The following is a 57671-nucleotide window of genomic DNA, read 5'->3' as shown; positions in this document are numbered from 1 at the left end:
CGGTTTCGCCAACCCGTTCTTCATCGCCTACGCCCCCGGCGTGATGCTGGTGAAATGATGTCGGTTCTGGTCGTCATCCCCGCCCGCTACGCCTCGACCCGCTATCCGGGCAAACCGCTCGTCGCGCTGAAAGGCGCCAGTGGCACCGCAAAGACGCTGATCCGGCGAAGCTGGGAAGCCGCGATGGCGGTGCAGGGCGTGGCCCGGGTGGTGGTGGCGACCGACGATGATCGCATCCGCGCCGAGGCCGAGGGCTTCGGCGCCGAGGTGGTGATGACCTCCTCGGCCTGCGCCAATGGCACCGAACGCTGCGCCGAGGCTTACGCAAACCTTGGCGGTGGCTATGATATCGTGGTGAACCTGCAGGGCGATGCGCCGCTGACCCCGGCCTGGTTCGTCGAGGATCTGGTCGCGGGCCTGATTGCCAACCCCGCGGCGGAACTGGCGACGCCGGTTCTGCGCTGCGAGGGCGCGATGCTGGCGAGCCTGATCGAGGACCGCCGCAACGACCGCGTCGGTGGCACCACCGCCGTTTTTGGCGCGGGCCATCGCGGGATTTACTTCTCCAAGGAAGTGATCCCCTACACCGGCAAGATCTATGGTGCCGAGGAGCCGACCCCGGTTTTCCATCACGTCGGCGTCTATGCCTACCGGCCCGAGACACTCATGGCCTATCCCGGCTGGCCGGTAGGGCCGCTCGAAACGCTCGAAGGGCTTGAACAGCTGCGGTTTCTGGAAAATGGCCGGTCTGTGCTGTGCGTCGAGGTCGAATCGCGCGGACGGCAGTTCTGGGAGCTGAACAACCCCGCGGACGTGCCGAAAATCGAGTCGATGATGGCCGCGATGGGACTCGACTGACACATTCATCGCGTCAAAGTGAGAGTTGTTTCTGCAGCGGCAAAAAACCGCCTGCTTTTCTCGGCACGGGGTTAACTTCTGCACAGGCGAAGCTTGAGCAGGTCTTCAAAACGGTGGATTATGCTCCCAACTAGAACACGAGCAGCCCACACACACAAAGGTGCTATATGAAACGCAAGGTCACCAAGGCGATTTTCCCCGTCGCTGGCCTCGGCACACGCTTTCTTCCGGCCACCAAGTCGATCCCGAAAGAGATCCTGACGCTGGTTGACCGCCCCCTCATTCAATATGCGATCGATGAGGCCCGTGCGGCGGGCATCAAGGAATTCATCTTCGTCACCTCGCGCGGCAAGTCGGCGCTGGAAGACTATTTCGACGATGCGCCCGAGCTGGAAACCTCGCTGCGCAAGAAGGGCAAGACAGATCTGCTCGAGGCGCTGAAGGCCACGAACATGGATTCGGGCGCCATCGCCTATGTCCGGCAGAACCGCCCGATGGGGCTGGGTCACGCCGTCTGGTGCGCCCGCCGTCTGGTCGGTAACGAGCCCTTTGCCGTCATCCTGACCGACGACGTGATCGCGGCCGAAAAGCCCTGTCTGCAGCAGATGATGGAAGCCTATAACGAGACCGGCGGCAACGTCGTTGCGGCGATGGAAGTGCCGCATGAGAAAACCTCGTCCTATGGCGTGCTCGACATCGCCGAGGACATGGGCTCGCTTGTAAAGGTCAAGGGCATGATCGAGAAGCCTGCGCCCGATGTCGCGCCCTCGAACCTCGCCGTGATCGGCCGGTACATCCTGACGCCGCGGGTGATGCAGAACCTGAACAAGAAGAAAGAGGGCGCGGGGGGCGAAATCCAGCTGACCGACGCCATTGCCGAAGAGATCGAAGCCGGGCAACCGGTCTACGGCTTCCGCTTCCGCGGCCAGCGCTATGACTGCGGCTCGAAAGCCGGGTTCCTGCAGGCGACGGTGGCCTTCGGTCTGGCCCGCGAAGATCTGCGTGACGAGTTCGGCGATTTCCTCGGCGACGTCATGGCGATGCGCACGGCCGCGCAATAAGATGGCGCGGCACGTTCTGGTCACCGGGGGGGCCGGTTACATCGGCTCCCACGCCTGCAAGGCGCTGGCCAAGGCCGGCTACGTGCCCGTCACCTATGACAGCCTCGTCACCGGCTGGCGCGATGCGGTGAAATTCGGCCCGCTCGAAGAGGGCGATCTCTCCGACCGCGCGCGGCTCGACGAAGTCTTCGCGCGCTGGCAGCCGGTGGCGGTGATGCATTTCGCCGCCCTCAGCCTTGTCGGCGAGTCGATGAAGAACCCGGGGCTGTACTGGCGCCACAACGTCCTGTCCTCCCTGACCCTGATCGAGGCCGCCTGCGCCGCGGGCTGCCTCGATTTCGTCTTCTCCTCCACCTGCGCCACTTATGGCGATCAGGACGGGGTGATCCTGAACGAAGCCACGACGCAGGCGCCGATCAACGCCTACGGGGGGTCGAAGCAGGCGATCGAGATGATCCTGCGCGATTTCGAGGCGTCGCACGGCCTGCGCTCGGTGATCTTCCGCTATTTCAACGTCGCGGGCGCCGATCCGGACGGCGAAGTGGGCGAGTTCCACCGCCCCGAAACCCATCTGGTGCCGCTGATGCTTGACGCGATCGACGGCAAGCGCCCGGCGCTGACGGTCTTCGGCTCGGATTACCCGACCAAGGACGGCACCTGCATCCGCGACTACGTCCATGTCTCCGATCTGGTCGATGCCCATGTTCTGGGGCTGCAGTGGCTCGAAGCGGGCAAGGGGTCCGACGTGTTCTGCCTCGGCTCGGGCACCGGCTTTTCGGTGCGCGAAGTGATCGCGCAATCGCGGGCGGTGACGAACCGCGAGGTGCCGATCGTGGAGGGCAGCCGCCGCCCGGGCGATGCCGCCGTGCTGGTCTCGGGCTCGACCAAGGCGATCCGCGATCTGGGCTGGGCGCCCAAACGCAGCGATCTCGCGACGATGATCGCCGACGCATGGCGCTGGCATCAAAGCGGACATTATGAAAGATAACCCCCAACGGGGGTAAGATGGCGCTTTGGTCGAAGCTGTGGCAGGCCTATCGGTGGCGGCTGAGACGCCGCTATCTGCTGCTGCGTGCGCTGCGCCGTCGCCGCCGTCTGACCGCGGTGCAGGACCGGACCCGGGCGATCCGCAAGGGCGATATCCTGCTCTTTGCCTCGGTCCGGAACGAAGCACAGCGGCTGCCGCATTTCCTCGATCACTACCGGCGTCTGGGCGTCGATCATTTCCTGATCGTGGACAATATGAGCGACGATGGCAGTGCCGATCTGCTGGCGGTGCAGCCTGATGTGTCGCTGTGGCAGACCGGGTCCAGCTATCGGCTGCACCGCTTCGGGCTGGATTGGCTGACCTGGCTGATGATCCGCCACGGCCATGACCATTGGTGCCTGACCGTCGATGCCGACGAGTTGCTGATCTATCCGCATCACGACACCCGCCCGCTGTCGGCGCTGACCGGCTGGCTGGACGAGAGCGGGCAGCGCGTCTTTCCGGCGATGATGCTGGAACTTTACCCGAAGGGTCCGGTGCAGGCGCAAGACTTCACGCCGGGCAGCGATCCCTTGCGGCTGTTGCGCTGGTTCGATCGGGGCAATTACACGATCACCCGGCAGGAAAAGACGAAAGCGCTTTGGATTCAAGGCGGTCCGCGGGCGCGGATGTTCTTTGCCGACCGCCCTCGCCTTGCGCCGACGCTGTCGAAAATTCCGCTCGTGCGCTGGAATCGGCGTTGGGTTTACCTCAATTCCACCCATGCGATCCTGCCTTCGCGGCTGAACGAGGTCTATGACCGCGCCGGGGGCGAGGCGATTTCGGGGGTGCTTCTGCACACGAAATTCCTGCCCGAAGTGGTGCGCAAGGCCGCCGAGGAAAAGGACCGGCGCGAACATTTCGGCCGTCCCGAGGTGTTCGATGCCTATTACGACAGCCTGATGGGTTCGCCCGATTTCTGGACGCCACAGTCGACGCCGCTTGGCGGCTGGCGACATCTCGAGGCGCTGGGCCTGATGTCGCGCGGCGGCTGGCTCTGATCGCGGACCGTATCTGCAGAAGAACCAAAGGTTTACCTGCTGCACGGTTCCGCCTATGCTGTTCTCCGCGTGGCCGGGATGGGCTTAACCCTGTCGCAAGCGGAATGCGATAAGAAGGGGCCGCAGGGCACCACAGGGGACGAGGGCGGTTTGGGACTGAGACAGGCGATCAAGCTTCGGCGGGAGCGGCGTCAGCGCCAGTGGCGCGCGTTCCGCAAGCGGCGTCAGCTGAAGCCCGTGGCGGACCGCACCGCGAAGATCGGCGCCCGCGATGTCATCGTCTTTTGCACCCTGCGCAACGAACGCATTCGTCTGCCCTATTTCCTGCGCTACTACCGCGACATGCGGGTGGGTCATTTCATCTTCGTCGACAACGACAGCGACGATGGCTCGCGCGAATATCTGATGGCGCAGCCCGATTGCTCGGTCTGGACGACGAAGGCGTCGTACAAGGCCGCCGCTTTCGGCATCGATTGGCTCAATCACCTGCTGCGCAAATACGGTACCGGGCATTGGACGCTGACCGTCGATCCGGACGAATTCTTCGTCTATCCGTTCTGCGATACCCGCCCGATCGATGCGCTGACTGATTGGCTCGATACCTATCATCTGCGTTCTTTCCCGGCGATGCTGCTCGACATGTATCCCAAGGGGCCGATCGATGCCGTTCCCTACCGCGAGGGGCAGAACCCGTTCGAGATCGCCAGCTGGTTCGATGCTGGCAATTACATGATCTCGCGCAATCGCAAGCTGCAGAACCTGTGGATTCAGGGCGGCCCCCGGGCGCGGGTGTTCTTTGCCGATGATCCGCTCTCGGCCCCGTCGCTGAACAAGACGCCGCTGGTGAAATGGCAGCGGGGCTATGTCTTCGCCTCGTCGACCCACATGATCCTGCCGCGCGGGCTCAACATGGTCTATGACGAATGGGGGGGTGAAAAGGCCTCGGGGTGCCTTCTGCACGCCAAATTCCTGTCACCGATCACCGCCAAGGTGGCCGAGGAAATGGTGCGGCGCGAGCATTACGCAGGCTCGCGCGAATACGAGGCTTACAGGGACCGGCTCAGCTCCGAGCCCGATCTGTGGACCAAGTGGTCGGAAAAGTATATCAACTGGCGCCAGCTGGAAATTCTGGGGCTGATGTCGAAGGGCAACTGGGCATGAGGGCGCGGCGGTGACGGTCGGCTTCATCATGATGTGTCACACGGCGCTGGACCGGGCGGCGCAGGTTGCGCGCTATTGGGCAACGCATGGGGCCCCGGTGGTCATCCATGTCGATGCCCGCGTCTCGGCCGAGGATTTCGGCCATCTGGGCCAATCGCTGGCCGATCTGGACACTGTCTCGTTCTGCAAGCGCTTCAAATGCGACTGGGGTACCTGGTCGCTGGTGCAGGCGGCGCAGACCGGGGCGGAGCAGATGCTCGCCCGCCACCCCGAGGTCGGCCATGTGTTTCTGGCCTCCGGCTCGTGCCTGCCGCTGCGGCCGCTGCAAGAGCTGAGCGATTACCTCGCCGCTCGTCCGACGACCGATTTCATCGAAAGCGTCACCACCGCCGAGGTGGGCTGGACGGTGGGCGGCATCGACATGGAACGCTTCACCCTGCGCTTCCCGTTTTCCTGGAAGAAGCAGCGCCGCCTGTTCGATTCCTATGTCGATTTCCAGCGCCGCATCGGCTTCAAGCGCAAGATCCCGGGCGGCATCGTCCCGCATCTGGGCAGCCAATGGTGGTGCCTGTCGCGCTCGACCCTGGCGGCGATCCTGCAGGACCCGGACCGGCCGCAGCATGACCGCTATTTCAAGCGCGTCTGGATCCCCGATGAAAGCTACTTCCAGTCGCTGTCGCGGCTTTATTCGACCAATATCGAAAGCCGCTCGCTGACGCTGTCGAAGTTCGACTATCAGGGCAAGCCGCATATCTTCTACGACGATCACCTGCAGCTTCTGCGCCGCTCGGATTGCTTCGTGGCGCGCAAGATCTGGCCGAAGGCGGAAAAGCTTTACGCCACCTTCCTGTCGGACCGGCCCTCGGAAAGTCTGGCCGAGCCGAACCCCTCGAAGATCGATCGGCTGTTTTCCAAGGCGGTCGAGCGGCGCACCCGCGGGCGGCCCGGGCTTTACATGCAAAGCCGCTTCCCGCGGCAGGACCACGAGAACGGCAAGACCTCGGCGCAATATTCGATCTTTCAGGGATTTTCCGATCTTTTCGAAAATTTCGAAGGTTGGCTCGCAAAGTATGTCGGCGCCCGGGTGCATGGCCATCTGTTCGGGCCCGAACGGGCCGCCTTTGCTGGCGGCGAGCGGATGTTCAACGGCTGTCTGACCGACTCGGCCCTGCTGCGCGACTACAATCCGCGCGGGTTCCTGACCAACCTGATCTGGAACGGCCGCGGCGAGCGGCAGTGTTTCATGTTCAGCCCGCGTGACACGCAAGACATCAACTGGTTCACCGCCACCGATCCGAATGCGCAGATCTCGATCATCTCGGGCGCCTGGGCGGTGCCGCTCTTTCATGCGCAGATGGATTTCGCCGAGATCCGGCGCGAGGCGGCGCGGCTGCAGCAGATCGAGATCGAACAGTTGAACATCCTGCGCTCGATGTATGTGAAGGCGCGGGTGCGGATCTGGACGATGGCGGAATTCATCGAAAACCCGATGGAGCCGTTGCAGACGATCATCGACGAAATCAGCCCGCGGGCGACGCGGCGGCTGACCGAAGCCCCGCAGATGATCGAGCTGACGGGCTTTGGTCAATTCCTGCAGAATCTGAAGAATCAGGGCATGCAGCCGCGGTTGATGGGCGATTTTCCGGTGGCGGGCGAAGCCGTCTCGCAGCCGCGTCGCCGCCCCTATCTGGTGAAATGAGATGAGCCAGTTTGATTGCTTTGTCGTCTTTGCGGAAATGCGCACGGGATCGAACCTGCTCGAAGCCGCGCTGAACGACCTGCCCGGCGTCACCTGCCACGGCGAGGCCTTCAACCCCGCGCTGATCGGCTATCCGAAACGGACCGAGATTCTGGGCATCACCCGCGAGGCCCGCGATGCCGATCCGAGCGTGCTCTGGACCCGGATCAAGACGGCCGAGGGGCTGAACGGCTGTCGCTTCTTTCATGACCATGATCCGCGCGTGCTGTCCGCGATGCTCGAAGACAGGCGCTGCGCCAAGATCGTGCTGACCCGCAATCCGGTCGAAAGCTATGTCAGCCTGAAGTTGGCGCGGGCGACCGGGCAGTGGAAGCTCGGCGATGCCAAGCACCGCAAGGACACGCCGCAGGCCGCGTTCGACGCCGCCGAATTCGAGGCGCATCTGGAGGGGTTGCAGGGCTTTCAGATCGGTCTGATGCGGGCCTTGCAGGTCACGGGGCAGACGGCCTTCTACATCGATTACGAAGACGCGCAGGATCTCGAGGTGCTGAATGGTCTCGCCGTCTGGCTCGGGATCGAGGGGCGGTTGAGTGCGCTTCCCTCGAGCCTTGTGGTGCAGAACCCCGAGGCGCTTGCGGAAAAGGTCGCGGATTTCCCGGCGATGGAGGCGTCGCTGGCGAAGATCGACCGCTTCAACCTGTCCCGCACGCCGAATTTCGAGCCGCGCCGGGGCCCGGGCGTGCCCGCTTTCGTCGGCTGCGGGGCGGGGCTTTTGTATCTGCCGATCCGGCCGGGGCTGGATGCGCCGATCCGCGACTGGCTGGCGAAGCTTGGGCCGCTCGAAGGAGATTTCTCGCAAAAGACGCTGCGGCAGTGGAAGCGCAAGCATGTCGGTCACCGCAGTTTCGCCGTCGTCCGCCATCCGCTGTTGCGCGCGCATCTGGTCTTTGCCGCGCTCCTGTCGCAGGACGGGATGCTTGAGATACGCGAGGTGCTGCGTCGCACCTACAAGCTGCCGCTGCCGCCCGAGGGCAAGCCGATGGCGGTGCAGGACTGGGCGGCGGGATTGCTGGCCTTCCTCGGCTGGCTGAAAGCGAACCTGAACGCGCAGACGAGCCTTGCCGTGCATCCGCTCTGGGCCAGCCAATCGGCGAGCCTGCAGGGCATCGCGCAATTCGCGCTGCCCGATCTGATCGCGCGCGAAGATCGCCTGCCCGACGACTTGGCCGCGCTCGCGCAAGCTGTCGGGATCGAGGCTCCGGTCTTCACGGCACCGCAGGGCGATACCGCGCCGGTCAAGCTGGCCGAGGTCTGGATGCCGGACTTGGAACAGGCCGCCGCGGACACCTATTCCCGCGACTACATGCAGTTCGGCTTTGGTCCGTGGAAACGGAAGAAAGGCTGATCAGGCCGCCTGAACGCCGCCATTCGCGGCCGTCAGCACCGCATGCAGCGCCGCCGGATCGGAATTGGCGCGCAGCTTCGCGCAGGTCTCGGCATTGCGCAGCGTCCGCGACACCAGCGCCAAGGCCTTCAGATGCTCGACGCCCGAGTCCTTCGGCGCAAACAGCGCGAAGATCAGATCGACCGGAAGCCGGTCCACCGCGTCGAAATCGAGCGGCCTTTCAAGGCGCAGGAACACGCCCACCACCGACTTCAGCCCGTGCAGACGCGCATGGGGCAGCGCAACCCCGTGACCGACCCCGGTCGGCCCCAGCATCTCGCGTTCCTGCAGCGCGTCCACGGTCTGGATCGCATCCAGCCCGTAGGCTGAATGCGCGATTTCGGAAAGGTCCTGAAACAGGCGCTTCTTGCTCGTGACGTTGGTCAACACCTTGACCGCTGCCGGTTTGAGCAGGGTGGAAAGATCCATCTGTCCTTTTTCCGCGCCCATCGTCGAACGCTCACTTGATATTGCGAGGATCGATCCAGCCGACGTTGCCATCGTCCCGCCGGTAGACCACGTTGACCCCGCCATGTTTCTCGTTGCGGAACACCAGAAGCGGCTTCGTCGACAGTTCCATCTGCATCACCGCTTCGCCGACCGAAATCGTGGGGACCTTGGTCTCCATCTCGGCGACGATCACGGGCGCAAGGCTGTCGCCCTCGGCCTGCTCTTCTTCTTCCGCGGCGAGCACATACAGGCCCGCGGCATCGAATTCAACCGGCGTCACGCGTTCGCGGTGATGGTCTTTCAGGCGGCGCTTGTGACGGCGCAGCTGCTTGTCCATCTTTTCGCGGCAAGCTTCGAACGCGGCATAGACTTCGCCAGCCCGGCCCGCGGCCGAGGCGGTCAGACCGGTGGAGAGGTGCACGGTGATTTCGCAGACATACTCATGCGAGGTCCGCGAAAAAACGACGGTCGCATCGGTGGGTCGTTGCATGTATTTGTCGACCGTTTCCCCCAATTCGGTCTTCACATGGGTTTGCAGGGCTTCGCCAACGTCGAGCTGTTTTCCGCTGATCTGGTAACGCATGGCTTCTCCTTCACGTCATTGTCCCGCAACCGGAATGCTCTGTCCGGGGTGCGAGGTGGTTGAACTCTTCTTTGAAACCGGGGAGGTCGAGCCCCAAACCCGATTGGGGCCGGGAATCGGACCGAACGGGAAACGGGGCGAGGGTGCGTTGGTGCACATACCCTGTATTTGGGAACGGAACCGGGGGGCTGTCAACTGCCCGAACGCATCCTTTGTGAAACGTTTCTTACTGAATGCGGAAATTCTCGCCCAGATAGACGCGGCGCACGTTTTCGTCCTGCACCACCTCGTCGGTGCGGCCCGACATCAGCACCCGTCCATCGTGAAGGATATAAGCCCGATCAACGATTTCCAGCGTTTCCCGGACGTTGTGATCGGTGATCAGAACGCCGATACCGCGTTCCTTCAGATGTGACACCAGAGCGCGGATTTCGGCCACGGCGATCGGGTCGACCCCTGCAAAGGGTTCATCCAGAAGAAGATATTTTGGGTCAGCCGCCAGACAGCGGGCGATCTCGACGCGCCGCCGCTCGCCGCCCGACAGCGCCAGCGCCGGCGCCTGCCGCAGATGGGTGATGGCAAAATCGCCGAGCAGTTCTTCCAGCCGCTCGCGGCGGTGATGCGGATCCGCGACGGCGATTTCCAGCACCGCCATGATGTTCTGCTCGACCGTCAGGCCACGAAAGATCGAGGCCTCCTGCGGCAGATAGCCGATGCCCAGCCGCGCGCGGCGATACATCGGCATGCCCGTGGCATCGATCCCGTCGATGCTGACCCGCCCGGCATCGGGCGCCACCAGCCCGGCGATGGTGTAAAAGCAGGTCGTCTTGCCCGAGCCATTCGGACCGAGAAGCGCCACCACCTCGCCACGTTCCAGCCGCAGCGAGACATCGCGCAGCACCAGACGCTTGCGATAGCTCTTGCGCAGGCTGGTGACATCCAGTCCGGTCAGGCTCTCGGTCACGATCGGCTTCGCTTCGGTCATGGTGTTCCCCCCGGCTGCAGGACAGAGCGCACGCGCCCGTCCATCCGGCCGGTGCCGGTCTTCAGATCGATGGTCATGTGCTGCCCCGAGAGCACGTTTTCGCCCTGCGTCAGCAGCACGTCGCCGGTCATTTCGACGGCGCCCGTCGCGACGGCATAAACGGCTTCCCTGGCTTCGGCGGCATCGGTCTTCGAGGCGAGCGTGACCCCGCCCGAGGCATGCAACTTGGCGATTTTGCTGCGGTCGGCGCCATATTCGACCTCGACCTTTTCGGCCTTCAGCCGCATCGGCCCCTGCACGATCAGCACATTGCCGGTGAAGACCGCGGTGCCCTTGGCCTGATTGACCGAGAGGCTGTCGGCGGTCACCTCGACCTGGGCCTCGGTATCGGTGCGCAGGCCGGGAAAGGCGACCTCCTGTGCCGATGCCGTCGCAAGGCCGAGGGCAAGGATCAAAACGGCAAGAGCAGGAAGGGAACGCATCGAAACCTCATTTCTGCGGCTGATATATCAGCTTCACGCCGCCTTTGAAAACCAGATCGGAGCCGGTCTTCGGGTCGGTGGCATCAATCTGCATTTGCCCCGCGTGCAGCGTGCCGAAGGGGGCCTTGGCCTCGACCGTGCCCGGGGCGCTGAGCGAGGTGCGGTCGGTGGCCATGTCCACCCGCTCGGTCGAGATCCGGTAGCCCGAGGAGGTCTGAACCGCCACCCCGTCCGAGAGGCTGATCTGCCCGGAGGCGGGATCGATCCGGCCGGTCTTCGCGCGCATGTCGGTGACGACGCCGGTGCCTTCTTCAAGCTTGGCGATGATCTTGCTGGCCGAAGCGCCATTGCCCGACGGATCGGGGGCGGCGGTCGCGGCTTGCACGGTCAAGGCCGCGCCGTCTTCGGTGACGCCCGAAAATTCGGGCGCGGTCAGGCGCTGTTCGCGGGCAAGGGTCGTGACATCGACCTTGGAATAGATCGCCGCCGTCGTCGGATCGACCTTGCCCGAAAACAGGAATAGCGTCGAAAGCAGCACCAGCGCGCTGAGCGGCAGGGCGATTTTCGCCCAATGCACGAGCGCGGTATGGCGGCTCTCAGAGGTCATCACACCACCCCGGCGCGCAGGCAGTCGTGGATGTGCAGGATGCCGACCGGAACGCCCTCGTCGACGGCGAAAAGGCAGGTGATCTTGCACTCGTTCATCACCGCGACCGCCGCCTCGGCCAGCGCCGTCGGGGCGATGGTACGCGGCGTGCGGGTCATCACCTCGGCGACCGAGCGCGACAGCAGCCCGTCCATATGACGGCGCAAATCGCCATCGGTGACGATGCCGATCAGCCGCCCCTCGGCATCAGTGACGCCGACGACACCAAAGCCCTTCTGACTGATGATCAAGAGCGCCTCGGGCATGGCCGTCGTCGCAGGGACGATCGGCATGTCGGTATGCATCAGATCCGCGACCTTCGACAGCTTCGCCCCAAGCTTGCCGCCCGGATGGAAGGTGCGGAAATGCTCGGGCGTGAAGGCGCGATGCTCCATCAACGCGACGGCCAAAGCATCGCCGAGCGCGAGCGTCATCGTCGTCGAGGTGGTGGGCACGACGCCGGTGCCGCAAGCTTCGGTGGCCTGCGGCAGCACCAGCGCCACATCGGCCTGCCGCAGAAGCGTCGAGTCGGGCCGCGCGGCGACGCCGATCAGCGGGATCGAAAACCGCCGCGTATGGGCGATCAGGTCGGCCAGTTCCGGGGTCTCGCCCGAATTTGACAGCACCAGCGCCACATCCTCGCGGGTGACCATGCCCAGATCGCCGTGGCTCGCCTCGGCCGGATGCACGAATTGCGCGGGCGTGCCGGTCGAGGCCAAGGTCGCCGCGATCTTGCGGGCGATATGGCCCGACTTGCCCATGCCCGAAACGATCACCCGCCCGCGCGCGGACAGGATCATCTGCACCGCCGCGCCAAAGGCACCATCGAGGCTTTCGGCCAGCGCCTGCAGCCCCGCGATCTCGATCTCGATGACGCGCCGCGCGGTATTGGCGAAATCAGTGGTGGAAGATGTCATTCGGTTCCTCCCAGCCCATCAGATCCAGGCGCGCCCGGGCGGGCAGGAAGTCGAAACAGGCCTGTGCCAGCTCGGTCCGACCTTCGCGGGCCAGCCGCTCGACCAGCGCCGCTTTCAGCTGGTGCAGGTAGAGCACGTCCGAGGCGGCATAATCGAGCTGCGCCGCCGTCAGCTCGGCCGCGCCCCAGTCCGAGGTCTGCTGCTGCTTCGACACATCGACGCCCACCAGATCCTGAAGAAGGTATTTCAGCCCGTGCCGGTCGGTGAAGGTGCGCACCATCTTCGAGGCGATCTTCGTGCAGAAGACCGGCGCCGTCACGACGCCGAAGGCATTGTAAAGCGCGGCAATGTCGAAACGGGCAAAGTGAAACAGCTTTTCCACCTTCGGATCGGCCAGCATCGCGCAAAGCCGCGGCGCTTCGGTCTGACCGCGGCTGATCTGCACCAGATGCGCATGGCCATCGCCCGAGGACATCTGCACCAGACACAGCCGATCGCGGCGCGGATCAAGCCCCATGGTTTCGGTATCGATGGCGACGACGGGGCCAAGATCCAGCCCCTCGGGCAGATCGTTCTTGTGCAGGTGAATGGTCACGGACGGTCCTTTCGCGACGTTTGGCGCAGGTATAATGGCTTTGGCCGCGCTTTGCCACGGCCCAACGGGTCACGCCCCGGTGACACAGCCGAAAACCGCAGGCGCGGGGCCGTCAGCCCTTGCGCACCAGCCAGCCGTTCGGACACCAGGTCACGTTATGGCCGAAGAAATCGCACAGATTCCGCGCGATTCGGTAGTCTGCCTGTCGCTCCAGCAGGAAATTCCGCACCGCCCGGTTCGGTCCATCCTCGTATTTGCGATAGGGGGGCTCCGGCAGATCGGCAACGACGCCATCTTCGACGACCAGATGGTCCCCCGGCGCCAGAAGCGGAGCGAAGTAGGCCAGCACCGCCGCCGTCGCCTCGAAGGTATGGGCGCTGTCCTCGATCACCAGCCACGGATGCGGCGCGTCGGCGATCGCTGCATGCGGAAAGGTCCCGGCCGGATCGGAGGCGTCGACGCGGAAGATCTCGACCCCGTCGATCGGCTCTTCGGGCGGGGTGATGTCCATCGTCAGAATGCGGCAGTCGATCCCGAGCGTCCGGCATTGATCGCGCAGCCAGACCGCGCTGCCACCTTCCGAAGTGCCGATCTCGAGGATCGTGCGCGGCCGCAGCCGCTCCAGCACCTGCAGGTACAGCACCAGATCGAACGGGTTCTTCGCCAGGCGCCGGTCGCGATAGCGCGTGCGCAGCGTGCCTTTCTGGATTGCGCTCATCGCCGCAGTCGGCAGCGCGACCTTGAACGGACGTCCGAAGACCGCTTGAGCCTGCCGCGGTGGTCCCGCCGGCTCGGGGGCAAAGCGCTCGGCCAGATCCGGCGACAGCGTGCCGATGAACCGCGGCGTATAGGCGGCAGGTGCGATCGGGGCGCCGAAGATCTGCTGATATTCGGCGGCCATCGCCTGGCGGTCGTCTTCGGTCCCGTTCGTGGCGGCGCCGCCGTGGATCTGATGGAAGGTCCCTTCGCCCAGAATGATCCAGGGCTGCCCGTCCGACGCGGCAATGGCGCGGCGCCAGAATTCGAGATTGACCAGCCCGCCGCCCGGGCTGAGGAACCGTTCGTCAAGCCCGCCCAACTGCTGCCACAGCGTCCGATCCAGAAACAGCCCGTTCGACTCGCCGATGGCTCCGAACCAGCCACCGCGCGACGATCCGGCCAGAACCGACCGCGTGAACAGGCTGTAGCCATCCTGTCGCCAGGGGATCTCGGCCAGCAGCGCATCCTCGACGCTCTGGTTGTAACCGTTCAGCATCGCGCGTTTCTGCAGATCCGGCCCAAGATGAAAGCCGAGCGAGCCGATCACCCGCATCGGATCGGCCCGATGCGCCTGCATCGCCATCGCCAGAAGCCCGGGTGAGGCCATGCGGGCGCCATCGATGAACAGCCCGACAACCCGCCCCGTGGTTTGCGCCACCGCCGCATTCAGTGCCGCCGCTGGCGAGGGCGCGGCGCTCTCGATCCGCAGCACCCGCAGGTTGGGGGCGATGGCCTGCAGGGCCGCCGCATCGACGGGGTGTGGCGAACCGTTGTCGAGCACGACGATCTCGTAGCGCAGAGCACCCAGATCACGCTGATACTGCGGGCTCAGCGTCTCGATCGTTCGCGGCAGTTCCCGCGCCATGTCATAGGCGCAGACGACAAGGCTCAGATCCATCGCGGCCTCACTCCTGCGAAATCGCGGCAGCCAGCGCCGCGCGCGTCGGTTCCAGCGCTTCGGAGCGGTCAAGCACCTCGGGTGGCAGCGTCGCATCCTCCGCAGCGAGATCGCGCAAGATCCGGTTGTAGCCGTTCCAGAGCACCTTGTTGGCGGGCGCAAGCCGGGTGATCACCAGAAGCCCGGTCGGCGCGGTGTCGAAGAGTGTCAGCTTCAGATCGGGGCGATGCTTGCGCAGCAGCGGAACGATCCGCCAGACATCACCGCACCAGACCCGGGATTGCCGATCGCGCTCGGCCTGCACCGGATGGTTGGGCAGCACGTCGTCGATCACGATCACGCCCTTGCGCCGCATCAGCCGTTCCACGTTCATGAAATCGCGCAGCGCGAATTCCAGCAGGTGCATGCCATCGATGAAGGCCAGATCGGGCGGCCGCGGATAGGCTTCGGCGCCGTGGAAGAAGAAGAAATCGTCGCTGGCGCAGTCATGCAACGTCACCCGGTCGGGCAGCGCTTCGCTCAGCGCCGGCTCGGGGTCGACGGCCACCGCCTCGCAGCGGGCCAGCCGGAGGCTGTTGCCGCGCCGCACGCCGATCTCGGCGTAAAGCCCGGGTTTGACCAGCTCATGCAGGTCGGCCAGGACCTCGAGATAGGGGCGGGCGCCCTTCGTGATTTCGGCGGCCGGTTCGGGATGGACCACTTCGCGCAGGATCGAGGCGGCAAGCTTCGGCGGCGCGGTCAGCGGCTGCAGATCGCCGCCCTTCTGGAACACGCCGAGCAGATCGCACCAGGGGCCGCGCTCGTCGCGCCAGCAATGCACCAGCCGCAGCCCCGCCCAATCGGCCAGCGCCTGATAGGCGTCCGGGTAGAAGCGATAGCAATCAACCGGATAGCGATGGATCGGCCCGGCCGAAGGCGCATTGATGAAGGCCAGCCCACCCGGTTTCAGCACCCGGCTGATCGCGGTGAAGACGCGCCAGAAATGCGCGCAATGCTCGATCATCTGGCCCGACAGCACCAGATCGACCGAGGCATCGGGCAGCGGCAGGCTATAGGGGTCATCCAGCACGACATCGACACCCGGTCCGGGGGCAAGATCGAACCCGGTGTAACGGACGCGCGCGGGCATCAGCTGCCGATAGGAGCCGTTCACGTCGGAGGCGCCCAGATCGATCACATGCAGATCGCCCTCGGGCAGATACCAGTCGACGCAGCGCTTCATATTTTCCATCGACGCCGGATGCATGCTTGGCTTTTCCTCCTCGGGGCTGCTTCGCCAGTCGTGCGCCACCCTTGGGCGACCGCGGGCAAGCTAACATCTTGGCGCGGCAGTGCCAGCCGCGTTTTTCGTCCCGGGTGCGAAAACCAAAAGGCCCCGCAGTCTGATGACCGCGGGGCCTTTTGAGTATTGGTGCCCAGAAGAGGACTCGAACCTCCACGCCTTGCGGCACTGGTACCTGAAACCAGCGCGTCTACCAATTCCGCCATCTGGGCGATGTCGTGAGGCGGGGTTTAGCCGGGCAGTTCGGGAGTGTCAACAGGGCGTCGCAAGAAAAATTTGACCGACATGTCAGATGCTCTACCCTCCTGCCACGCGGGGCTTGTTTGACCGGGGCCTTGCGGCTAAATCAGTGCACAACGGTATGCAATGAGGACGGAAGCGATGTCGAAGCTTGTCACCATCTATGGCGGTTCGGGATTCGTCGGGCGTTACATTGCCCGACGCATGGCGAAAGAAGGCTGGCGCGTCCGCGTCGCCGTGCGCCGCCCGAACGAGGCGCTTTTCGTCAAACCCTACGGTGCCGTGGGGCAGGTCGAACCCTTCTTCTGCAACATCCGCGACGATGCCTCGGTGCGCGCGGCGATGCAGGGCGCGGATGCGGTGGTGAACTGCGTCGGCATTCTGGTGAACGAAGGCCGCAACACTTTCATGGACGTGCAGGCCGATGGCGCCGGGCGCATCGCCCGCATCGCGGCCGAACAAGGGGTCAAGCGTCTCGTGCATATCTCGGCGATCGGCGCCGACAACGAATCGGACAGCGCCTATTCCCGCACCAAGGGCTGGGGCGAGCTGGCGGTGCTGAAAGCCTTCCCGAAGGCGGTGATCCTGCGTCCTTCGGTGATCTTCGGGCCCGAGGACGGCTTCTTCAACCGCTTCGCCGCGATGGCGAAGTTCGGTCCGCTCTTGCCGATCACCGCGCCGCTGACGAAATTCCAGCCGGTCTATGTCGATGACGTTGCCGCCGCCGCGGTGCACGGGATCCTCGGCGAGGCCGAGGGCGTCTATGAACTGGGCGGCCCCGATGTCGAAACCTTCGAAGACATCATGAAGCTGATGCTGAAGGTGATCGGCCGGAAGAATTTCGTCGTCGGCCTGCCGCAGGTCGTAGCCCGCACCACCGCGGCGATCGGGGACACCGTGCAATGGCTGACCGGCGGTCTGCTGACCAACCGCATCCTGACCACCGATCAGCTGAAGAACCTTGGCCGTCACAATGTGGTGGGCAAGACGGCTAAGACTTTCGCCGATCTTGGCATCACGCCGACGCCGATGGCGGCGGTTCTGCCCGATTACCTCTGGCGCTTCCGCCCGCATGGGCAGTATGAGGCGATTCAGGCGTCTGCGAAGAACCTCAGGAAGGTGTAATCTTGTCCTATCTGGCCGATGTCGTTCTGGGGGTGATCGAAGGGATCACGGAGTTCCTGCCGATCTCCTCCACCGGGCATCTGCTGCTGGCCGAGCAATGGCTGGGCGCAAGGTCGGAGACTTACAACATCGCGATTCAGGCCGGAGCGATCCTGGCCGTGACGCTGATCTACTGGCGCCGCGTCACCGGGATCTTTCTTGGCCTTGGTGAGGCGGAAAACCGCGATTACCTGATCAAGCTGATGCTGGCCTTCGTCATCACCGCCGTTCTGGGGCTGGTGGTGAAGAAGCTTGGCGTCGAGTTGCCCGAAACCGTGATGCCGATCGCCTGGGCGCTGGTGCTGGGCGGTTTCTGGATGATCGCGGCCGAGTGGCTGGCGGGCAAGAAACCGGACAATGACTTCATCACCCTGCGCGTGGCGATTGCGGTCGGCCTCGCGCAGATCATCGCCGGGGTGTTTCCGGGCACCTCGCGCTCGGGCGCGACGATCTTTGTCGCCATGCTGATGGGCGCGACGAACCGCGCCGCCGCCACCGAATTCGCCTTTCTCGTCGGCATTCCGACGATGTATGCCGCCACCGGCTACGAGTTGCTCAAGCAGCTCAAGGGGGGTGCCCCGGCCGAGGACTGGACGGCGCTGGGTATCGGCTTTGCTGTTTCGACCGTGACCGCCTTTGTCGCGGTGAAATGGCTGCTGACCTATATCCAGTCGCATCGCTTCACCTACTTCGCGATCTACCGCATCATCTTTGGCGGGGTGCTGCTGGCGCTGGGCGCCGCGGGCGCTCTGGTCTGAGCATTCCAAAAGAACCGAATCACCCCCTTTCCGCACAAGATCGTTATCGGTTTTTCACGATAGGTAAGTTGAGCTGCCCTATTATTTCACCCCAAACCTCTCCCTGTGGGGCATTGCGACGATAAATCCCCATTTAAGGTCATAATTGCTGACTTTTATTTTGATTGGACCGGGTGTAACAAGACCTCCCGAATTGACCCCAGTGGGAGGCGCAGCCATGGCTCAGCAACGCATGCTCAAATTCGTCACGACGGCGAAAGAGACGCCGGAAAAACGCGATGCCACCGCGCGCACCCATGACTTCGACGAGATCTACGCCGAATTCGCCGATGCGAAAGCGGCCGAGCAGGCCAGCCGGTGCAGCCAATGCGGCGTGCCCTACTGCCACAGCCATTGCCCGCTGAACAACAACATCCCCGATTGGCTGCGGCTGACCGCCGAGGGCCGTCTGGAAGAGGCCTATCAGGTCAGCCAGTCGACGAACTCCTTCCCGGAAATCTGCGGCCGTATCTGCCCGCAGGACCGCCTGTGCGAAGGCAACTGCGTCATCGAGAACTCGGGCCACGGCACCGTCACCATCGGCGCGATCGAGAAATACATCACCGACACCGCTTGGGAACGCGGCTGGGTCAAGGCGATTGCCCCGGCCATCGAGCGGCCGGAATCGGTCGGCATCATCGGCGCCGGTCCGGGAGGCCTTGCCGCGGCCGACGTGCTGCGCCGGGCGGGGGTGCAGGTCACCGTCTATGATCGCAACGACCGCGCGGGCGGGCTGCTGACCTATGGCATCCCCGGCTTCAAGCTGGAAAAGGAGGTGGTGATGAGCCGCGTGCAACAGCTGGAACAGGGCGGCGTCGATTTCGTGCTGAACTGCAATGTCGGTACCGACATTTCCTTTGACGCGATCCGCGGCAAGCATGATGCGGTGCTGATCGCGACCGGCGTCTACAAGACCCGCGCCCTGACCGATCCGGGCGCCGACGCCAAGGGCATCGTCCGCGCGATCGACTATCTGACCGCCTCGAACAAGAAGAGCTTCGGCGATGACGTGGCCGAATTTGACGATGGCACGCTGAACGCCACGGGCAAGCGCGTGCTGGTGATCGGCGGCGGCGACACCGCGATGGACTGCGTCCGCACGGCCATTCGGCAGGGCGCGACCTCGGTCAAATGCCTCTATCGCCGCGACCGGGCCAACATGCCGGGCAGCCAGCGCGAAGTGACCAACGCCGAGGAAGAAGGCGCGGAATTCGTCTGGCTTTCGGCGCCGAAGGCGTTCTCGGGCAATCCGGTCGACAGCGTCACCGTGCAGCGCATGCGTCTGGGCGCCCCGGATGCCTCGGGCCGTCAAAGCCCCGAGCCGATCGAGGGCGGCATCTACGAGGAACCGGCCGATCTGGTGATCACCGCGCTTGGCTTCGAGCCCGAAGACCTGCCCGCGATGTGGAATGTCTCGGCGCTGGAAACCACGCGCTGGGGCACCGTCAAGGCCAGCTTCGGCACCCATGTCACCAGCCTTCCCGGCGTCTATGCCGTGGGCGACATCGTGCGTGGGGCCTCGCTCGTCGTCTGGGCGATCCGCGATGGCCGCGAGGCCGGGGCCGAGATCGTGAAATACCTCGACGGCGCCGGTCGCGTCGCCGCCGAGTGATCCGCAATCCGCGAAAGGGCAGAGCCATGCTTCGGCATTGGGCAGGTCTTGGGGGCATTCTGGCCGCGATCGGGGGGCTTTTCACCGCCCTTCCCGCGGCTGCGGAGCCCAAATTCACCCCGCCGCCCGGCTGCACGCTGAACACCACGGTGCAGCTGCATTCCTGTCAGGTGGCCAATTACTACACCTGCGCGGGGGATGCTCCGGGTGATCAATGGGTGTCCTTCGCCGATGGCGAGGGCGAGTTCTTCGTCAGCCATACCGATGCCGAAACCCGCTGGGTGGAATCGGTCAGCCTGAAGGACGGCGAGGTCGAAAAGCTGGATGTGGCCGGGTCGAAGGACAATGCCTCGTTCAGCACGCTTCTGGCTCAGGGCCGGGACGATTACGACTTCGTCACCCGCAGCAGCTCGGGCATCGTGCAGCGCTTCAAGGGCTATGACCAGCTTGGCGGCGAAGGCACGGTGATCGACGGGGTTCCGCTCGAACGCTGCAGCTTCGAAATGACGATCGAGGACGAGGCGGGCAACACGGTTGCCACCCGCAAGGGGCAGCAGTTCATCAGCCGCCAGATGCGCGTCTTCTTTGCCGATACCGAAAGCTACGAGAATTCCTACGGCGACAAGGCCACAAGCTTCGAAGCGCCGGTGACCTTCGCCTTTCCCGGTGACGACGATTTCGCCGCCGCCAAGCCGCAATATGACTGCGACATGATGATGACCGATCTGTCGCTTGACCATCCCTCGAAGGAGGCCTTGAGATGACGAACTACGACGAAGCCTGGGTTGCCGCCGAGGAAGCCAAGCGCAAGTGGATGGACGAACATTCGCTCTACAAGACCGAGGACGAGCATTCGTCCTGCGGCGTCGGGCTTGTGGTGGCGCTGGATGGCAAGGCCAGCCGCAAGGTCGTGGCCTCGGGCATCGACGCGCTGAAGGCGATCTGGCACCGCGGCGCGGTCGATGCCGACGGCAAGACCGGCGACGGCGCGGGCATCCATGTGCAGATCCCGGTGCCCTTCTTCTACGACCAGATCCGCCGCACCGGCCACGAGCCGGACATGGAGAAACGCGTCGCCGTCGGCCAGATCTTCCTGCCGCGCACCGATTTCGGCGCGCAGGAACGCTGCCGCACGATCGTCGAATCCGAAGTGCTGCGGATGGGGCACTACATCTACGGTTGGCGCCACGTTCCGGTGAACACCTCGGTTCTGGGCGAGAAAGCCAATGCGACCCGTCCCGAGATCGAACAGATCCTGATCCGCTGCGAAAAGGACATCGACGACGAGACCTTTGAACGCGAGCTTTACGTGATCCGTCGCCGGATCGAGAAAGCCGCGATCGCCGCGCAGATCGCGGGCCTTTATCTGTGTTCGTTCTCGACCCGCTCGATCATCTACAAGGGCATGATGCTGGCCGAACAGGTGGCCGAATTCTACCCGGACCTGAAGGACGACCGCTTTGAATCGGCCTTCGCGATCTATCACCAGCGCTATTCGACCAACACCTTCCCGCAATGGTGGCTGGCGCAGCCCTTCCGCATGCTCGCCCATAACGGCGAGATCAACACGATCAAGGGCAACATCAACTGGATGAAGAGCCACGAGATCCGCATGGCCTCGACCGCCTTTGGCGACGCGGCCGAGGATATCAAGCCGATCATCCCGGCCGGTGTGTCGGATTCGGGTGCGCTTGATGCGGTCTTCGAAGTGATGGTGCGCTCGGGCCGCTCGGCGCCGATGACGAAAACCATGCTGGTGCCGGAAGCCTGGTCGAAAGCCACGACCGACATGCCGAAGGCCTGGCAGCACATGTATGCCTATTGCAACTCGGTGATGGAACCCTGGGACGGTCCGGCCGCCCTGGCGATGACCGATGGCCGCTGGGTCTGCGGCGGGCTTGACCGCAACGGCCTGCGCCCGATGCGCTATGTTGTGACGGGCGACGGCATGCTGATTGCCGGCTCGGAAGCCGGGATGGTGCCCGTTGACGAGATGAACGTCCGCGAAAAAGGCGCGCTCGGGCCGGGGCAAATGATCGCCGTCGACATGCGCGAGGGCAAGCTTTACCACGACAAGGACATCAAGAACCGTCTGGCGAACAGCCAGCCCTTCGGCGAATGGGTCGAGAAGGTGGTGGATCTGAACGCCATCCTGCGCGACGTGCCGGAGAAAGCCGTCTACACCGGCGCCGAGCTGCGCAAGCGCCAGATTGCGGCGGGTTATTCGGTGGAAGAGCTGGAAAACATCCTCGCGCCGATGGCCGAGGACGGCAAGGAAGCCATCGCCTCGATGGGCGACGACACCCCGCCTGCGGTTCTCTCGAAGCAATACCGGCCGCTGAGCCATTTCTTCCGGCAGAACTTCTCGCAGGTCACCAACCCGCCGATCGACTCCCTGCGCGAAAGCCGGGTGATGTCGCTGAAGACGCGCTTTGGCAACCTGAAGAACGTGCTGGATGAGGACGGCTCGCAGACCGATATCTGGATCCTCGAAAGCCCCTTCATCGCGAACACCGAATTCAACGTGATGATGAAGACCTTCGGCGCGAAAGTGGCGCAGATCGACTGCACCTTCCCGGCGGGCGCCGATCAGGAAGCCCTGCGCGAGGGGCTGGAACGCATCCGTGCCGAGGCCGAGGATGCCGTGCGCTCGGGCGCGTCGCATCTTGTGCTGACCGACGAGCATCAAAGCCCGTCGAAGGTCGCGATGCCGATGATCCTTGCCACCTCGGCGGTGCATTCGTGGCTGACCCGCAAGGGCCTGCGGACCTTCACCTCGATCAACGTGCGTTCGGCCGAATGCATCGACAGCCATTACTTCGCCGTGCTGATCGGCGCGGGGGCGACGACGGTGAACCCCTATCTGGCGCAAGACAGCATTGCCGACCGGATCGAACGCGGCCTGCTGGAAGGCACGCTCGAAGATGCGCTGCGCCGCTATCGCGATGCGATCGACGCGGGGCTTTTGAAGATCATGTCGAAGATGGGGATCTCGATCATCTCGTCTTACCGCGGCGGTCTGAACTTCGAAGCCGTGGGCCTGTCGCGTGCGATGGTCGCCGAATATTTCCCGGGCATGCAAAGCCGCATCTCGGGGATCGGTCTGCACGGCATCCAGCACAAGCTGGAGCAGGTGCATGGCAAGGGCTGGCTCGGCGGTCAGGACGTGCTGCCGATCGGCGGCTTCTACAAGGCGCGGAAATCGGGCGAGAAACACGCCTGGGAAGCGCAGACCATGCACATGCTGCAATCGGCCTGCGAGCGCTCGAGCTTCGATCTGTGGAAGCAGTATTCCGCGACGATGCGGGCCAATCCGCCGATCCACATCCGTGACCTGCTCGACATCAAGCCGCTGGGCCGTCCGGTGCCGATCGAGGAAGTCGAAAGCATCACCGCGATCCGCAAGCGCTTCGTGACGCCGGGGATGTCGCTGGGCGCGCTCTCGCCCGAGGCGCACAAGCTTCTGAACGTCGCGATGAACCGCATCGGCGCCAAGTCTGACAGCGGCGAAGGCGGCGAAGACCCGGCGCATTTCGTGCCCGAGCCGAACGGCGACAACCCGTCGGCGAAGATCAAGCAGGTGGCCTCGGGTCGCTTTGGCGTCACCGCCGAATACCTGAACGCCTGCGAAGAGCTCGAGATCAAGGTGGCCCAAGGGGCGAAACCCGGCGAGGGTGGCCAGCTTCCGGGCATGAAGGTGACCGAACTCATCGCGCGTCTGCGGCACTCGACCAAGGGCGTGACGCTGATCTCGCCGCCGCCGCACCATGACATCTACTCGATCGAAGACCTCGCGCAGCTGATCTATGACCTCAAGCAGATCAACCCGCGCGCCAAGGTGACGGTGAAGCTGGTGGCCTCGTCGGGCGTCGGCACGATCGCGGCCGGGGTGGCGAAGGCGAAAGCCGACATCATCCTGATCTCGGGCCACAATGGCGGCACCGGGGCCTCGCCTGCCACCTCGATCAAATACGCCGGTCTGCCGTGGGAGATGGGTCTGACCGAGGCGCATCAAGTGCTCGCCATGAACAACCTGCGCGAGCGGGTGACGCTGCGCACCGATGGCGGTCTGCGCACCGGCCGCGACATCGTCATGGCGGCGATGATGGGGGCCGAGGAATACGGCATCGGCACCGCGGCGCTGATCGCGATGGGCTGCATCATGGTGCGTCAGTGCCAGTCGAACACCTGCCCGGTGGGCGTGTGCACGCAGGACCCGAAACTGCGCGCCAAATTCACCGGCACGGCGGACAAAGTGGTGAACCTGATCACCTTCTACGCGCAGGAAGTGCGGGAACTGCTGGCCTCGATCGGCGCGCGCTCGATGGATGAAATCATCGGCCGGGCGGATCTGCTGACGCAGGTGAACCGCGGTTCGGCGCACCTTGACGACCTCGACCTGAACCCGCTGCTGATCACCGTCGATGGCTGGGACAAGATCGTCTACGACCGCTCGAAACCGCGCAACTTCGTGCCCGATACGCTCGATGCCGAGATCATCAAGGATGGTCACCGCTTCTTCGAGGACGGCGAGAAGATGCAGCTCTCCTATGCCGTGCGCAACACGCTGCGCACCATCGGGACGCGGGCTTCGAGCCATATCGTCAAGAACTTCGGGATGCGCAACGCGCTGCAACCCGACCATCTGACGGTGAAGCTGACCGGATCTTGCGGGCAGTCGCTCGGCGCGTTCGCGGCGCAGGGGCTGAAGCTGGAGGTCTCGGGCGATGCCAACGACTATGTGGGCAAGGGGCTCTCGGGCGGCATCATCGTCGTGCGCCCGCCGATGTCCTCGCCGCTGACCGCGGCCGAGAACACGATCATCGGCAACACCGTGCTGTACGGTGCGACCGATGGTTACCTGTTCGCGGCGGGCCGGGCGGGTGAGCGCTTTGCCGTCCGCAACTCGGGCGCCAAGGTGGTGGTCGAGGGCTGTGGCTCGAACGGCTGCGAATACATGACCGGCGGTGTTGCGGTGATCCTTGGCCGGATCGGCGCCAACTTCGGCGCGGGCATGACCGGCGGCATGGCCTACCTTTACGACCCGGACAACGTGGCCGAGGATTACATGAACCTCGAAAGCCTCGTGACCTGTGGTCTGGGCCACCCGCATTGGGAGGCGAGCCTCAAGGGCCTGATCGAGCGGCACGCGGCCGAGACCGGCTCGGTCAAGGCCAAGGCGATCCTGTCGAACTGGCAGGCCGAGCGGGCGAACTTCCTGCAGGTCTGCCCGAAGGAAATGCTGGTGCATCTGCCGCATCCGCTGTCGGATGAACCGAAAGCGGTTCCGGCCGAGTGATCGGGCGCGAGATCAACGGGGGGCGGGGTCGGGTGACCCCGCCCCTTCGCGTTCCGCCGCGGCTTGACCGGGCTGCCCCCGGCATGACAGATGGCGCAATGGCGCCGCGCAAGAAAACCCCGATCAAAGCGACGATTCCCCCGGGGCGGGCCGCCTCGCTCGGGAGCGTTGTGCGCGCGCCGCTGCGCCTTGCCGGGGCCTGGGCGGCGCGGATCGGGCTGGGGATTCTGGCGGCCTATCTGGCGCTGATCGTGCTTTATGATGTCGTCGATCCGCCGACGACCCTGACGATGTGGAGCGAGAAGCAGCGGCTGGGCAAGCTCGATCAGGAATGGACCGATTTCGAGGATATCGCGCCGGTGATGGCCCGGTCTGTCGTCGCGGCCGAGGATGCGAATTTCTGCACCCATTGGGGCTTCGACATGGGGGCGATCCGGCAGGCGATCGACAAGGGCGCCAATCGCGGGGCCTCGACGCTGTCGCAGCAGGTGACGAAGAACGTCTTCCTGTGGCAGGGCCGCAGCTGGGTGCGCAAGGCGCTCGAGGCGCTTCTGACCCCGGCGGTCGAGGCGGTCTGGACGAAGCGGCGCATCCTTGAGGTCTATCTCAACGTCGCGGAATTCGGCGAGGGCGTCTTTGGCGTCAATGCGGCAGCCTTCCATTATTTCCGCACCACCCCGGCGAAACTCTCGCCGCGGCAGGCGGCGCTTCTGGCCGCGGTGCTGCCCGATCCCAAGGACCGCAATGCCGCCCGGCCCTCGCGCTATGTGTCACGCCGAGCCAATCAGATCGCGGATGGTGCCGAGACGATAAAGGTCGACGGCCGCGCCGATTGTTTCTCGCGCTGAGGCCGAAGGCGCGTTTGCCGCGCGCAGAAGCGCCTTCGGGCAACCTGATGGACAGCCGGTGGTCCCGGCGGTAGTCTGGGGACATGGTGGTGATGCCTCTGATCGCATTCGGGAGGGTTCTTGTGATGATGGGTGCAGGCCTTGCCCCCGTCCAGGGCAGTGATGACCCTGGTCTCACCCTGAGCTGCCTGCCGCAAACCGCAGAGGTGGCGAAAGTCTGTGCGCTGATGCGGGACGTGATCGCGGCGGGACGGCCCGATCATGCGGTTCAGATGGTCGATGCGGAAATGCATCCCGAAACGATGATCGCCGTTCGGCTGAACGTCGAGGAGATCAAAAAGGACGCGCTTGCCGTCCATCTGGAGTGGCGGCAGCCGGCCCAGGACTGGCAACGAGGCGAGACCAGGGTCTTGACTGTCATGGATCGCGACTTGAATGAGCGGATGATTACCTGGTTTTTTGAAACCCTCTGGGCCGAAAGCCCCGGCGCCAGATAAGGCGCGGCGGAAGAATTATGGAAAGGAATGAACTGATGACGTCACGTATCAGCGAGCCTGCAAGGGACGCGGTGAATGCCCCTGTTTATCAGGTGATCACCGAAACAACAGATGCAGGACATGGCACCTCGAGCACCTATACGATGTCGGTGGGTGACACGTTCAGCGGCGTCATCGGCTATGCGGGCGACTACGACGCCGTGCGGATCTATCTGACCGCGGGCCACAGCTATCAGTTCAACGTGAACGGCATAACGCTGGGGGATTCCTGGCTGCAGGTCTTCAACCCGTCCGGCACGATCGTGGCGACGAACGACGATTACAATTGGCTCGATTCCCAGATCACCTATACCGTCTCGACTTCGGGCTATTACTATATCGAGGCCAGCGAAGCCAGTGACTCGCTTACCGGCTCCTATCAGATGACCGCGATCGAGGTTGCGACGCCATCGGTTCCGGCCGATGGCACGATCAACCAACTGGTCGATTATCTGGTGAACGGCTATTGGGAAGCGGGGGGCGAGCAGGCGCGCAGTTTCGACACCTCGGTCAGCAATGTCATCACCGTCGATCTGCACAACCTCACGACCGCCGGGCAAACGCTGGCGCGCTGGGCGTTGCAGGCCTGGTCGGCCGTCGCCAATGTGACCTTCCAGGAAACGACGGGCGCGGCCGATATCGAATTCGATGACCTTCCCGACGCGACTGGCAGTGCCTATACAAGTTCCGACACGACGGGCACCACCATCAACAGTTCGTCGGTCAACGTCGGCACGGATTGGCTGAGCGATTACGGCAAGTCGATGGACAGCTACAGCTTCCAGACCTACATCCACGAGATCGGCCATGCGCTGGGTCTGGGCCATCAAAGCTATTACAATGGGACCGCAGACTTCCCGACCGATGCCGATTGGGGAAATGACAGCTGGCAGCTGTCGATCATGTCCTATTTCGACCAGGAGCAAAACTGGACCACCGGCGCTTCCTTCGCCCATGACATGACGGCGATGATGGTCGATATCGTCGCGATCCAGTCGATGTACGGGGCCTCGACCCGCTCTTCGGGGAACACGATCTACGGCAAGAATTCCAACGCGGGCGGGTATCTGGAAACCCTGTTTGACAGTATGGTCGCAGGCAGCTCGTCGACCTACACCGGGTCGGCGGTCGCGATCACGATCTGGGATTCGGGCGGGCGCGATACCATCGATTACAGCTTCTCCAACGTCGCTCAGTCGCTCAGCCTCGTTGCCGGCACCTTCTCCGACATGCTCGGCCTGGTGGGCAACCTTGCCATCGCCATCGGCGCCGTGATCGAGAACGGCATCACCGGCGGCGGCAAAGACAAGATCGTCGGCAACGCTGTAGCCAACAATTTGCAATCCGGCGCGGGCAACGACACGCTTCAGGGCGCGGCGGGCAATGACACGCTGGATGGTGGCGCCGGTGCCGACTCGCTGCGGGGAGATGCCGGGGCCGACAGCCTCATCGGTGGCAATGGCAATGACCTCCTGATTGGCGGGATCGGTGTGGACAGGCTGGTCGGTGGCGCTGGCCAGGACGCATTCCTGTTCAACGCGGCGGCGACGGCGGGCAATGCCGATGTCATCACCGATTTCGTCGTGGTCGATGACACGATCCGCCTTGACCGCTCGTTCTTCACCGGCATTGCGAGCACGGGAACGCTGGCGGCGAGTGCCTTCACCTCGAACACCACGGGGCTTGCTGCCGATGCGTCGGACCGGATCATCTACGAAACCGACACCGGCAAGGTCTGGTATGATGTGGATGGCCAGGGGGGCGCCACGCGCGTCCTTGTCGCGACGCTCGACGACCATCTGGCCATGACGAACGCGGACTTCCTGGTGATCGCCTGAGGCGGCGCGCGCAGGTTGCAAGACGAGACGATGCGCGGCAGGCGGGAGAACCGCCTGCCGTTTCTCCTTCGCCTTGTCTCGGCTCGGCCGAGATGTCATTGTGCCCCCGAAGATGGGCCGCGCAGTCTGCTGGGAATGTTCGGTACGGAAGATCACGTTCCGGGCATTCTGTAGGAACGAGACCTTTCGGGTCGCATTTGTCCTGATTTTCAAGGCTGCCTGGACCAGGACCATAAGGAAAGCTGACAGATGAGCGATTTTGCCCCCCCTCTTTCCGGTGCAACGGATCACGCGGATCTTCCGGTGACAAATGGCATTCTCAAGGGGCGGGATGGCTGGCTTTTCCTTTGGGATGGCTCGAACGAAGTGCATCGCTATTATACCGAGCCCGAGTTCTTTGCGGCGCCACAAGTCGCAGGCTGGGCCGCGCTGCTGAAGGGCCGGTCGGAGCGGTGCGCCCGGATGGGGGCCGAGTATCGTCACCTCGTCGTGCCCGACAAGATCTCCGTCTATCCGCAATATCTGCCTGTCACCCTGCCGCATTATGGCGGCCATCCGACGGCACAATTTTCCCGCGCGCTTTCGGGCGACGCGGCCTATGTCGACATCCTGCCGGATTTGCGCGGGGAACGTGGCAACTGGGCCGAGCGCGTCGAACGCGGCGGTGGCGAGGCGGTGGGATCGGATGTGTTCTTCTTCAAGACGGACAGCCACTGGACGTTCGAAGGCTGTCAGGTCGGCTATCTTCGGCTGTGCGAAAGCCTTGGCGTGACGCCCTGCGATTTGAGCAAGGCCCGCCCCGGCGCCGGACGCGAGATGACGCTCGATCTTGGCGGGAAGCTGTCTCCGCCGGTGCTCGAACATGCCCGTTTCGGTCGGGTGCTGCGCCAGTCGAAGCGGCAACGCGAAAACGAGATGGTCCGCTACAATGAACGCGAGGGCCTCGCCAAGGGGGCGCCGGCCTTTGTCGGCTGCATGGTGCACAACCATAATGCCCAGCCGCAGGCGATCCAGAAACGGGTCGTGGTCTTTGGCGATTCCTTTTGCGAATTCCGCGGACATCTGCTGACAGCGATGCTGTCAGAGACGTTCCGCGACGTTCATTTCGTCTGGTCGACCAGCCTTGACTGGGGGTTCATCGAGGCGTTGAACCCCGATATCGTGATCACCGAAATCGCCGAGCGTTTCGTCAACCGGCTGCCCACCGACGATTTTACGGTCGATCCGGCATGAGGAAGGGGGCAATCCTGCCCCCTTGTCACTCGCCCAAAAGCTTGCCGTAAACGCGGCGCTCGATGCTCGCCCAGGTCGGGTTTGCGGCGTAAAGCTCCCGCAGTTCTTCGGGCGTGAACCAGAACGACAGGTTGCGGACGTATTCGATCTTGCCCTCGTTGGCATGGATCAGCTTCAGGTCCGGCAGGGCAAAGATCCGCTTGAGATCTTCTTCCATGTTCTCGACGCGGACCCACTCGTCCACAGTCGGACGGTTGAAACGGCGCATGACGTTTTCGACCGAATTCAACGCGCCGTTCCGTTCAAGAAATTCACCGCGCAGAAGCTGTTCGCGCTTCGGACAGACCGCGCCTTTGGTGCGGTTGACCTCATAGTGCACGCGGCTCAGCAGCCAGGCAGGCAGACGACGGATCGCCGCCACCACCTTCTTGCCCGCGGGGTCGAAGGTGCTGTCATGTTCCTGCCGCATCGGGATCGTGTGGTGCCAAAGCACCCGTCCGTTCGCGTCGGTGTTCTTGATATCCTTGACGTCGAAATGGATATCCTTGCGATGGGCGAAGGCCTGCCGCAGCGTCCGTTCAATCGAAGTCCCGCCGCACTTGGGCACATGCAGCCAGATAAAGTCCGGTCCGATGATCATTGCAAATTCCTGTCCTTTCTAGCGGTTCGGTGCCTCGTCATTCGTCGGGCGTTGGCCAACTGAAGTGGATATCGTATTTCTGGCAGAATGCTTCGTAATCGGGGCGCAGGATGTGGCTGAGCCGGTCGAAGGTCTTGCGCGAGATGTCGGCCAGCTCGGTCTGGTGGCTGTGCTTGATCTCGACGAAGCCGTCCTCCCAGATCGGATCGACACCCACATGTTCGAACATCCGTCGCACCGTGCCTTGCGGATCGTTGCGCAGCTGGCTGTTGTCGAGCACCAGAAGCCGATCTCCGAAGGTCCGGCGGAAGCGTTCGGCCTTGGCCTGATAGAGGCTGAAATTGATCACGTTCATGAAGTGCATCGGGATCACGCCAGTCCCCGCGAGCATCCGACCGAGATCGCGGGACAGGAACGCATCCGCATCCATCTCGAGCAGGGGCGCAACCTTGTTGACCTTGCGCAGGTGATGGAAGTGCGAAATCGCCCGTTCGATCGGGTTGCGGGTGATCAGGATCAGTTTGCCTTGCGGTGCATAGTGATCGATCAGCCGCGGGATCAGCAGCGTATTCGCCGTGTCGAAATAGGTCGGGCTGGCGTCGACATAGTGCTGCCCTGCCGGCAGACCCTCGAAATGGCGGTGATACCAGTCCTCGCCCTGCGCGTAATGCAGCGAGAAGTAGTGGATTTCCTTTTGCGTGCCGGAATGGACGTCCGGATGCGCGGTCAGGATGCGATGGGCTGCGGTGGTGCCGCCCTTCATCGTGCCGATGATGAAAATGTCGGGCCGGTTGACGGTCTGGTTCATGATCGGCCCGTTCAGTTCGTTGACACGGTGCTGGTGCGCACCGAATGCGTTTGCGCCATCGTTTCCTGGATCCGCTCCATATCGAAGGGGGCGCCAAGGAAGTCGAACAGGCCGCGCAGCGCTTCGGGATCGGCGGTGTAATCGTCGTAATGCACCCGGTAGCAATGATCCGGACGCTCTTCGGCCAGACGGCGGAAGTTCGCATCGGCTTCGCGGACCTTGTCTTCGACGACGAAATGCTTGGCCTTGCGGTTGCTCTCGATCACCGCATCCAGCGCGCGGGTGTTGAAGATGATCGCCGTGCGCGAGAAATTCGCGCGCAGGTAATCAATGTATCCCGCCAGCTGCGGATAGGGGATCTGAAAGCGGATTTCCTTGAAGCCGATCAGGCTGCGCCCCTCGCGCGGGGCCAGCACGTCGCGCTTGAACAGATCGAGCGTGTCGCGGTGGTAGGTGTCGAACGGAATGCGATCGGCGCCGAACCACGGATGGGTGGAATCCGTCGCCGCCGCCTTCTGGCGTTTGCAGATCTGCAGGCCTTCGGAGATCTTGTAGATGAAGAACAGCAGGTTGGCGTTCTCGCCGCGGATCTCGGCGCCGGGAATGGTGTTCAGGAGGCCCTGCAGCAGGGTCGAGCCCGAGCGACCATAGGTGATGATGAAGGCGTGGTCGAAATTCATGCTTTCGTCTTTCCTTTCAGGCCGAATTGCACGGCAAGCTCCGTGACATAGTCCTCGGCTCTTTGTTTTTGCGCGCTGCCCAGCCCGTGGCGCGCCAGCACGTCGCGCTGAACGGCTTCGATCTCGGCCAGCTGCTTGGCGTCGAAGTTCGAAATGGTGACGCTGTTCTGATGGCGCCGGTGGATGTTCTTCGAGGCGGTGTTGAAGGCGATGCCGCCATGCTCGAGAAGCCACAGATAAACCAGCCAGTCGCCGACGAAGCGCACAGATTCAAGCTCGCTCCGATGCTCGGCCAGAACCGCTTGCAGCGCCTTTGCCGCCATCACCACGCCCGAGACATTCGGAATCGTGTTCTTCAGATACAGCACCTCGGAAATCTCCTCGGCGCCGTCGCGGCAGTAGTTCTGCGCCCAATGCGTCGGGCTGATCTTGTCGGTGTAATAGCGATAGTTCGGCGCCAGCGGCGTGCCATTCTCGTCGATCTGCGCCGAATCCGTATAGGACAGCACCGTGCCCGGTTTTTCGAAGCCGCGCATCGCCGTGGTCAGGAAATCGGGCAGGGCCAGATCGTCGGCCTCGGCGATCCAGATGTAATCGCCATGCGCGAGCTCGAGCCCCTTGATCCATTGCCGGAACACATTGCCCGAATTGGTCTCGTTCGGGACAATGCGGATCGGCCGGTCGCAGCGCGCGGCAAAGGCGCGGATGCGATCAAGGCTGTCGTCACTCGAGCGGTCATCCAGCACGATGATTTCGTAGATCGGGAAATCCTGCGCCAGAACCGTGTTCAGGCGGTCCTCGATGTAACGGCCGTAATTGTAGTTCGGCACGATCACCGACACCCGCGGCACATGCCGCCCCGAGAGCCCCAGCAGATCCAGCGTGTATTTGGTGAAATCGGCCTCGGCCTCGATGTAGTCGCGCGCCGCCGCCACCATCTGACCGCGCCGCTCGGGGTGGTCGATCAGGCTTTCCACCGCGTGGGCCATTCCGACCGGGTCCGTGCCCGTCACGGCAATCGCCAGACCGCGCTGGGCCAGCAGCTCGCAGCCGGTGGTGCCGCCGAACATCACGCAGGGCAGGCCCGCCGCCATCGCCTCGAGCACGACCGAGGGGAAGGGATCCTCGCGCGAGGACAGCAGGAACACGTCCGAGGCGGCATAGAACGGGATCGGGTTCTGTTGCCGACCAAGGAAACGCATGTGCTCGGCTACGCCCAACTCGCGGGCAAGAGCCTCGACCTGCGGTTGGAAGTGGATGTCGCCATGGCCGATCCAGATGCCCTGCACCTTGCGCCCGACGCCGCGCAGCGCTGCCAGCGTGCGCACGAACAGATCGCCCCCCTTGCGGTGATCGACATAGCCGACCCCGAGAAGCACGGTGGTCTCCGCGTCGATGCCCAGTTCGGCGCGCAGCCGGGCGCGTTCGGCGGCCAGCTCGGCCGAAGAGGCAAGCTCGTGCAGGTAAAGCCCCTGCGGGCGCACCATGGCCTGAGGCAGTTCGCGGCCCAGATAGGTCTCGAACTGTGTCTGTACCAGCGGCGCCGGGAAGACGATGCGATCGGCGTGATCGGCGACCAGGGTCATCTGTCGCCGCAGGTTCATCTGGTCGTAGACCGATTTCATCTCGTGGATCAGCGAGATGGTGCGATAGCCGGCGTCGCGCAGCATCGGCAGGATATCGGCGCTGACCGTGGTATTGACGATCGCCACCTGCCCATCCTCGGCCCGCAGGCTGCGCAACAGCGGGGTGGTGTTCTCGCCCGCGAAGGCCGGATCATCAAGCATGATCACCTGCGCATGACGGGCATATTCGGTGACCAGCTGCCCGCCTTGCAACAGCACGATCTGCACCTTCAGCCCGTTCTGCGCATAGCTGCGCGCCAGGTTCAGAAGCAGGATCTGCGCCCCGTGCGGATGCGCGTCATGGCCGACCAGCGTCACCGTGCGCGGCACTTCGGCCGGGTTCAGCGCCGCCCGCGAGGCATCGAGATAGGCATAGCCGTATTTCGTGTCGGGCTCGAGATGCGCGCCCTCGGCCCATTCGTTCCAGGCATTGACGAAGATCACCCGCTCGTCCGGAGTGCGGGCATCGGCGAGCGTCCGGGTGACGGCGTTTTCAAGCCAGACCCGATAGTCGGCCGGGTTCGAATTGGCAAAGATCGCGCCCTTGTTCTTGCGCCGGGCCGTGTTGTCCCAGGATGGGCAGACCGAGCGGTAAAGCTTGTAGTCCGGCATCGGATAATTGCGCGAACGCGTGACGTAGGACCGCCAGTCATAGACGATGCCGCCGAAATCGGAGGCAAGACCCGGAACGCGGCTGGTCAGATTGTCGGGCGAATAGTTGTTGGGCGGGAATTCCACCGCTGCGTCGAACCCGTATTGCGCCGGATCGACCGTCTCGAAGCTTTGCGGATAGGCCAGATAGATCTCGCCGATGCCGTTCTGACGGCACCAGTCGCGCCAGCGCGCCGAGGTTTCGACGACATTCGGCATCAGGCTGGGACGATAAAGCAGGATCAGCGGTTTGCCATCGATGCGGATGTACCGCGGATCGCGCAGATAGGGCGCCAGCTCGGCGATGAAGGCCAGATCATCCTCGGGGCTGTGGTTTTGCGAGATCAGCAACTCCTGATCCAGCCCGTCCCAGCGCCGCGACCAGTTCTCGTTCGCCCAGCAGATGCAGAAGGGGAAATCGAGATCGGGCGTGTCGAGCCAGTTGCGCACCGGCTTCTCCAAAAGCCGCTTGCCGCCGAACCAGTACCAGTAGAAGCAGAAGCCGCCGATGCCGTAGAGCTTGGCGAGCGCGATCTGCTTGCGCTGCACATCGGTGTCGAGCAGGTCATACTGACCCAGCTCGGGCACCGGCTCGTGCGGCTGATAATGACCGGGGAATTGCGGCTGTGCCGGGCCGACATTCGTCCATTCGGTGAAGCCCTTGCCCCACCAGGCGTCATTTTCCGGGATCGGATGGAACTGCGGCAGATAAAAGGCGATCAGCCGCGCTTTCGGATTGGTCAGATCGGTAGTCGGGCGGCGGGCGACGAAGGTGTTCGTCTCGGCGATCAGCACCTGTTCGACGGCCACCGGCTCCATCGCGGCTTCCGGGGGCTCCGGGGCGACTTCGGCGGGCGGCTGCGGTTGCGCGGGACGCAGATGTTGCGCCTGCTGCCGCTGGATCGCCTGCAGCTGTTCTGCGGCCACTTCGCGGTCGCGCTTCGCCTCCTGCCAGGCATGGTAGAAATGCGTTCCACCAAGCAGGAAGCCGATTTTGCTCAGGACCTTGTCCTTGAACTGCAGTTTGCGCGACCACGGCAGCGGGAAGTGATGCCAGACGAACCGGGCCGTCACCGAGGCCGAGCGTCGGCTGCCGCGCTTGACCCATCGCGTCCCGGTCATCACCACACGCATCGGCGCGGTGATGCGCCAGGACGTGCTCGAGCGCAGCGCGGAGATCGTCGTTTCATGCGCGGCGATGACCCGGTCGAGATGCGCGATATGGAGGTAAAGCGCCTGCATCTGCGCCTGCGCCTGATCGCGCTCGGCGCTCAGTTGCCGGTCGTGGTCCTGCAGCAACGCCTGCATCTGCGCCTGCGCCTGATCGCGTTCGGTGCCCAGTTGCCGGTCGCGGTCCTGCAGCAATGCCTGCACATGCGCCAGCTCTCCCGCCCGGGCCTGAAGCTGCTGCACGATCTCGGCGCGGTCCGCCACGGTCTGATCGAGCCGAAGGTTGCGGTCGGCAAGCTGGCTGGTCACAGTCGTGAACGCCTGCCGGCTTTCGTTCAGCTGCGTCGTGGTGTCCGTCAGGGCCTGCCGGCTTTCGATCAGCTGACCCGAGACGTCGCCCAGCTGCGCAGTGGTTTCTGTCAGCCGGATCTCGATGTCGCGCCGTGCATCACGTTCGGCTTCCAATGCCCCGGAGGTCTCGGCCAGCTCTGCGGCCTGCCGCTCGAGTTGGGCGCGGCTTTCGCTCAACTGCATCTCTGCAGCGCTCAGGCGTGCAAACATGTCGTCGTGTTCGGCCCGGTGCCGCTCGATTTCGGCGCGGCTCGCGTTCAGCTTCGTTTCGAGATCGACCAACCGCAGCCGCAGGTCCTGTTCCAGCTGCAGCCGCTCGCCCTCGGCGCGGTTGCGCGCCTCGTTGCTCGTCTGCAGTCTCTCCCAGGCTTCGCTCAGTTGTCCGTCGAGCTGGGTGATGCGGCCCTGCATCGCCTGATCGAAAAGCGCGCGTTCCGCATAGCTTTCGTCGAGCCGCTTCGCCGTTTCGTCGAGCCGCTGCTGCAGCATCTGACCCGCATGAGTCAACTCTGTCAGGCGGGCGTTCAGCTCATTGATTTCGTGTATCTTTTCGTTCAGCGCAATCTGCGCCCGCGTCAGTTCCTCGCTGCGCAGGTGTACCGCTTCCTCGCGATCGGCAAGCCGCGCCGTCAAGTCCGAGATGTAACTCTCGTTCTTCTTGTTGAGGTCTGCGATCGTGTCGTGCAGTTCCCAAATGCCGCCGACATTTCGGCTCATCTCGTCGTAGCGGGACTTGAGATCGACATGTTCGACCTCGAGCGCCCTCAGGGCAGTTTGCACCTCCATCAGCAGACGGTCGGTGTCGCGCTGGGTGGGCAGCGTCAAATGCTCGATCTCGTCAAGCTGCAGACGCAGCTGGTCGAAGGTCGCCATCACCTCGGCGTTGTTCGGATCGGCGCAGAGATCGGCCAGGGCGCGATAGATCGTCAGCGCCATCCCGGCGGTATAGTCGATCACCTCAAGAGTGCCGATATCGCCCGAATGGTGCCGATGTTCGTCGGAAATGAAGGAATCCGCCTCTTCGGCGATCTCGTCGATGCGGGCGAGCCGGTCAAGCCCGAGGTCCCGGCTGAGCCGCTCCGCCTCGATCGCCCAATCCTGCATCAGTTGCGCGTAATCGACGAAGCTGCGCCGGAGGCCACGGCTGAAGACTTCCGCGTCAAGCACATGCCGCATCCAGATCAGCACGCCCCGGCGCAGCGGGATCTGATCGCGCACCTCAAGCGATCGCGCCACGTCCAGCGGGTTGCGATAGGGGATAATGACGCGGGTTTCGAAGTCCTCGTCTGCCAGCGCGTCAAGGATCGGAAACGCCAAACGACAGGCGCGGGGCTCCTTCAGCACAAGGCTGTAGCGATTTCCTTTTTCGGCGCGAAGCCAGGCGCGCAGATCCGAACGATAGGCGGCCAGAACATCGCCGGGCAGCGCTTCGAGGTCCAAATGCGACCAGTCTGACCAGTCGCTGCCGATCCGCTCCAGAAACTCCTGATTGAGCTTGTTCAGGACCGTGGGCTCCCAATGCCCGGTCGGGTTGTCTTTCGTCGCGCCGATCAGGTCTGCCGGCAGCGCATAGCCCGCGATGTTCAGCAGCCGCGTCAGCATGCTGGTGCCCGAGCGATGCATGCCGAGGATCAGCAGGCAAAGCGGCTTCGACGTCACGGGCTTGCGCTTGCGGGCGGGGCGCGCGTCACTCGCCTGGACAGGTGCGGATGCCTTGGTACGCAGCGAGGGGCTTCCGACGGTCTCTGTCCCGATGTTCTTCATGCTTTGCCTTTGATGTTAACGGAGTTCGGCCTTGCAGCATTTCATGTCGCCACCGCACCGGTGCCAGCAGGGCAGGGGCGTCGTCAAGTGTGTTGGCGGACCTACGCTGCAGATGCGCGAGGCTTTGCCGGGAGTTTCAGCGTTCTGAGAGAATTTCGCGGTGGTGGCGGTGCAGCAACAGCATCCCGATCGCCCCGATCACCAGCGCGACGCCGTAGACGTAGAGCTCGGAAACATAGGGGGCGTCGTAGGTGTCGTAGATGCCTTTGCGCATCATCATGATGAAATGGGCGGGCGGCAGCAGCAGGCTGATGTCCCGGATCGTATCGGGCAGCTCGTCGACCAGATGCAGCACGCCCGCGACCAGAAACAGTGGCCGGTTCATGATCGCCCAGATCGACTGCCAGACCGGAAAGGTGGTCATCAGATAGCAGTTGAGCAGACCGACAGCGGTTCCCAGCGCCATCATCATGCCCCAGGCGCGCGCAAGGGCGATGAAGTCGATGTTGATCTGCATGTTCTGCATCTCGATGGCGCCGATGATGACGATCGCGAAGACCTGGATTTGCGTGAGCGTCGTCAGCAAAAGCCGCGCGACGATGGCATCGATATAGGTGACGCTTGGATAGGCCAGCAGCGCCTTGGAGAAGCGAATCGACATCGCGACGTTGATCGAGATCGCGTTGTAGGAACTCAGGGCCAGAAATCCGCTGGCATAGAACAGCAGAAAGCTCTGCCCCAGCGGCGGATTGCGCACGATCAGCGAAAAGACCACCGACAGCAGAAGGATCGCGCCGACCGGCTCGGCGATCGCCCAGAAATAGCCCCCTGCCGACTTCCCGTAAGTCGTCGTCATCTCGCGCAGGATGAGCGCGAAGACGGCGCGCGCGCCGATCAGTCTGCCCCGGTTGGTGCGGACGGAAACTGCGCCTTTTTCCATGTAAAACGGGCCTCCCACGGGGTTCTCCGCCTGCTTGCTAGTGCTTTTTAGCTTGCAATGCGAGAGACAAATAACCATGACTGGCGGCACTTCGATAGCGCGGCGGGAGTAAGAGCGATTAACAGGCAGCTCTCGGATGCGGCCAATGCCGCGGTGAAAAAGGTCACGAAAACGATTGGCAGCCCCGCCGGTGCCCGACCGAGGTTTCGGCACAAGATCCTGCTTCTCAGCTTCCTTCTTGGTGTCGTGGCTCCGGTTTCGCTGGGAGTGCTCTATCTCTACCTGATCGCTGCCGATGAATATGCTTCGAAGGTCGGCTTCACCGTCCATTCCGAAGACATGGGGTCCGCCGGCGATCTGCTCGGTGGCCTCTCGATGCTGACGCATTCCAGTTCGTCCGATTCCGAGGTCATCTACGCCTTCGTCCAGAGCCGGACCCTTGTCGAGCGCATCAACCGCAAGATCGATCTTGCCAAGGTCTTCTCGCGGCCCGCTTTCGACCCGGTCTTCTCCTATGACACCGATGGCACGATCGAGGATCTGGTCGATTACTGGCAAAGCATGGTCAAGGTCTCCTACGCCTCGAACAGCGGCCTGATCGAGGTCGAGACCCGCGCCTTCACCCGCGAGGATGCGCTGGCGATCTCGAAGGAAATCGTGGCGGAATCGACCGCGGTGATCAACGAAATGTCGGCAATCGCCCGAGAAGACGCCACCCGCTACGCCAAGGAAGAGCTGGGCATCGCCATCGAGCGGCTCAAGAAGGCGCGGGAGGAACGCACGCGCTTCCGCTCGAAGACCCGGATCATCGATCCGGCCGCAGATGTGCAGGGGCAGATGGGGCTTCTGACCTCGCTCGAGCAGCAATTGGCACAGGCCTATATCGACCTGAACCTGACGCTTGAGACCTCGTCCGGCGATGACCCGCGGATCTCGCAGTCGCGCCGCCGCATCGATGTGATCCAGACCCTGATCGAGCAGGAAAAAAGCAAGTTCGGCATGGGAACGGCCGAGAGCCCGGAGGTCGAGTCGGACGAAGATTACCCGACGCTGATGGCCGAATACGAACGCCTCTCGGTCGATGTGGAATATGCGAACTCGGCCTATGTGGCCGCGATGGCCTCGCTTGACTCGGCCAATGCACAGGCGCAGCGGCAAAGCCGGTATCTGGCGACCTACACGACCCCGTCGCTGGCCGAGGCTTCGACCTATCCCGAGCGGGGCGTGATCACCCTGATGATGAGCGTATTCCTGACGCTGATCTGGTCGATCTGCGTTCTGGTCTACTACAGTCTGCGCGACAGGCGTTAAGCGATGATCGAGCTGCGGAACCTGAACAAGACCTTCCGGCTTGGCGGGGTGTCGAAGTCGGTGGCCCGCAACATCAACTTCGTCTTTCAGACGGGCGAGGCCACGGCATTGCTCGGTGGCAACGGCGCCGGAAAATCCACCATGCTGCAGATGATCGCAGGCACGGTCGAACCGGACAGCGGCGCGGTGATCTCGGACGGTTCGGTCTCCTGGCCGATCGGCTTTGCGGGCAGCTTCCATGGCGATCTGAGCGGGGCGCAGAATGTGCGCTTCGTCGCCCGGGTCTATGGGGTCGATACCGATGAGGCGATCCGGTTTTGCCGCGACTTCGCGGATCTCGGGCAGCATTTCCATTTGCCGACGCGGACCTATTCCTCGGGGATGCGCTCGCGCCTTGCCTTTGCGCTTTCGATGGCGGTCGAGTTCGACACCTATCTGATCGACGAGGTGATGTCGGTCGGCGATGCCTCGTTCCGCGCGAAGTGCCAGTCCTTCATGAGTGAGCGGCTGAAGAAATCCGGCGCAATCATCGTGTCGCACCAGCGCGGAGAGCTGAAGCGGCTGTGTTCCTCGGGGGCCTATCTCGAAGACGGGCAGCTTTTTTACTACCCCGATGTCGGCGATGCGATCGAGCATTACCAGAAGGCGATGCAGCGCAAGGGCCTCAAGGTCAACCTGATGGACGACTGAGCCGTTGCGCGCGACACGGTGTCTGCGCACGCCGGTCTTCGGGCATATTTACCTTCCGGCAGGAAAGCTTGCGCAAATCCACCTTTGCGGAGATTTCCCATGGCCGATCAAACCCCGCTTCTGGGGCTGCCCCTCATCCTGCCCTCGCAAGCGCAAAAGCATGTCACCCACAACGAGGCGCTGAGCCTTCTGGATGCGATCGTGCAGCTGGCCGTCCTCGGCCGACTGCTGAGCACGCCGCCCGCTTCGCCGCAGACCGGGGATCGCTACATCGTTGCCCCGGGCGGTGCGGCAGGCTGGAGCGGGCAGGATGCGGCGGTGGCGCTCTGGACCGGCAGCGGCTGGCTTTTCGCGACACCGCAACCGGGCTGGGTGGCGCGCGATCTGTCCGACGGGGCGGTGCTTGTCTTCGACGGAACCGCCTGGGGGGTGGCCCCGGTCCAGACCGACAATCTGCCGGGCGTGGGGATCAACACCACGCATGACGCCACCAACCGGCTCTCGGTCCATGCGGCGGCGACGCTGCTCAGCCACGAGGGGGCCGGGCATCAGCTGAAGATCAACAAGGCGCTGTCGAGCGACACCGCAAGCCTGCTGTTTCAGACCTCGTGGTCGGGCCGGGCCGAGATGGGCACGACCGGCAGCGACGGTTTTGCGATCAAGGTCAGCGCCGATGGCGCGGCCTGGACCACGGCGCTGAGTTTCGCGGGCGCAACGGGGATTGCCTCGGGGGCGGCGGTGCAGCAGTCGCGCACCGATGTGACCGCAGGGCGGTTGATGCGGGCGGATTACGGCTACGGGCCGGGCAATCTGCTTGGCACCGTGGCGCAAAACACGGGCGTGCCGACGGGGGCGGTGCTCGAGCGCGGCACGGGCACGAATGGCGACTACATCCGTTTCGCCGACGGCACGCAGATCTGTTTCGCGCAGCGCACGCTTGGTTCGATCATCGCGGTCGGCTCGGGGTCGTTCACCGCGCCCTACAAGACCGCCGATTTTACCTGGACCTATCCCAAGGCCTTCTCGGCCGCACCGGTGCTGAGCGCGCGCGGGGTGGCGCCGACCGGGTTGACGCAGGATCGGCGCAGCTGTTCCGCCTGCGTCGGCGATCTCGATGCCACGGCGGCGGCGGGCATCCATGTCGTGCGGCTGGGCAATGCGACCAATGCCGATGTCTTCAAGATCGATCTGATCGCCGTCGGCCGCTGGGTCTAGAGCCGCTTCAGCAGCGCCCCGGCATACAGCGACAGCTGCCCGCGCAGGCCTTGCCGATAAAAGCCCGCCTTGCGGATCGCCGCGAGGCTTTGCAGCGGCGGCAGGGCGCGGGCGGTTTCGAAGGCACTCAGCAGGGCGCGGTTTTCCGGCGTCAGCATGTCCTCGATCGCCCGCAGCGCCGCGATATTGCGCCGGCACCAGTCGGAAAACCGCCCGGTCACCAGCATGTGCGCCCGCATGAGTGTCGCCAATGCGCCGCGGTTCGCGCCGATCACATTGCCCCCGTGCTGGCGGTAGAGCAGATGCGGCGTATCGTCGAAGATCACCCGGCCCCCGATGCCGGTGATCACCTGATAGACCCACCAGTCATGGATCACCGTATCCGTCGTGCGCAGCGCGGCTTTGCGGATCGCCTCGGCCGCGGCGCGGTTCAGCACCATCGTATTGCCGCCCGCGATGTTCTGCACCAGCGCATGGGCAAAGGAGGCCGGCCAGGGCGCGCCGCGCGACAGCCGATGCCCGGTCAGATCCTCGTTCACCTCGAAGGAGCGGCCGCAGTAAAGCGCGGGCTGATCCGCCCGCCCCTGCGCCAGCGCCGCGGCCGCGACGCGCAGCTTTTCCTGCAGCCAGACATCATCCTGATCCGAGATCGCCCAAAGATCGGTCTCGACCGGCTGGCGCAGCAGCGACAGGAAATTCTGCGCCGCCCCCGCCTTCGGCCCGTCCATCAGCCGCAGCGCAATCGCGGGATGGCGGGCCGCCCAATCGGTCAGCACCTGCCGCGTCGCATCGGTCGAGCCATCGTCACTGACGATCAGCTGCGCCGGCGGCAGGTCTTGCGCGGCAAAGCTGTCGAGCTGCGGCACCAGCCGCGCCGCGCCATTCCACGTCGCCATCAGGATCGAGACCGAGGTCACGGGCCGCCTCACGCGTCGAGCAGTTTGAGCAGATAATTGCCGTAGTCGTTCTTGCCGAAGAGCTTCGCCCGGGCGCGCAGGCCATCGGCGTCGATCCAGCCGCGTTCAAAGGCGATCTCGTCCGGGCTGCCGGTCTGCAACCCTTGGCGTTCTTCGAGCGTGCGCACGAAATTCCCGGCGTCAAGCAGGCTGCCATGTGTGCCGGTGTCGAGCCAGGCATAGCCGCGGCCCATCTGACAGACGCGCAGGCTGCCCTCGGCCAGATACATTTCCAGCAGCGTGACGATTTCCAGCTCGCCGCGTGCCGAGGGGGTGACCTTGCGGGCGCGTTCGGGCGCGGCACCGTCAAGGAAGTAAAGCCCGGTCACGGCGAAATTCGACGGCGGCACCGGCGGTTTCTCGATGATCGCGCGGACCTTGCCCTCGGCGTCGAAATCGACGACGCCATAGCGTTCCGGATCGGCGACGCGATAGCCGAAGACGGTGCCACCCGCGGTCTGGGCATCGGCCTCGGCCAGCAGTGCCGAGAGGCCGTGGCCAAAGAAGATGTTGTCGCCCAGCACCATCGCCGAGGGCGCACCATCAAGGAAGTCCTCGGCCAGGATATAGGCCTGCGCCAGACCATCGGGCGAGGGCTGCGCGATATAGGTCAGGCTCAGGCCCCATTGCGAGCCATCGCCCAAGGTGCGCTTGAACTGCTCCTGATCGATCGGCGTGGTGATGATCGCGATCTCGCGGATGCCCGCGAGCATCAGCACCGAGAGCGGATAATAGACCATCGGCTTGTCGTAGATCGGCAGAAGCTGCTTCGAGACGCCGATGGTGATCGGGTAAAGCCGCGTGCCGGAGCCGCCGGCCAGAATGATGCCCTTGCGTGCCGTCATTTCAAACCTCCAGATCTTTCAGGACTTTGGCCAGACCGGCCTTCCAGTCGGGGGCGGCGACGCCGAAGTCGCGCGCGAGCGCCGCGCAGTCCATCCGGCTGTTCAGCGGCCGCACCGCAGGCGTCGGATAGGCCGCGGTCGGAATGCCCGTCACCGCCACCTTGCGCCCGGACAGCGCAAAGATCTCGCGGGCGAAATCGGCCCAGCTGACCGAAGGGCTGCCGCCGAAGTGATAGGTGCCGCCCGGCTGCCCGGCGACCATCTTTTGCGCCATCACGACCAATGCCGCCGCGATGTCGGCCGCGGGGGTCGGACCGCCGATCTGATCCTCGACCACGTTCAGCGCATCGCGGGTCTCGCTCAGCCGCAGCATGGTCTTCACGAAATTCGCCCCATGCGCCGAGAACACCCAGCTGGTACGCAGGATCGCGGTGTTGCCGCCCGCCGCACGGGTGCCGATCTCGCCCGCGAGCTTGCTGCGGCCATAGGCATTCGACGGCGCCACCGGATCGGTCTCGACCCAAGGTGTCGTGCCTTCGCCGGAAAAGACGTAATCGGTCGAGATGTGCAGGAAGGGGAGGCCCTTTTCCGCACAGGCCCGGGCCATGGCTGCCGGGGCCTCGCCATTGACGACGGTGGCCGCGGCTTCCTCGGTCTCGGCCTTGTCGACGGCCGTCCAGGCCGCGGCATTGATCACCACCTCGGCGTCGCTGTCGCGGATCGCCTGCGCGCAGGCGGCCGGGTCGCTCAGATCTGCTGCCTCGCGGCCCAGAAAGATCGCCGCGGGCAGCAGGCGCTGCAGTTCCTGCGCCACCTGTCCGGTCTTGCCGAAAACGAGAACCCTCATTCCAAATCCCTCTTGCGCGTGTTGAGACGGATGTCGAGGCCGTCGAACAGACCGGGCTGGCCGATGATGCGCGCAAAAGCGGGCAGGACATCGCCCTCCTCGGCGCAGATCCGGTCGTAGTCGAGCACCACCGGCGTGCCGATCCCCTGCCAGAACCTCAGGAGGGCGGCGATGTCATAATACCAGGCGCCATCGGTGCTTTGTTCGTCCGGCAGCGCCTTTTGCGCCTCCCAGTTGCCGGTCTTGCGCAACTGATTTGCGCGCGAGGCGCGCCAATCCTCCAGCTTCCGCAGCGCGATCAACGGCACGATCCTGTCAAACCCCGCGCCCAGCGCGGTCTTCAGCGCAAATGCTTCAAGCGGCGTGCGCAGCAGACAGAATTCCTCGCTGCTGATGACCATGTCCGGTGCGGTGCCGCGGGCGGCCGCGATTTCGGCGTGAACCCCCTCGAGCTGTGCGAGATCGGGCAGGGGATGCCCGCCGCTCAGCCGCGGGGTCGAGCGCACTTCGGGGCGCAGGAAGGTGTTGGCGAGCGCCCAGGCGTTCTTTTCGGGATGCGTCGCCACATTCGCCTGTCGCAGCCGGTCGGCCGAAAGCTGCAAGGCCCTCTGGATCGAGGTCGTCCCGGTCTTGTGGGTGCCGACATGCAGCCAGAGCGTGCCCTTGCGCGTTTCCGTCACGCCTTGACCCCCAGCCGTTTGCCGACGCCGTCGCGCTCTTGCAGCGGCCGCCACCAGCTTTCATGCGCCAGATACCAGTCGACGGTGCGCTCAAGCCCCTCTTCGACCGTCACCGAGGGCCGCCAGCCCAGTTCGGCGCGGATCCGCGTCGGATCGATCGCATAGCGCGCATCATGGCCGGGCCGGTCGGTGACGAAGGTGATCTGATCGGCATAGCTGCCCGAGGCTTTCGGTTGCTTGCGGTCGAGAATGGCGCAGAGCGTGCGCACCAGTTCGAGGTTCGTGCGCTCGTTCTCGCCACCGATGTTGTAGCTGCGCCCGACCTGGCCCTTTTCGACCACGGTCAAAAGCGCATCGGCGTGATCTTCGACATAAAGCCAGTCGCGGATGTTCGAACCGTCGCCATAGATCGGCAGGGTTTTTCCCGCGAGCGCGTTCAGGATGATCACCGGAATGAGCTTTTCCGGGAAATGGAACGGGCCATAGTTGTTCGAGCAATTCGTCAGCACGACCGGCAGGCCATAGGTCTCGTGCCAGGCGCGGACCAGATGATCCGAGCCCGCCTTCGAGGCCGAATAGGGGCTGCGCGGATCGTAGGGCGTATCCTCGGTGAATTTCACGGAGGGGTCATGCGGCAGCGATCCGAAGACCTCGTCGGTCGAGATGTGGTGGAAGCGGAAGCTCTCGGGACGGCCGCGGCCCTCCCAATACTGCCGCGCGGCCTGCAGCATCTGATAGGTGCCCATCACGTTCGTCTCGATGAAGACGCCCGGCCCGTCGATCGAGCGGTCGACATGGCTTTCGGCGGCCAGATGCATCACCGCATCGGGTTGATGCCGATCAAGGATCGCAGCGATCGCCGCGCCGTCGCGGATGTCGGCCTGTTCAAACGCATAAAGCGGGGAGGAAGCCACCGAAGCCACGTTGTCGAGACAGGCGGCATAGGTCAGCGCATCGACATTGACGACGGCATGCCCGCGCGCGATCGCCAGACGCACCACGGCGGAGCCGATGAACCCCGCCCCTCCCGTCACGAGAATCTTCATGGCAAATTCCATTTCTTCCGGTTTGAAACAGGCTTACTTGCCGCAACTGCAAAGGACAACCGAGCATTGCAGTTGCGGCGCTTGACCTCAGCCCTGCCAGCTGAAGGCGCTGTCGAAATCGGCGATCCGGCCCGCGACCGCATCCTTGGCCGAGAGCACAGGCTCGAGATCGCCCATCGTCCAGTCGATGCCGATGTCGGGATCGTTCCAGATCAGTGCGCCCTCGGTTTCCGGGTGATAGTAGTCCGAGCATTTGTAGATGATCTCGGTCTCGGGCAGGCGGGTGACGAAGCCATGCGCGAAGCCCTTCGGGATCAGCAGCTGGCGGCCGTTTTCAAAGGAAAGCTCGGCGCCGAACCAGTGCCCGTAGGTGGGCGAGCCCTTGCGGATGTCGACCGCCACATCGAACAGGCAGCCCTTGCCACAGCGCACCAGCTTGTCCTGGGCATGCGGCGGGTTCTGGAAATGCAGGCCGCGGATCGTGCCCACCGTCATCGAGACCGAATGGTTGTCCTGCACGAAGACGGTGTCGACGCCATGTTCAGCCAGCGCCTTGGCCGAATAGCTTTCGGAAAAGAAGCCCCGGTGATCGCCGAAGCGGCGCGGGGTGATGAGTTTGACACCGGCAAGCGGCGTGTCTTCGACGAGCATCGCGGTCCTCGTTGCGGCTGGGTTTCCGCGTTTGCTTAACAACTGCCCGATGCAAAGTCACCCGGCACATTACACCAGCAGATAATGCGTTTCGGTGCCGATCTGCAGGGCCAGGCGCTGTAGGCTTTCGGCATCGATCACCGTCCAGATCGCCATGCCGGTGGGGCGGTAGATGATCTGCACGTCGCGCACATCGCCGTCGCCGCCCAGATCGACCCAGCGCAGTCCGATGTCGGCAATGCTGGCGGAGGGGCGCAGGAAAACAAACCTGTCCTCGGCCATGCCGTCGGTGATCCAGTCCGTGCCGGAGACGGTTCGACCATCATGCAGGAAAAGGTCGCTGCCGGGTCCGCCGATCAGCGTGTCATCCCCGGCGTCGCCATAAAGCCAGTCATTGCCGCTGCCGCCATCGATCAGATCGCCCGCGCTGCCGCCGCGCAACGTGTCGTTGGAACTGTCGCCCCGCAGCGTATCCGCGCCCGCGCCGCCCCAGATCCGATCATTGCCGCCGCCGCCCGACAGGCTGTCGGCCAGATCCGGGTCCAGTCCGCTCTCTGCCCCGCCGATGATCGTATCGTTTCCCGGTCCAGCCAGAACCGTATCCGCGCCCGCGCCCGCGTTGATCAGGTTGGCGCCGTCGCTGTCCGCGATCCGATCGTCGCCGGCGCCGCCCTTGATCGTGTCGTTGCCCGCCTCGCCCAGGATCGTGTCATTGCCAAGCGACCCGTTCACCCGATCATCGCCCTCTCCGGCCGCGATGCTGTCGGCATCGCGCCCGCCGCTGATCCGGTCGTTGCCCGCACCTGCCAGCACGGTATCGGCGCCGCTGGAGCCGTAAATCGTATCGTCGCCCGCGTTCCCAACGAGGGAATCGGCATTGAACCAGCCATTGAGCAGATCACCATCCATGCCCCCGATCAGCGTGTCATTGCCGTTGCCGCCGTCCAGCTTGTTCGCGCCATCCCCGCCGTCCAGAAAGTCGTTGCCGGCATCGCCGAAGATCGTGTCATTGCCGCCATCGCCCTCGATCACGTCGCGGCCCTCGCCGCCGCGGATCTGGTCGCTCGATCCGAGGCCGTGGATCGTGTCGTTGCCTCGACCGCCCAGCAAGGTGTCGCGGCCGATCGTGCCCTCCAGGACGCCACCGCTCTGACCGGCCTGCAGCCGTTCGCCATCGAGTTCGCCGAGCACGATCACCCGGTCGGGTAGGCCGAAGCCGAGCCCCGACCAGATATCGCCCAGCGACAGCGGTTGCCCGGTGCTGGAAACGATCTCGATCTCGATACCGAAATAGGTCAGCAGGATGCCGCGGCTGGTGGGCGTCGCGGTCAGCTGCGCGGTCGAATGCAGCATCGGCAGGCCGCTGAGGTCGATACGGTCGCCGGGGGTGTAATCCATCACATATTGCCGGTTGCCCGAGCTGCGGATCACGAAGAGGTCGTTGCCGTCGCCGCCGAACATCTGCGTGCTGCCCGGACCCGAGACCAGCACATCTTCTCCCGCGAGGCCCATCAGCGTATCCTGACCAGAGCTGTTCGAGATCAGCAGATCATCGCCCGCCGAGCCGTCGCGGCGCGTACTGCCGGTGACAGTCCCGTTCACGGTCGCGCCCAGATCGCCCAGATCGATGCGCAGAAGGCTCAGCCCCGTCTCGGCCCCGGAGGAAACGAACAGGCGAATTTCGCTGCCCACCACCGTCATCGCCAGCGCGGTGATATTCTCGAGCCCGAGGCCGGGTTCCTGTTCCAGCACCTGCAGCTGCACCAGCCGACCGTCGGGCAGAAGCGTGAACAAGGTCAGCCCGTCATCGCCACCGCCCGCCACCACGAAGACCCGCCCCTCGACCGCGACCGCCTTCAGCACGGTGAGGGTGCCGAACCGACTGTCGCGCGTGTCGAGCAGGTGATCGGTCGGGCGCAGGCTGCCGGTTGCCGTCAGCTCCATCACCGAAATCGTGCTGCTGCCGCCCGCGCCCAGCAGCACGAAAGTCTTGCCAAACGCGCTGACCGTGGCCATCGCCGTGGGATCGTTGACGCCAAGCCCGTTCGCGGCCCCAAGCGAACCGACCTGCACCAGGGTCCCGGTCGCGCCGATTGCATAGCAGGCGACGCCGTCGAAACTGCCATCGGCGCGCAACAGGAACTCCGTCCCTGCGACGCTCACCCGATCGAGCAGCACCTGTGTTGCCGAAGCCGCGCCCGAGGGGCTGGCCGTGGCAGAGACCCAGCGCGGAATGCCGTCGCGGTCGATCGCATAGCCGTTCAGCGCGCCGCTGATTGCATCGGCCACATAGATCATGTCGGCCCCGCTGGCGATTTCCGCCGTCAGCAGCCCGTTCTGCAGCCAGGGCGAATGCGCATCGTCGAGCCGCACCGTCGTCTGCCGGTCCAGATCGCCGGGCCCGGCGGAATTGCTGGTCAGCAGGTCCCCGCCCTGGGTGACGCCGAAGATGATCCGCGTGTAGCCGTTGAAGGTCGCCCAGGACAGATCGAGCACCGCCATCGAGGCGAGGCTGCCCGGGAAGTAGAAACTGTCGACGACATTGGGCACGGCGCCGCCATCGACCCGCCAGGCGACGATGCCGCCATTGCTGCCGGTCTCGCTGTAGAGGAACGTTCCCGAGGCCGTCACGGTGATCTCGAGCCGTTCGATATTCGTGTCGAGCAAAGAAAAACCAGACTCGAAACGTCTCGAAAACTCGATCCGCATCGTGTACCCTCTCTGTGAGCATATTGGGAACATAACGGAAACAATCCGCGTCGTCGCGGCGTGATTGTTTCGGAATTATTTAGAGTTTTCCCGAATTCGGCCCGGCTCCCGGTCTGGGGTGCGTCGCCGCCCCGCGCGTTCGGTGCTTGCCAAAGCGCGAGCGACGGGTCTAATCGGCACATGACCCAGTTTGCCCTTGCCGCCCTTGCCGCCACCCGCGCCCTGCGCACGCTCTTCGAGCCGACGCCGCTGCAGCGCAACGAATTCCTGTCCAAACGCTACGAGGCCGATATCTGGCTCAAGCGCGAGGATCTGACGCCGGTGCGCAGCTACAAGCTGCGCGGCGCCTTCACCGCGATGCGCAAGCTGCTGGAGGTCAACCCCGAGGCACGGCAGTTCGTCTGTGCCAGCGCGGGCAACCATGCGCAGGGCGTCGCCTTTGCCTGCCGCCATTTCGGTGTGCGGGGGACGATCTTCATGCCGGTGACGACGCCGCAGCAGAAGATCGACAAGACCCGCACCTTTGGTGGCGATGCGGTCGAGATCGTGCTGACGGGCGATTATTTCGATCAGACGCTGGCGGCTTCGCAGAAATTCTGTGCCGAGGTGGGGGCGCATTTCCTGTCGCCCTTCGACGATGAGAATGTGATCGAAGGTCAGGCCTCGGTCGGCGTCGAGATCCTCGATCAGCTCGGCAAGGCCCCCGATCTGGTGATCCTGCCGGTCGGTGGCGGTGGTCTGTCGGCGGGCGTCACGGGGTATCTGCGCGCGACGGCGCCGCAGACGCAGTATCGCTTCGTCGAGCCTTTGGGCGGCGCCAGTCTGACCGCGGCAGTGGCCGCGGGCGAGCCGGTGACGCTGAAACATGTCAACAGCTTCGTTGACGGCGCGGCCGTGGCCCGGATCGGGGCGCTGCCGCTTGCCGCGCTCGACTGGGTGACCCCCGCCGAGATCCTGCTCGCGCCCGAGGATCGGATCTGCCTGACCATGCTCGAGATGCTGAACCACGAGGGTATCGTGCTGGAACCGGCCGGGGCGCTGGCGCTGAACGTGCTGCCCGAACTGGCCGAAGAGATCCGCGGCAAGACCGTCGTCTGCCTGACCTCAGGCGGCAATTTCGACTTCGAGCGCCTGCCCGAGGTCAAGGAACGGGCACAGCGCTATTCGGGGCTGAAGAAGTATTTCATCCTGCGGATGCCGCAACGGCCCGGCGCGCTGCGCGAATTCCTGTCGATGCTCGGCCCCGAAGATGACATCGCGCGGTTCGAATATCTGAAGAAATCCGCCCGCAACTTCGGCTCGGTGCTGATCGGCATCGAGACGAAGCAGGCAGGCGCTTTTGATGCGCTGACGCAGAAATTGGATGCCGCGGGCTTCGATTACCGCGACATCACCGACGATTCGGCGATCGCCGAATTCCTGATCTGAGCCTCAGGCGGCGGACAGGAATTCGTCGACCCGGCCCATGAAGATGTCCTTCGAGCGGCCATAGCAGTCGAGCACGGCGGGAATGTCGACCGTCGCGGCATTGCCCGCGGCGCAGCGGCGTTCGCCGTCCTGACAGATGGCCCCGAAGTCGCGGAACCCCAGATTCCAGGCCGAACCCTTGAGGAAATGCAGCTCGTCGCCCAGCTTGTCGGGGCGGTGGCCAAGGTTCATCACCACATTCTCGACCTCGTCGAGAAAAAGCTCCAACACTTCGGCAAACCCTTCGGCGCCGATTTCGGATCGCAACTCGGCGACCCGTTCCCAATCGATCATCTTGCCCTCCACGGAGCCCTGTTCTTCACCACGGTCCGAGGCTACGGCCCATTCATTGCGGAAGGCTTAACCCTTGGCAGGATTACGATGATTCACCTGTTCTTAAGGTCGATCGCGGAAAGTGCGCCATGCATAGTTCCGGTGAGCCCGTGACCGATCCGATTTCCGACCGTCAAGACCCGACCCCCGTTTCCCAGACCGGCGCCGCGTTGCGTCGTGTGCTGGTCGTGGATGACAGCAAGATGCAGCGTCGTATCCTGTCCGCGCAGCTGTCGCGGTCGGGCTACGAAGTGCTGGAGGCGGGCACGGCGGAAGAGGCGCTGGAAATCTGCACCCAGATCGAACCCGATTTCGTGCTCTCCGACTGGATGATGCCCGGCATGTCCGGGATCGAATTTTGCCACAAGTTCCGGGCGATGCCGCGCGAGGGCTATGGCTATTTCATCCTTCTCACCTCGAAGACGGAAAAGAACGACGTTGCCGAGGGGCTGCAAAGCGGTGCCGACGATTTTCTCGCCAAGCCGGTGAACGGCGACGAGCTGCGGGCCCGGCTGACGGCGGGCGAGCGCATCCTGACGATGGAACATGCGATGAAGGAGAAGAACCGTCAGCTCTCCTCGGCGCTGGGCGAGTTGCAGACGCTCTACGATTCGATCGACCGCGATCTGGTCGAGGCCTGCAAGCTGCAGCAAAGTCTGGTCAAGGAACGCTTTCGCAGCTTCGGCAATGCGCAGGTCTCGCTGACGCTGCGGCCCTCGGGCCATGTCGGCGGCGATCTGGTGGGGTTCTTCCCGATCAACATTCGCCGCATCGGGCTTTACGGCATCGACGTGTCGGGGCATGGCATCACCTCGGCGCTGATGACGGCGCGGCTCGCGGGCTATCTGTCGGGCACCTCGCCCGAACAGAACATTGCGCTGATCCAGACCGAATTCGGCTTTTACGACGGCCGCGATCCGGCCGATCTGGCGGCCTATCTGAACACGCTCGTGCTCGAGGAAATGCAGACCGACAGCTATTTCACCCTGATCTATGCCGATGTGGACCTGATCTCGGGCAAGGTGGCGCTGGTGCAGGCGGGCCATCCGCATCCGGCGGTGCTGCGCGCCGATGGCTCGGTCGAGTTTCTGGGCGATGGCGGTCTGCCCGTCGGGTTGATCGAGGGCGCGCAATACGAGACGGTGACCACCAAGCTTGCCCCCGGCGACCGGCTTTTCCTTGGCTCGGACGGCATCACCGAAGCGGAACCGCCGCGGCGTCCGCAGATCGGGGAAGAGGGGCTCGCGATGCTGCTCAAGCGGCTTCACCTGCTGCGCGGCCCGGCGTTCCTCGATGCGCTTTACTGGGAGTTGCAGCGCATGACCTCGGAGAACCTGTCCGATGACGTCTCGGCGGTGCTGTTCGAATTCGACGGCGCCAAGGAAAACGTCGGTTAAGGCTCCCGCAGGGCTTCGCGCGACTTGTAGAGCGGCTTCAGCAGATATTGCAGCACGGTCTTCTGCCCAGTGTGCAGTTCGACCGTCGCCTGCATCCCCGGGCGGATTTCCAGACTGCGCTGCCGCTCGGTCATATGCGCCAGATCGACCCGCAGCGTCACCTTGTAATAGGGTTCGGCATCGGGCTTCTGCTCTTCCTTGAAAGTGTCGGCCGAGACGAAATGCACCGCCCCCTGCAGGCTGCCGAAGATCGTGTAATCATAGGCCGAGAGCTTGATCGTCGCATCCTGCCCGAGCTTGACGTTGGCGATGTCCTTGGGCGCGATCCGGGCGTCGATGAACAGCTCCTCGTCGAGCGGGATGATCTCCATGATCTCCTCGCCCGGCCGCACGACGCCGCCGATCGTCGTCACCGACAGCTTGTTGACGATCCCGTGCATCGGCGAGGTCAGGGTCGTGCGCTCCAGCTGATCCTCGGCCAGTTTCAGCTGTTGCCGCAGCGTGCCGAGCTTTTCCAGCGTCTCGGAATAATCCGAGGCGCGGTCCAGTTCCGCCTTGGTGGTGACGTCGTTCAGCTGCGCCTCGGCATCGGAATAGGCCTTGCGCGCCTTCGTCACCTCGATCAGCGGGGCGACGTCCTTTTCATACATCGCTTCCAGCATGTCCCGCTCGGCCTTGGCCTGTTTCAGGATCGCCTTCGCCCCGTCCCTGCGCGAAGAAATGTCGCTCAGCCGCGCCCGCAGCAGCGCCCGTTCCGAGGTCACGATCTCGGGCACCAGATCCTCCTGATCGAGGCTCGGTTCGAAATCGTCTTCCCCGTTCATCTCGGCCTCAAGCCGCAGCTTGCGGATTTCCAGCGCCGCGATCTGCGATTGCAGATCATCCACCTGCGTCTTGTAGGAGGTCTCGTGCAGCTTGCCGAGCATCGTCCCGGGTGAGACCTCGTCGCCCTCGGACACATTCAGCTCCGCCAGAATCCCGCCTTCGAGGTTCTGGATGATCTGCGGTTTCGACGAGGACACGATCTCCCCCGGGCCGCGCACGATCTGATCGACCGAGGCGAAGGCCGCCCAGACAAGGAAGGTCGCGATGGCAAGGCCGATCAGCCAGATCGTCCAGCTCATCCGCCGCGCGGCCGTGTTCACCGCCGAAGCGTCGACGGTGCTCATTTCGGACCCCCGGTTTTCGCCTTGGTCAGATGCGCCAGCACGGCATCGCGCGGCCCGTCGACCGCCATCCGGCCGCTTTGCAGGATCAGCGTCCGCGCCGTCAGGGCGAGGATCGGCACCCGGTGCGTGGCGATGATCGCGGTGCGGCCCTCAAGCCATGTTTCCAGCCGACTGACCAGCGTGGTTTCCAGCGTCGTGTCCAGCGCCGCCGTCGGCTCATCAAGGATCACCACCGAGGGGTCCTGCAACCAGAGCCGCGCCCAGCCGATCGACTGGCGTTGCCCGACCGAAAGCCCCTCGCCGCCGTCGCGGATCTCCAGATCGAGACCCTTGGGATGGGTGCGCAGGAAGGGGCCAAGCCCGGCGAAATCAAGCGCGCGGTAAAGCCGGTCTTCGTCGCGCTCCAGCTGGGTCAGGTTCAGGTTGTCGCGCAAGGTGCCGGAAAAGAGCCGCACGTCCTGCGACAGATACCCCACCGCCCGGCGCAGATCGCGCGGATGCAGCTGGCCCAGATCGACGCCATCCAGAAGCACCCGCCCGCCCGAGGGCTCGTAGATCCCGGCCAGAAGCTTCAGCAGCGTCGACTTGCCCGAGCCGTTCGCACCAAGGATCGCCACCCTTTGCCCGGGCGGAATCCGCAGCGCGGAAATGTCGACCGTGGCGGATCCGTCGGGATCATATTTGAACTCGAGCCCGCGCAGCTCGTATTCGCCCTCGATCCGCTCGGCGCGCAGATAGCTGCGGCTGGTTGCCTGCACCTGATCGGCCCCGGCAATCTCGTCGAGCCCCGTCAGCGCCGATTTCACATTCGCCCAGCGTGAGAGCGTGCCCGCCAGCTGCGTCAGCGGCGCCAGCGTGCGCGAGGTGAGAAGCCCGATGGCGATGATCGCGCCGACGGTGAGATCACCGTTGAAGACCATGTAGGCGCCGACCATCACCGCGGTCACATAGGTCGCCTGCTGCACCATCTGCGCCCAGTAGGTCAGCGCCGACGACAGCTTGCGGCTTTCCGAGGATTTCACCGCGGCGAGCGTCGTCAGCTCTTCCCAGACCCGCTTGAACCGATCCGCGCCCCGCTGGGTCGAGACGGTCTCGTGCTCGTAGATCGCCTCGTGCAGAAGCTTCGCCGCCCGGGCGGACGCTCCTTGCGTCGATTGCGTGATCTTCATCATCTTGCCCTGCATCAGGAAGCCGGGAACCACCATCAGGATGGCGCCCGCGACCAGCACCCAGACCAGATTGCCGCCGATCGAGGCGACAAGGGCCAGGAAGATGAAGATGAAGGGGATGTCGGCGATCGTGCCGATGGTCGAGGCGGTGAAGAACTCCCGCACCGAGGAAAATTCCCGCATCGCGGAAAACAGCTGGCTGGGCGAGCGGCGTCCGGGGACCGCCTTCATTCCCAGAAGCCGGTCCATCAGCAGGCTTTGCACCGTCAGTTCGATCTTGCGCCCGGCCAGATCCATCAGCCCCGAGCGGGCGAGTTTCAGCGCCATTTCGAAGATCAGCGCCAGCAGGGCGCCCAGCGCCAGCACCCAGAGCGTCGCCTCGGATTTGTGCGGGATGACGCGGTCATAGACCTGCATCGAGAACATCGACACCGCGACGGCGAGGATATTGGCAAAGAGCGAGCCGAGCGCGACCTCGACAAAGGCGCGGCGCTGGGCCTTGAAGGCGCCCCAGAACCAGTGCTCGGGCGTGCTGTCGGGGGCGTGCCGCTGTTCAAGCTGGCGCAGGCTGGTGCGGGCGCGGATGATCTTGCCCGAAAAGAACGGCGCAAATTCGGCCAGCGGCACTTCGGCGCGCTGATCCGGGCAGGTCTTGTCGTAGACGAAGAGCAGGTCGGCTTCCTGCTTGATCACCAGAACAAGCTGGCCCGAGGTCATCTGCGCCAGCGCGGGCCATTGCCCGGGCGAGAGACGGTCGATCGTCTCGACCGCGGCGGTCATCCCCGCGACGCGCAGCACGGCCGCGATGTGCTCGGGCTGGACTTCGCTCGCGTCGCCCCCGGTGACGGCGGCGGTGGCCTCGCCCACGGCCAGCAGCATCTGTTCAAGGATATCGGCGGCGGGCACCTGTGCGCCCAGAAGCCCGGCATAGGCCGAGGCCAGTTCCGCCCGGGCCCGCGCCCGTTTCGGGGCCTTGGGCGCAGTGGCAGAGGCCGGCACAGCTTTGGGCAAAACGCCTTCGGACGCCCCGCTGACACGGGCCGCATTCAAATCGAAAGCTATGACCCGGTCTGCCGCCAAAACCCCCTACACCGCCTCAGATGGTACCCCCGTCCACCAATATCCCGTGTTTGCGGGCAATTTCCAGCTTTATCAGCGCGATGTCATATTTCAGACCGGCCTGCGCATGGGCCATCTGGGCATAGCTTTCATACAGGCTCACGAGATCCATCAGGGTCCGCCGACCCATCTTGTATTGCTCGGTGAACATCTCGAGCCCGGCGCCGGTTTCGGCCACCACGGCGCCGTCGCGGGCTTCCTTGGCTTCCAGCGCTGCGATCTTGGCGCGCAGCGCCGCGATGTCCTGCGTGTCCGATTGCTCGGTCCGCGCCACCCGGGCCGCCGCCGCTTCCCGCGTCGCCGCCACGGCCTCCAGTTGCGCCTTGGTCCCGAAGCCCAACATCTGGTCGATGCCGACCGTCAGCCCGACATCCGGCGCGTCCGTTCCGACGCTCGCCTCGGCGCCGATCTTCGGCAGGTTCCCCGCGCGCGAGATTTGCGCCTCGGCTTCTGCGCGCTCGGCCTCGGCGCGCGATTTCGACACGGCCAGCGACCCGGGCAGGGGCTCGGGCAGGGCCAGGTCGCTCATCCCGACAAGCCCGTCGAGCGGCGCCGAGGTCATCGAACCCAATTGCGTCATCGCCGCCTGCGCCGTATCCCGGTCGGCCTGCGCCGTCGCCTGCATCTCGGACAGCTTTTGCGACAGCACCCGGGCCTCGGTCCCGTCCGACAGCCCGCCTTCGACGCGGATCTTCATGATCTCGTTGAAGTCATTCAGCTTCGCCACCGAGCGATCGGCCACTTCGGCCTGCTCGCGCGCCTTCAGCGCATTCACATAGGCCTTCAGACCCTCGGCGACGGTGTCGTTCATCTCGGTCGACAGCGAAACCGCCGCGACTTCGACATCGGCCGCCGCCGCTTCGCGCTCGGCTCGCTTGGCGCCATTGTCCCACAGCGTCTGGCTGATCAGAAGCTCCGCCGCCAGATCGCCCAATCGCGTCAGGCTGAGGCTCGGGCCGATCTGCGGCAGCCAGTTCTTCGATTTCGCCTGCGCCGTCAGCCGCGCCACGCGCAGCTCGGCCTTGGCCGTGCCCTTGGCATCGCGCAGCACCGCATCAGCCACCTGCGCATAGGGGCCGGAGGCGGGAAGGACAGACACCCGGCCCGACAGATCGGCGATGATCGCCGAGGTTTCGGCGGTGGTGCCGGGCTTGCCCGCCACCAGACTGGCCGTCGCAGGAGAGAAGGCCGAGCGCCCCGAGGGGAAGGGGGTCCCCTCCATACAGCCGCTCAGTCCCGTCGCTATCAGTGCCGCCGCCGACATCCGGGCCACGGTGGAGGCCCGGAGAAGCGGCGCGAAGCTGCTTTTCCGGGTCATGGGGGCACCGTCAGATCGTCACGTTGGTGATCGAGTCATCGATCAGCAGACGGCTGCCCTCGTCGCCCAGCGTGTAGATGCTGAAGGTGTGCCCGTTGATCGACGCGGTTTCGCCCGTATCGGTCGCGCCGGTCGCGATGATGTGGTCGTTGGCGTCGCCGGCGACGATCAGATCATTGTCGCCACCGGTCAGCGATTGCAACTGATCGGCCGTGATCGTCAGGTTCACCGAGGCATGGTGCAGGTCGATCGAGGCGAAGTCGAACTGGCTCAGCCCGTCATTGTTCAGATCCATCGTCACGGTGCCGTTCGGGTTCACGACAAGCAGCGTCGAGGCCTCGTTGCCCGCGGTATCGCCGTCGCTGACCACCAGGAACTGGCCATCCGGCACGCGGTTGAACGAGTAGTACTCGTCATCGCTGGCGGTGATCGTCGGTTCGCTGTCGCGCAGCAGGGTCACGGTGCCGTCGGCATCGATGGTGTTGATCACATAGTGATCGCCCTCGCTGACATCGGCATAAAGACCGCGGGTGCCGTTGCCGTTGTTCGTCACGTCGCCGATCTGCGGTGCATCCGGGGCCACGAGGTCGTAATCGAAGCTGCCAGAGGTCGTCGCAGTGTTCTGCGCCGCATCGGTGGCCACGGCGGTGTAGTCCATCGAGCCCGAGCCGCCCGGCAGGTCCGAGGTCGTGAAGACCGCCGACC

48 protein-coding genes and 1 tRNA gene (2 of these 49 running past the window's edge) are annotated in these 57671 nt (G+C 64.2%); 22 read left to right on the top strand and 27 right to left on the bottom strand.

Annotated features, from left to right (window positions below):
• The 8 genes from cysQ to C8J30_RS04005 form a co-directional block, all read left to right on the top strand.
• Nucleotides 1-58, top strand: the end of a protein-coding gene (gene cysQ, locus C8J30_RS04040; protein WP_110804445.1) for a 3'(2'),5'-bisphosphate nucleotidase CysQ. It extends 737 nt beyond the left edge of the window; the window shows 58 of its 795 coding nt (coding positions 738-795); its start codon lies off the left edge, out of view; it ends in the stop codon at nt 56-58.
• Nucleotides 58-858, top strand: coding sequence for a 3-deoxy-manno-octulosonate cytidylyltransferase (locus tag C8J30_RS04035; protein ID WP_110804706.1), 801 nt, complete (start codon nt 58-60; stop codon nt 856-858). Before cysQ ends, C8J30_RS04035 begins: the two co-directional genes overlap by 1 nt.
• A 167-nt stretch (nt 859-1025) precedes the next feature.
• Nucleotides 1026-1919 (top strand): UTP--glucose-1-phosphate uridylyltransferase GalU, encoded by an 894-nt coding sequence (galU, locus tag C8J30_RS04030; RefSeq protein WP_013065872.1) that lies wholly within the window; start codon nt 1026-1028, stop codon nt 1917-1919.
• Nucleotide 1920: 1 nt separating this feature from the next.
• Entirely contained in the window at nt 1921-2907 is a 987-nt protein-coding gene (galE, locus tag C8J30_RS04025) for a UDP-glucose 4-epimerase GalE (RefSeq protein WP_110804444.1), read from the top strand.
• 17 nt (nt 2908-2924) lie between these two features.
• Complete coding sequence (locus C8J30_RS04020) at nt 2925-3947, top strand: glycosyltransferase family 2 protein (protein ID WP_110804443.1); 1023 nt, start codon at nt 2925-2927, stop codon at nt 3945-3947.
• A gap of 150 nt (nt 3948-4097) precedes the next feature.
• Nucleotides 4098-5108: a glycosyltransferase family 2 protein gene (locus tag C8J30_RS04015; protein ID WP_110804705.1), complete on the top strand. Its 1011-nt coding sequence runs from the start codon at nt 4098-4100 to the stop codon at nt 5106-5108.
• A 10-nt stretch (nt 5109-5118) separates the two neighbouring features.
• Complete coding sequence (locus C8J30_RS04010; RefSeq protein ID WP_110804442.1) at nt 5119-6807, top strand: DUF5927 domain-containing protein; 1689 nt, start codon at nt 5119-5121, stop codon at nt 6805-6807.
• A gap of 1 nt (nt 6808) precedes the next feature.
• Nucleotides 6809-8212, top strand: a complete 1404-nt coding sequence (locus C8J30_RS04005; RefSeq protein WP_110804441.1) for a nodulation protein NodH — start codon at nt 6809-6811, stop codon at nt 8210-8212.
• On the opposite strand, the gene C8J30_RS04000 is transcribed toward C8J30_RS04005, so the two are convergent.
• The 10 genes from C8J30_RS04000 to C8J30_RS03955 all read right to left on the bottom strand — a co-directional run bounded on the left by C8J30_RS04000 (nt 8213) and on the right by C8J30_RS03955 (nt 16060).
• The gene (locus C8J30_RS04000) at nt 8213-8680 is read right to left on the bottom strand and encodes a PTS sugar transporter subunit IIA (protein ID WP_110804704.1); all 468 of its coding nucleotides are present in this window, start codon (nt 8678-8680) and stop codon (nt 8213-8215) included.
• Between the two features lie 31 nt (nt 8681-8711).
• The gene (hpf, locus tag C8J30_RS03995) at nt 8712-9284 is read right to left on the bottom strand and encodes a ribosome hibernation-promoting factor, HPF/YfiA family (protein WP_110804440.1); all 573 of its coding nucleotides are present in this window, start codon (nt 9282-9284) and stop codon (nt 8712-8714) included.
• A 226-nt stretch (nt 9285-9510) separates the two neighbouring features.
• Complete coding sequence (gene lptB / locus C8J30_RS03990) at nt 9511-10269, bottom strand: LPS export ABC transporter ATP-binding protein (protein WP_110804439.1); 759 nt, start codon at nt 10267-10269, stop codon at nt 9511-9513.
• Nucleotides 10266-10751 carry a lipopolysaccharide transport periplasmic protein LptA gene (lptA, locus tag C8J30_RS03985; RefSeq protein WP_110804438.1) on the bottom strand — a complete coding sequence of 162 codons (486 nt, stop codon included), beginning with the start codon at nt 10749-10751 and terminating at the stop codon, nt 10266-10268. Before lptA ends, lptB begins: the two co-directional genes overlap by 4 nt.
• Nucleotides 10752-10758: 7 nt before the next feature.
• Nucleotides 10759-11358 carry a hypothetical protein gene (locus C8J30_RS03980; protein WP_110804437.1) on the bottom strand — a complete coding sequence of 200 codons (600 nt, stop codon included), beginning with the start codon at nt 11356-11358 and terminating at the stop codon, nt 10759-10761.
• Nucleotides 11358-12314: a KpsF/GutQ family sugar-phosphate isomerase gene (locus C8J30_RS03975; protein ID WP_110804436.1), complete on the bottom strand. Its 957-nt coding sequence runs from the start codon at nt 12312-12314 to the stop codon at nt 11358-11360. Before C8J30_RS03975 ends, C8J30_RS03980 begins: the two co-directional genes overlap by 1 nt.
• On the bottom strand, nt 12295-12909 hold the full coding sequence (locus C8J30_RS03970) for a ribonuclease D (RefSeq protein ID WP_110804435.1): 615 nt from the start codon (nt 12907-12909) through the stop codon (nt 12295-12297). Before C8J30_RS03970 ends, C8J30_RS03975 begins: the two co-directional genes overlap by 20 nt.
• A 112-nt stretch (nt 12910-13021) precedes the next feature.
• Nucleotides 13022-14566, bottom strand: a complete 1545-nt coding sequence (locus tag C8J30_RS18525) for a CmcI family methyltransferase (RefSeq protein ID WP_181420767.1) — start codon at nt 14564-14566, stop codon at nt 13022-13024.
• Nucleotides 14567-14573: 7 nt separating this feature from the next.
• A complete protein-coding gene (locus C8J30_RS03960; RefSeq protein ID WP_220033695.1) occupies nt 14574-15797 on the bottom strand; it encodes a methyltransferase domain-containing protein in 1224 nt (407 codons plus the stop codon).
• Between the two features lie 178 nt (nt 15798-15975).
• Nucleotides 15976-16060 (bottom strand) — tRNA-Leu (locus C8J30_RS03955).
• Between the two features lie 169 nt (nt 16061-16229).
• Here C8J30_RS03955 and C8J30_RS03950 point away from each other — a divergent pair.
• The 9 genes from C8J30_RS03950 (at nt 16230) to C8J30_RS03910 (ending at nt 29415) form a co-directional block, all read left to right on the top strand.
• Nucleotides 16230-17213 (top strand): complex I NDUFA9 subunit family protein, encoded by a 984-nt coding sequence (locus C8J30_RS03950; protein WP_110804433.1) that lies wholly within the window; start codon nt 16230-16232, stop codon nt 17211-17213.
• Between the two features lie 2 nt (nt 17214-17215).
• On the top strand, nt 17216-18010 hold the full coding sequence (locus C8J30_RS03945) for an undecaprenyl-diphosphate phosphatase (RefSeq protein ID WP_110804432.1): 795 nt from the start codon (nt 17216-17218) through the stop codon (nt 18008-18010).
• Nucleotides 18011-18227: 217 nt separating this feature from the next.
• Nucleotides 18228-19661 carry an NAD(P)-dependent oxidoreductase gene (locus C8J30_RS03940; RefSeq protein WP_110804431.1) on the top strand — a complete coding sequence of 478 codons (1434 nt, stop codon included), beginning with the start codon at nt 18228-18230 and terminating at the stop codon, nt 19659-19661.
• A 26-nt stretch (nt 19662-19687) separates the two neighbouring features.
• A complete protein-coding gene (locus C8J30_RS03935; protein ID WP_110804430.1) occupies nt 19688-20425 on the top strand; it encodes a hypothetical protein in 738 nt (245 codons plus the stop codon).
• A complete protein-coding gene (gene gltB, locus C8J30_RS03930; protein WP_110804429.1) occupies nt 20422-24960 on the top strand; it encodes a glutamate synthase large subunit in 4539 nt (1512 codons plus the stop codon). Before C8J30_RS03935 ends, gltB begins: the two co-directional genes overlap by 4 nt.
• A 98-nt stretch (nt 24961-25058) precedes the next feature.
• Entirely contained in the window at nt 25059-25808 is a 750-nt protein-coding gene (mtgA, locus tag C8J30_RS03925; protein WP_110804428.1) for a monofunctional biosynthetic peptidoglycan transglycosylase, read from the top strand.
• Between the two features lie 83 nt (nt 25809-25891).
• Nucleotides 25892-26305: a hypothetical protein gene (locus C8J30_RS03920; protein WP_110804427.1), complete on the top strand. Its 414-nt coding sequence runs from the start codon at nt 25892-25894 to the stop codon at nt 26303-26305.
• A gap of 35 nt (nt 26306-26340) precedes the next feature.
• Nucleotides 26341-28182: a M10 family metallopeptidase C-terminal domain-containing protein gene (locus tag C8J30_RS03915; protein WP_181420766.1), complete on the top strand. Its 1842-nt coding sequence runs from the start codon at nt 26341-26343 to the stop codon at nt 28180-28182.
• Between the two features lie 249 nt (nt 28183-28431).
• Nucleotides 28432-29415, top strand: a complete 984-nt coding sequence (locus tag C8J30_RS03910) for an alginate O-acetyltransferase AlgX-related protein (protein WP_110804425.1) — start codon at nt 28432-28434, stop codon at nt 29413-29415.
• A gap of 25 nt (nt 29416-29440) precedes the next feature.
• Here the strand turns inward: C8J30_RS03910 and C8J30_RS03905 are convergent, their stop codons facing one another.
• From C8J30_RS03905 to C8J30_RS03885, 5 genes are all read right to left on the bottom strand, one after another.
• Nucleotides 29441-30055 carry a hypothetical protein gene (locus C8J30_RS03905; protein ID WP_110804424.1) on the bottom strand — a complete coding sequence of 205 codons (615 nt, stop codon included), beginning with the start codon at nt 30053-30055 and terminating at the stop codon, nt 29441-29443.
• Between the two features lie 37 nt (nt 30056-30092).
• Nucleotides 30093-30863: a sulfotransferase family protein gene (locus C8J30_RS03900; RefSeq protein ID WP_110804423.1), complete on the bottom strand. Its 771-nt coding sequence runs from the start codon at nt 30861-30863 to the stop codon at nt 30093-30095.
• 11 nt (nt 30864-30874) lie between these two features.
• Nucleotides 30875-31543 (bottom strand): sulfotransferase, encoded by a 669-nt coding sequence (locus C8J30_RS03895; protein WP_110804422.1) that lies wholly within the window; start codon nt 31541-31543, stop codon nt 30875-30877.
• Nucleotides 31540-36999 carry a glycoside hydrolase family 99-like domain-containing protein gene (locus C8J30_RS03890; protein ID WP_146227857.1) on the bottom strand — a complete coding sequence of 1820 codons (5460 nt, stop codon included), beginning with the start codon at nt 36997-36999 and terminating at the stop codon, nt 31540-31542. The genes C8J30_RS03895 and C8J30_RS03890 overlap by 4 nt, the downstream gene beginning before the upstream one ends.
• Before the next feature lie 241 nt (nt 37000-37240).
• Nucleotides 37241-38431 (bottom strand): ABC transporter permease, encoded by a 1191-nt coding sequence (locus tag C8J30_RS03885; protein ID WP_245909703.1) that lies wholly within the window; start codon nt 38429-38431, stop codon nt 37241-37243.
• Here C8J30_RS03885 and C8J30_RS03880 point away from each other — a divergent pair.
• The 3 genes from C8J30_RS03880 (at nt 38384) to C8J30_RS03870 (ending at nt 41260) form a co-directional block, all read left to right on the top strand.
• Nucleotides 38384-39355 (top strand): sugar transporter, encoded by a 972-nt coding sequence (locus C8J30_RS03880; RefSeq protein ID WP_245909702.1) that lies wholly within the window; start codon nt 38384-38386, stop codon nt 39353-39355. The genes C8J30_RS03885 and C8J30_RS03880 overlap by 48 nt on opposite strands.
• Nucleotides 39356-39358: 3 nt before the next feature.
• Nucleotides 39359-40045: an ABC transporter ATP-binding protein gene (locus C8J30_RS03875; protein ID WP_110804418.1), complete on the top strand. Its 687-nt coding sequence runs from the start codon at nt 39359-39361 to the stop codon at nt 40043-40045.
• A gap of 99 nt (nt 40046-40144) precedes the next feature.
• Nucleotides 40145-41260: a DUF2793 domain-containing protein gene (locus C8J30_RS03870; protein ID WP_110804417.1), complete on the top strand. Its 1116-nt coding sequence runs from the start codon at nt 40145-40147 to the stop codon at nt 41258-41260.
• Here the strand turns inward: C8J30_RS03870 and C8J30_RS03865 are convergent.
• From C8J30_RS03865 to C8J30_RS03835, 7 genes are all read right to left on the bottom strand, one after another.
• A complete protein-coding gene (locus C8J30_RS03865) occupies nt 41257-42189 on the bottom strand; it encodes a glycosyltransferase (RefSeq protein WP_245909701.1) in 933 nt (310 codons plus the stop codon). The genes C8J30_RS03870 and C8J30_RS03865 overlap by 4 nt on opposite strands.
• On the bottom strand, nt 42186-43061 hold the full coding sequence (gene rfbA / locus C8J30_RS03860; protein ID WP_110804416.1) for a glucose-1-phosphate thymidylyltransferase RfbA: 876 nt from the start codon (nt 43059-43061) through the stop codon (nt 42186-42188). Before rfbA ends, C8J30_RS03865 begins: the two co-directional genes overlap by 4 nt.
• Before the next feature lies 1 nt (nt 43062).
• The gene (rfbD, locus tag C8J30_RS03855; protein ID WP_110804415.1) at nt 43063-43908 is read right to left on the bottom strand and encodes a dTDP-4-dehydrorhamnose reductase; all 846 of its coding nucleotides are present in this window, start codon (nt 43906-43908) and stop codon (nt 43063-43065) included.
• The gene (locus C8J30_RS03850) at nt 43905-44588 is read right to left on the bottom strand and encodes a hypothetical protein (protein WP_110804414.1); all 684 of its coding nucleotides are present in this window, start codon (nt 44586-44588) and stop codon (nt 43905-43907) included. The genes rfbD and C8J30_RS03850 overlap by 4 nt, the downstream gene beginning before the upstream one ends.
• Entirely contained in the window at nt 44585-45634 is a 1050-nt protein-coding gene (rfbB, locus tag C8J30_RS03845; protein ID WP_110804702.1) for a dTDP-glucose 4,6-dehydratase, read from the bottom strand. Before rfbB ends, C8J30_RS03850 begins: the two co-directional genes overlap by 4 nt.
• A gap of 87 nt (nt 45635-45721) precedes the next feature.
• Nucleotides 45722-46285: a dTDP-4-dehydrorhamnose 3,5-epimerase gene (gene rfbC / locus C8J30_RS03840; protein ID WP_110804413.1), complete on the bottom strand. Its 564-nt coding sequence runs from the start codon at nt 46283-46285 to the stop codon at nt 45722-45724.
• A gap of 69 nt (nt 46286-46354) precedes the next feature.
• The gene (locus C8J30_RS03835; RefSeq protein ID WP_181420765.1) at nt 46355-48952 is read right to left on the bottom strand and encodes a calcium-binding protein; all 2598 of its coding nucleotides are present in this window, start codon (nt 48950-48952) and stop codon (nt 46355-46357) included.
• Between the two features lie 222 nt (nt 48953-49174).
• On the opposite strand from C8J30_RS03835, the gene ilvA reads away from it, so the two are divergent.
• Nucleotides 49175-50422 (top strand): threonine ammonia-lyase IlvA, encoded by a 1248-nt coding sequence (gene ilvA, locus C8J30_RS03830; RefSeq protein ID WP_110804411.1) that lies wholly within the window; start codon nt 49175-49177, stop codon nt 50420-50422.
• Between the two features lie 3 nt (nt 50423-50425).
• Here the strand turns inward: ilvA and C8J30_RS03825 are convergent, their stop codons facing one another.
• Nucleotides 50426-50755, bottom strand: a complete 330-nt coding sequence (locus C8J30_RS03825; RefSeq protein ID WP_110804701.1) for an Hpt domain-containing protein — start codon at nt 50753-50755, stop codon at nt 50426-50428.
• A 128-nt stretch (nt 50756-50883) separates the two neighbouring features.
• Between C8J30_RS03825 and C8J30_RS03820 the strand changes: the two genes are divergently transcribed.
• The gene (locus C8J30_RS03820; RefSeq protein ID WP_245909700.1) at nt 50884-52191 is read left to right on the top strand and encodes a PP2C family protein-serine/threonine phosphatase; all 1308 of its coding nucleotides are present in this window, start codon (nt 50884-50886) and stop codon (nt 52189-52191) included.
• Here C8J30_RS03820 and C8J30_RS03815 read toward each other — a convergent pair.
• The 4 genes from C8J30_RS03815 to C8J30_RS03800 all read right to left on the bottom strand — a co-directional run.
• Nucleotides 52188-53360 carry an HlyD family type I secretion periplasmic adaptor subunit gene (locus tag C8J30_RS03815; RefSeq protein ID WP_110804410.1) on the bottom strand — a complete coding sequence of 391 codons (1173 nt, stop codon included), beginning with the start codon at nt 53358-53360 and terminating at the stop codon, nt 52188-52190. The two genes, C8J30_RS03820 and C8J30_RS03815, sit on opposite strands and share 4 nt — an antisense overlap.
• Entirely contained in the window at nt 53357-55540 is a 2184-nt protein-coding gene (locus C8J30_RS03810) for an ATP-binding cassette domain-containing protein (protein ID WP_245909699.1), read from the bottom strand. Before C8J30_RS03810 ends, C8J30_RS03815 begins: the two co-directional genes overlap by 4 nt.
• Nucleotides 55541-55625: 85 nt before the next feature.
• The gene (locus C8J30_RS03805; protein WP_110804408.1) at nt 55626-56966 is read right to left on the bottom strand and encodes a TolC family protein; all 1341 of its coding nucleotides are present in this window, start codon (nt 56964-56966) and stop codon (nt 55626-55628) included.
• A 10-nt stretch (nt 56967-56976) separates the two neighbouring features.
• Nucleotides 56977-57671, bottom strand: the 3' portion of a protein-coding gene (locus C8J30_RS03800; protein ID WP_181420763.1) for an Ig-like domain-containing protein. Its footprint extends 2398 nt past the window's final position; 695 of the gene's 3093 nt are visible here — the last part of the coding sequence; its start codon lies beyond the right edge, outside the window; its stop codon occupies nt 56977-56979.

The sequence above is a fragment of the Rhodobacter viridis genome (assembly GCF_003217355.1).
GTDB lineage: Bacteria > Pseudomonadota > Alphaproteobacteria > Rhodobacterales > Rhodobacteraceae > Rhodobacter > Rhodobacter viridis.
Note: the sequence above shows the minus strand (reverse complement) of the source record. Positions and strands in the feature narration are given on the sequence as shown.

Bases quoted from the DNA above. Each gene is read 5' to 3' on its own strand.
- C8J30_RS04035 (WP_110804706.1), top strand. From the start codon at position 58: ATGTCGGTTCTGGTCGTCATCCCCGCCCGCTACGCCTCGACCCGCTAT.
- galU (WP_013065872.1), top strand. From the start codon at position 1,026: ATGAAACGCAAGGTCACCAAGGCGATTTTCCCCGTCGCTGGCCTCGGC.
- galE (WP_110804444.1), top strand. From the start codon at position 1,921: ATGGCGCGGCACGTTCTGGTCACCGGGGGGGCCGGTTACATCGGCTCC.
- C8J30_RS04020 (WP_110804443.1), top strand. From the start codon at position 2,925: ATGGCGCTTTGGTCGAAGCTGTGGCAGGCCTATCGGTGGCGGCTGAGA.
- C8J30_RS04005 (WP_110804441.1), top strand. From the start codon at position 6,809: ATGAGCCAGTTTGATTGCTTTGTCGTCTTTGCGGAAATGCGCACGGGA.
- C8J30_RS04000 (WP_110804704.1), bottom strand. From the start codon at position 8,680: ATGGATCTTTCCACCCTGCTCAAACCGGCAGCGGTCAAGGTGTTGACC.
- hpf (WP_110804440.1), bottom strand. From the start codon at position 9,284: ATGCGTTACCAGATCAGCGGAAAACAGCTCGACGTTGGCGAAGCCCTG.
- lptB (WP_110804439.1), bottom strand. From the start codon at position 10,269: ATGACCGAAGCGAAGCCGATCGTGACCGAGAGCCTGACCGGACTGGAT.
- lptA (WP_110804438.1), bottom strand. From the start codon at position 10,751: ATGCGTTCCCTTCCTGCTCTTGCCGTTTTGATCCTTGCCCTCGGCCTT.
- C8J30_RS03980 (WP_110804437.1), bottom strand. From the start codon at position 11,358: ATGACCTCTGAGAGCCGCCATACCGCGCTCGTGCATTGGGCGAAAATC.
- C8J30_RS03975 (WP_110804436.1), bottom strand. From the start codon at position 12,314: ATGACATCTTCCACCACTGATTTCGCCAATACCGCGCGGCGCGTCATC.
- C8J30_RS18525 (WP_181420767.1), bottom strand. From the start codon at position 14,566: ATGGATCTGAGCCTTGTCGTCTGCGCCTATGACATGGCGCGGGAACTG.
- C8J30_RS03960 (WP_220033695.1), bottom strand. From the start codon at position 15,797: ATGGAAAATATGAAGCGCTGCGTCGACTGGTATCTGCCCGAGGGCGAT.
- C8J30_RS03950 (WP_110804433.1), top strand. From the start codon at position 16,230: ATGTCGAAGCTTGTCACCATCTATGGCGGTTCGGGATTCGTCGGGCGT.
- C8J30_RS03940 (WP_110804431.1), top strand. From the start codon at position 18,228: ATGGCTCAGCAACGCATGCTCAAATTCGTCACGACGGCGAAAGAGACG.
- C8J30_RS03935 (WP_110804430.1), top strand. From the start codon at position 19,688: ATGCTTCGGCATTGGGCAGGTCTTGGGGGCATTCTGGCCGCGATCGGG.
- gltB (WP_110804429.1), top strand. From the start codon at position 20,422: ATGACGAACTACGACGAAGCCTGGGTTGCCGCCGAGGAAGCCAAGCGC.
- mtgA (WP_110804428.1), top strand. From the start codon at position 25,059: ATGGCGCCGCGCAAGAAAACCCCGATCAAAGCGACGATTCCCCCGGGG.
- C8J30_RS03920 (WP_110804427.1), top strand. From the start codon at position 25,892: ATGGTGGTGATGCCTCTGATCGCATTCGGGAGGGTTCTTGTGATGATG.
- C8J30_RS03915 (WP_181420766.1), top strand. From the start codon at position 26,341: ATGACGTCACGTATCAGCGAGCCTGCAAGGGACGCGGTGAATGCCCCT.
- C8J30_RS03910 (WP_110804425.1), top strand. From the start codon at position 28,432: ATGAGCGATTTTGCCCCCCCTCTTTCCGGTGCAACGGATCACGCGGAT.
- C8J30_RS03905 (WP_110804424.1), bottom strand. From the start codon at position 30,055: ATGATCATCGGACCGGACTTTATCTGGCTGCATGTGCCCAAGTGCGGC.
- C8J30_RS03900 (WP_110804423.1), bottom strand. From the start codon at position 30,863: ATGAACCAGACCGTCAACCGGCCCGACATTTTCATCATCGGCACGATG.
- C8J30_RS03895 (WP_110804422.1), bottom strand. From the start codon at position 31,543: ATGAATTTCGACCACGCCTTCATCATCACCTATGGTCGCTCGGGCTCG.
- C8J30_RS03880 (WP_245909702.1), top strand. From the start codon at position 38,384: ATGGGGTCCGCCGGCGATCTGCTCGGTGGCCTCTCGATGCTGACGCAT.
- C8J30_RS03885 (WP_245909703.1), bottom strand. From the start codon at position 38,431: ATGCGTCAGCATCGAGAGGCCACCGAGCAGATCGCCGGCGGACCCCAT.
- C8J30_RS03875 (WP_110804418.1), top strand. From the start codon at position 39,359: ATGATCGAGCTGCGGAACCTGAACAAGACCTTCCGGCTTGGCGGGGTG.
- C8J30_RS03870 (WP_110804417.1), top strand. From the start codon at position 40,145: ATGGCCGATCAAACCCCGCTTCTGGGGCTGCCCCTCATCCTGCCCTCG.
- rfbA (WP_110804416.1), bottom strand. From the start codon at position 43,061: ATGACGGCACGCAAGGGCATCATTCTGGCCGGCGGCTCCGGCACGCGG.
- rfbD (WP_110804415.1), bottom strand. From the start codon at position 43,908: ATGAGGGTTCTCGTTTTCGGCAAGACCGGACAGGTGGCGCAGGAACTG.
- rfbB (WP_110804702.1), bottom strand. From the start codon at position 45,634: ATGAAGATTCTCGTGACGGGAGGGGCGGGGTTCATCGGCTCCGCCGTG.
- rfbC (WP_110804413.1), bottom strand. From the start codon at position 46,285: ATGCTCGTCGAAGACACGCCGCTTGCCGGTGTCAAACTCATCACCCCG.
- ilvA (WP_110804411.1), top strand. From the start codon at position 49,175: ATGACCCAGTTTGCCCTTGCCGCCCTTGCCGCCACCCGCGCCCTGCGC.
- C8J30_RS03825 (WP_110804701.1), bottom strand. From the start codon at position 50,755: ATGATCGATTGGGAACGGGTCGCCGAGTTGCGATCCGAAATCGGCGCC.
- C8J30_RS03820 (WP_245909700.1), top strand. From the start codon at position 50,884: ATGCATAGTTCCGGTGAGCCCGTGACCGATCCGATTTCCGACCGTCAA.
- C8J30_RS03815 (WP_110804410.1), bottom strand. From the start codon at position 53,360: ATGAGCACCGTCGACGCTTCGGCGGTGAACACGGCCGCGCGGCGGATG.
- C8J30_RS03805 (WP_110804408.1), bottom strand. From the start codon at position 56,966: ATGACCCGGAAAAGCAGCTTCGCGCCGCTTCTCCGGGCCTCCACCGTG.